At 69.5% G+C, this 57,671-nt stretch carries 45 protein-coding genes (1 of these 45 running past the window's edge); 25 read left to right on the top strand and 20 right to left on the bottom strand.

Going from position 1 to position 57,671, the window contains the following annotated elements; genetic code table 11:
* Positions 1-113: 113 nt before the first annotated feature.
* The 3 genes from ACZ7OI_RS45465 to ACZ7OI_RS45475 are packed head-to-tail and all read right to left on the bottom strand — an operon-like array spanning position 114 to position 3,210.
* Positions 114-611, bottom strand: a complete 498-nt coding sequence (locus tag ACZ7OI_RS45465) for a methylated-DNA--[protein]-cysteine S-methyltransferase (protein WP_470270320.1) — start codon at positions 609-611, stop codon at positions 114-116.
* Positions 608-2,086: an AlkA N-terminal domain-containing protein gene (locus ACZ7OI_RS45470; protein ID WP_470270321.1), complete on the bottom strand. Its 1,479-nt coding sequence runs from the start codon at positions 2,084-2,086 to the stop codon at positions 608-610. Before ACZ7OI_RS45470 ends, ACZ7OI_RS45465 begins: the two co-directional genes overlap by 4 nt.
* Before the next feature lie 50 nt (positions 2,087-2,136).
* On the bottom strand, positions 2,137-3,210 hold the full coding sequence (locus ACZ7OI_RS45475) for a VanZ family protein (RefSeq protein WP_470270322.1): 1,074 nt from the start codon (positions 3,208-3,210) through the stop codon (positions 2,137-2,139).
* Positions 3,211-3,281: 71 nt separating this feature from the next.
* Here ACZ7OI_RS45475 and ACZ7OI_RS45480 point away from each other — a divergent pair, with 71 nt between their 5' ends.
* Positions 3,282-3,701 carry a DUF5709 domain-containing protein gene (locus ACZ7OI_RS45480; RefSeq protein WP_470270323.1) on the top strand — a complete coding sequence of 140 codons (420 nt, stop codon included), beginning with the start codon at positions 3,282-3,284 and terminating at the stop codon, positions 3,699-3,701.
* A 100-nt stretch (positions 3,702-3,801) separates the two neighbouring features.
* Here ACZ7OI_RS45480 and ACZ7OI_RS45485 read toward each other — a convergent pair whose 3' ends face one another.
* Complete coding sequence (locus tag ACZ7OI_RS45485) at positions 3,802-4,686, bottom strand: DUF3800 domain-containing protein (protein WP_470270324.1); 885 nt, start codon at positions 4,684-4,686, stop codon at positions 3,802-3,804.
* A gap of 128 nt (positions 4,687-4,814) precedes the next feature.
* Here ACZ7OI_RS45485 and ACZ7OI_RS45490 point away from each other — a divergent pair, with 128 nt between their 5' ends.
* The 3 genes from ACZ7OI_RS45490 to ACZ7OI_RS45500 all read left to right on the top strand — a co-directional run bounded on the left by ACZ7OI_RS45490 (position 4,815) and on the right by ACZ7OI_RS45500 (position 7,238).
* Positions 4,815-5,057 (top strand): hypothetical protein, encoded by a 243-nt coding sequence (locus tag ACZ7OI_RS45490; RefSeq protein WP_470270325.1) that lies wholly within the window; start codon positions 4,815-4,817, stop codon positions 5,055-5,057.
* Between the two features lie 925 nt (positions 5,058-5,982).
* Positions 5,983-6,522, top strand: coding sequence for a sigma-70 family RNA polymerase sigma factor (locus tag ACZ7OI_RS45495; protein ID WP_037810598.1), 540 nt, complete (start codon positions 5,983-5,985; stop codon positions 6,520-6,522).
* Positions 6,519-7,238 (top strand): anti-sigma factor family protein, encoded by a 720-nt coding sequence (locus ACZ7OI_RS45500; protein ID WP_470270326.1) that lies wholly within the window; start codon positions 6,519-6,521, stop codon positions 7,236-7,238. The genes ACZ7OI_RS45495 and ACZ7OI_RS45500 overlap by 4 nt, the downstream gene beginning before the upstream one ends.
* Before the next feature lie 23 nt (positions 7,239-7,261).
* On the opposite strand, the gene ACZ7OI_RS45505 is transcribed toward ACZ7OI_RS45500, so the two are convergent.
* Positions 7,262-7,945 carry an alpha/beta hydrolase family protein gene (locus ACZ7OI_RS45505; RefSeq protein ID WP_470270327.1) on the bottom strand — a complete coding sequence of 228 codons (684 nt, stop codon included), beginning with the start codon at positions 7,943-7,945 and terminating at the stop codon, positions 7,262-7,264.
* 4 nt (positions 7,946-7,949) lie between these two features.
* Entirely contained in the window at positions 7,950-9,380 is a 1,431-nt protein-coding gene (locus tag ACZ7OI_RS45510; protein ID WP_470270328.1) for an FGGY-family carbohydrate kinase, read from the bottom strand.
* Positions 9,381-9,416: 36 nt separating this feature from the next.
* On the opposite strand from ACZ7OI_RS45510, the gene ACZ7OI_RS45515 reads away from it, so the two are divergent.
* Both ACZ7OI_RS45515 and ACZ7OI_RS45520 read left to right on the top strand, forming a co-directional pair.
* Positions 9,417-10,238: a class I SAM-dependent methyltransferase gene (locus ACZ7OI_RS45515; protein WP_470270329.1), complete on the top strand. Its 822-nt coding sequence runs from the start codon at positions 9,417-9,419 to the stop codon at positions 10,236-10,238.
* Between the two features lie 23 nt (positions 10,239-10,261).
* Entirely contained in the window at positions 10,262-11,071 is an 810-nt protein-coding gene (locus tag ACZ7OI_RS45520; RefSeq protein WP_470270330.1) for a class I SAM-dependent methyltransferase, read from the top strand.
* Here ACZ7OI_RS45520 and ACZ7OI_RS45525 read toward each other — a convergent pair.
* The 4 genes from ACZ7OI_RS45525 to pdxR all read right to left on the bottom strand — a co-directional run bounded on the left by ACZ7OI_RS45525 (position 11,043) and on the right by pdxR (position 15,085).
* Positions 11,043-12,578 (bottom strand): FAD-dependent monooxygenase, encoded by a 1,536-nt coding sequence (locus ACZ7OI_RS45525; protein WP_470270331.1) that lies wholly within the window; start codon positions 12,576-12,578, stop codon positions 11,043-11,045. The two genes, ACZ7OI_RS45520 and ACZ7OI_RS45525, sit on opposite strands and share 29 nt — an antisense overlap.
* 18 nt (positions 12,579-12,596) lie before the next feature.
* A complete protein-coding gene (locus ACZ7OI_RS45530) occupies positions 12,597-13,205 on the bottom strand; it encodes a TetR/AcrR family transcriptional regulator (RefSeq protein WP_470270332.1) in 609 nt (202 codons plus the stop codon).
* A gap of 117 nt (positions 13,206-13,322) precedes the next feature.
* On the bottom strand, positions 13,323-13,499 hold the full coding sequence (locus tag ACZ7OI_RS45535) for a CsbD family protein (protein WP_354735180.1): 177 nt from the start codon (positions 13,497-13,499) through the stop codon (positions 13,323-13,325).
* Between the two features lie 188 nt (positions 13,500-13,687).
* Positions 13,688-15,085, bottom strand: coding sequence for a MocR-like pyridoxine biosynthesis transcription factor PdxR (gene pdxR, locus ACZ7OI_RS45540; RefSeq protein WP_470270333.1), 1,398 nt, complete (start codon positions 15,083-15,085; stop codon positions 13,688-13,690).
* A 46-nt stretch (positions 15,086-15,131) separates the two neighbouring features.
* Between pdxR and ACZ7OI_RS45545 the strand changes: the two genes are divergently transcribed.
* The 5 genes from ACZ7OI_RS45545 to ACZ7OI_RS45565 all read left to right on the top strand — a co-directional run bounded on the left by ACZ7OI_RS45545 (position 15,132) and on the right by ACZ7OI_RS45565 (position 20,320).
* Entirely contained in the window at positions 15,132-15,617 is a 486-nt protein-coding gene (locus tag ACZ7OI_RS45545; protein WP_470270334.1) for a carboxymuconolactone decarboxylase family protein, read from the top strand.
* Between the two features lie 369 nt (positions 15,618-15,986).
* Positions 15,987-17,180, top strand: a complete 1,194-nt coding sequence (gene wecB, locus ACZ7OI_RS45550) for a non-hydrolyzing UDP-N-acetylglucosamine 2-epimerase (RefSeq protein WP_470270335.1) — start codon at positions 15,987-15,989, stop codon at positions 17,178-17,180.
* Positions 17,177-18,859 (top strand): DUF2334 domain-containing protein, encoded by a 1,683-nt coding sequence (locus ACZ7OI_RS45555; RefSeq protein WP_470270336.1) that lies wholly within the window; start codon positions 17,177-17,179, stop codon positions 18,857-18,859. The genes wecB and ACZ7OI_RS45555 overlap by 4 nt, the downstream gene beginning before the upstream one ends.
* Before the next feature lie 22 nt (positions 18,860-18,881).
* The gene (locus tag ACZ7OI_RS45560; RefSeq protein WP_470270337.1) at positions 18,882-19,055 is read left to right on the top strand and encodes a hypothetical protein; all 174 of its coding nucleotides are present in this window, start codon (positions 18,882-18,884) and stop codon (positions 19,053-19,055) included.
* Positions 19,052-20,320, top strand: a complete 1,269-nt coding sequence (locus tag ACZ7OI_RS45565; RefSeq protein WP_470270338.1) for a glycosyltransferase — start codon at positions 19,052-19,054, stop codon at positions 20,318-20,320. The genes ACZ7OI_RS45560 and ACZ7OI_RS45565 overlap by 4 nt, the downstream gene beginning before the upstream one ends.
* A 6-nt stretch (positions 20,321-20,326) precedes the next feature.
* On the opposite strand, the gene ACZ7OI_RS45570 is transcribed toward ACZ7OI_RS45565, so the two are convergent.
* Genes ACZ7OI_RS45570 through pdhA form a run of 3 tightly spaced genes read right to left on the bottom strand, consistent with a single transcriptional unit; the run spans position 20,327 to position 23,705 of the window.
* Entirely contained in the window at positions 20,327-21,574 is a 1,248-nt protein-coding gene (locus ACZ7OI_RS45570) for a dihydrolipoamide acetyltransferase family protein (RefSeq protein WP_470270339.1), read from the bottom strand.
* Positions 21,574-22,599 carry an alpha-ketoacid dehydrogenase subunit beta gene (locus tag ACZ7OI_RS45575; protein ID WP_470270340.1) on the bottom strand — a complete coding sequence of 342 codons (1,026 nt, stop codon included), beginning with the start codon at positions 22,597-22,599 and terminating at the stop codon, positions 21,574-21,576. Before ACZ7OI_RS45575 ends, ACZ7OI_RS45570 begins: the two co-directional genes overlap by 1 nt.
* Positions 22,596-23,705 (bottom strand): pyruvate dehydrogenase (acetyl-transferring) E1 component subunit alpha, encoded by a 1,110-nt coding sequence (gene pdhA, locus ACZ7OI_RS45580; RefSeq protein WP_470270341.1) that lies wholly within the window; start codon positions 23,703-23,705, stop codon positions 22,596-22,598. The genes ACZ7OI_RS45575 and pdhA overlap by 4 nt, the downstream gene beginning before the upstream one ends.
* Positions 23,706-23,845: 140 nt before the next feature.
* On the opposite strand from pdhA, the gene ACZ7OI_RS45585 reads away from it, so the two are divergent.
* Positions 23,846-24,298, top strand: coding sequence for an Lrp/AsnC family transcriptional regulator (locus tag ACZ7OI_RS45585; RefSeq protein ID WP_470270342.1), 453 nt, complete (start codon positions 23,846-23,848; stop codon positions 24,296-24,298).
* Positions 24,299-24,305: 7 nt separating this feature from the next.
* Here the strand turns inward: ACZ7OI_RS45585 and ACZ7OI_RS45590 are convergent, their stop codons facing one another.
* Together ACZ7OI_RS45590 and ACZ7OI_RS45595 are read right to left on the bottom strand one after the other, a co-directional pair.
* Entirely contained in the window at positions 24,306-24,794 is a 489-nt protein-coding gene (locus ACZ7OI_RS45590; RefSeq protein WP_470270343.1) for a GNAT family N-acetyltransferase, read from the bottom strand.
* 31 nt (positions 24,795-24,825) lie between these two features.
* Entirely contained in the window at positions 24,826-25,548 is a 723-nt protein-coding gene (locus ACZ7OI_RS45595; RefSeq protein WP_470270344.1) for a VOC family protein, read from the bottom strand.
* A gap of 150 nt (positions 25,549-25,698) precedes the next feature.
* Between ACZ7OI_RS45595 and ACZ7OI_RS45600 the strand changes: the two genes are divergently transcribed.
* The gene (locus ACZ7OI_RS45600) at positions 25,699-26,385 is read left to right on the top strand and encodes a GNAT family N-acetyltransferase (RefSeq protein WP_470270345.1); all 687 of its coding nucleotides are present in this window, start codon (positions 25,699-25,701) and stop codon (positions 26,383-26,385) included.
* Here the strand turns inward: ACZ7OI_RS45600 and ACZ7OI_RS45605 are convergent.
* A complete protein-coding gene (locus ACZ7OI_RS45605; RefSeq protein WP_470270346.1) occupies positions 26,367-27,206 on the bottom strand; it encodes an alpha/beta hydrolase in 840 nt (279 codons plus the stop codon). The genes ACZ7OI_RS45600 and ACZ7OI_RS45605 overlap by 19 nt on opposite strands.
* A gap of 163 nt (positions 27,207-27,369) precedes the next feature.
* Here ACZ7OI_RS45605 and ACZ7OI_RS45610 point away from each other — a divergent pair, with 163 nt between their 5' ends.
* The 3 genes from ACZ7OI_RS45610 (at position 27,370) to ACZ7OI_RS45620 (ending at position 30,204) form a co-directional block, all read left to right on the top strand.
* Entirely contained in the window at positions 27,370-28,140 is a 771-nt protein-coding gene (locus tag ACZ7OI_RS45610) for a thioesterase II family protein (RefSeq protein ID WP_470270347.1), read from the top strand.
* A complete protein-coding gene (locus ACZ7OI_RS45615; RefSeq protein ID WP_470270348.1) occupies positions 28,133-29,701 on the top strand; it encodes an acyl-CoA carboxylase subunit beta in 1,569 nt (522 codons plus the stop codon). The genes ACZ7OI_RS45610 and ACZ7OI_RS45615 overlap by 8 nt, the downstream gene beginning before the upstream one ends.
* Positions 29,702-29,922: 221 nt before the next feature.
* Entirely contained in the window at positions 29,923-30,204 is a 282-nt protein-coding gene (locus ACZ7OI_RS45620) for an acyl-CoA carboxylase epsilon subunit (protein WP_470270349.1), read from the top strand.
* 339 nt (positions 30,205-30,543) lie between these two features.
* On the opposite strand, the gene ACZ7OI_RS45625 is transcribed toward ACZ7OI_RS45620, so the two are convergent.
* From ACZ7OI_RS45625 to ACZ7OI_RS45635, 3 genes are read right to left on the bottom strand one after another with little or no spacing between them, the layout of a single operon-like run.
* Positions 30,544-31,197 carry a response regulator transcription factor gene (locus tag ACZ7OI_RS45625; protein WP_470270350.1) on the bottom strand — a complete coding sequence of 218 codons (654 nt, stop codon included), beginning with the start codon at positions 31,195-31,197 and terminating at the stop codon, positions 30,544-30,546.
* A 23-nt stretch (positions 31,198-31,220) separates the two neighbouring features.
* Positions 31,221-32,336, bottom strand: coding sequence for a sensor histidine kinase (locus tag ACZ7OI_RS45630; RefSeq protein WP_470270351.1), 1,116 nt, complete (start codon positions 32,334-32,336; stop codon positions 31,221-31,223).
* Positions 32,327-33,589: a nucleotide disphospho-sugar-binding domain-containing protein gene (locus ACZ7OI_RS45635; RefSeq protein ID WP_470270352.1), complete on the bottom strand. Its 1,263-nt coding sequence runs from the start codon at positions 33,587-33,589 to the stop codon at positions 32,327-32,329. The genes ACZ7OI_RS45630 and ACZ7OI_RS45635 overlap by 10 nt, the downstream gene beginning before the upstream one ends.
* Before the next feature lie 233 nt (positions 33,590-33,822).
* Between ACZ7OI_RS45635 and ACZ7OI_RS45640 the strand changes: the two genes are divergently transcribed.
* Both ACZ7OI_RS45640 and ACZ7OI_RS45645 read left to right on the top strand, forming a co-directional pair.
* The gene (locus tag ACZ7OI_RS45640; RefSeq protein ID WP_470270353.1) at positions 33,823-34,755 is read left to right on the top strand and encodes a proline iminopeptidase-family hydrolase; all 933 of its coding nucleotides are present in this window, start codon (positions 33,823-33,825) and stop codon (positions 34,753-34,755) included.
* Entirely contained in the window at positions 34,748-35,707 is a 960-nt protein-coding gene (locus ACZ7OI_RS45645) for an ACP S-malonyltransferase (RefSeq protein ID WP_470230300.1), read from the top strand. Before ACZ7OI_RS45640 ends, ACZ7OI_RS45645 begins: the two co-directional genes overlap by 8 nt.
* Here ACZ7OI_RS45645 and ACZ7OI_RS45650 read toward each other — a convergent pair.
* Positions 35,700-35,972 carry a phosphopantetheine-binding protein gene (locus tag ACZ7OI_RS45650; protein ID WP_470270354.1) on the bottom strand — a complete coding sequence of 91 codons (273 nt, stop codon included), beginning with the start codon at positions 35,970-35,972 and terminating at the stop codon, positions 35,700-35,702. The two genes, ACZ7OI_RS45645 and ACZ7OI_RS45650, sit on opposite strands and share 8 nt — an antisense overlap.
* Before the next feature lie 206 nt (positions 35,973-36,178).
* Between ACZ7OI_RS45650 and ACZ7OI_RS45655 the strand changes: the two genes are divergently transcribed.
* The 7 genes from ACZ7OI_RS45655 to ACZ7OI_RS45685 all read left to right on the top strand — a co-directional run.
* The gene (locus tag ACZ7OI_RS45655) at positions 36,179-37,678 is read left to right on the top strand and encodes an AMP-binding protein (protein ID WP_470270355.1); all 1,500 of its coding nucleotides are present in this window, start codon (positions 36,179-36,181) and stop codon (positions 37,676-37,678) included.
* Positions 37,679-37,853: 175 nt separating this feature from the next.
* Complete coding sequence (locus ACZ7OI_RS45660; RefSeq protein WP_470270356.1) at positions 37,854-39,323, top strand: AMP-binding protein; 1,470 nt, start codon at positions 37,854-37,856, stop codon at positions 39,321-39,323.
* Entirely contained in the window at positions 39,320-40,534 is a 1,215-nt protein-coding gene (locus tag ACZ7OI_RS45665) for a type III PLP-dependent enzyme domain-containing protein (RefSeq protein WP_470270357.1), read from the top strand. Before ACZ7OI_RS45660 ends, ACZ7OI_RS45665 begins: the two co-directional genes overlap by 4 nt.
* A complete protein-coding gene (locus tag ACZ7OI_RS45670; protein WP_470270358.1) occupies positions 40,531-41,007 on the top strand; it encodes a cobalamin B12-binding domain-containing protein in 477 nt (158 codons plus the stop codon). Before ACZ7OI_RS45665 ends, ACZ7OI_RS45670 begins: the two co-directional genes overlap by 4 nt.
* Positions 41,004-42,272, top strand: coding sequence for a methylaspartate mutase (locus tag ACZ7OI_RS45675; RefSeq protein WP_470270359.1), 1,269 nt, complete (start codon positions 41,004-41,006; stop codon positions 42,270-42,272). Before ACZ7OI_RS45670 ends, ACZ7OI_RS45675 begins: the two co-directional genes overlap by 4 nt.
* On the top strand, positions 42,269-43,465 hold the full coding sequence (locus ACZ7OI_RS45680) for a cytochrome P450 (protein ID WP_470270360.1): 1,197 nt from the start codon (positions 42,269-42,271) through the stop codon (positions 43,463-43,465). The genes ACZ7OI_RS45675 and ACZ7OI_RS45680 overlap by 4 nt, the downstream gene beginning before the upstream one ends.
* A 108-nt stretch (positions 43,466-43,573) precedes the next feature.
* Positions 43,574-57,671, top strand: partial view of an SDR family NAD(P)-dependent oxidoreductase gene (locus tag ACZ7OI_RS45685; protein ID WP_470270361.1) — the 5' portion only. 1,682 nt of this gene lie beyond the right edge of the window; 14,098 of the gene's 15,780 nt are visible here — the first part of the coding sequence; its start codon is at positions 43,574-43,576; its stop codon lies beyond the right edge, outside the window.

The following is a 57,671-nucleotide window of genomic DNA, read 5'->3' on the forward strand; positions in this document are numbered from 1 at the left end:
CCGAGCCGAGCCGAGCCGAGCCGAGCCGAGCCGAGCCGAGCCGAGCCGAGCCGAGCCGAGCCGAGCCGAGCCGAGCCGAGCCGAGCCGAGCCGAGTTATCCACTAACCCGCACTCACCCCGCCACCACCAGCCCACCCCGCTCCAACTCCAGCTCCAGCAACCTCCGCTTGCACTCCACCCCAGCCGCGTAGCCGGTCAGCGATCCGTCGCTGCCCAGCACCCGGTGGCACGGCACCACGATGCCGATGGGGTTCCGGCCGTTCGCCAGGCCGACCGCGCGGGACGCCGTCGGGCGGCCGATCGATTCCGCCAGCTCTCGGTAGGTCGTCGTCTCGCCGTACGGGATCTGCAGGAGCGCCCGCCACACCGTCTCTTGGAAAGGAGTGCCACTGAAAGCTAACGGAAGGTCGAACTCGACCCGGTCACCGGCGAAGTATTCGTTCAGCTGACGCGTCGCCGCGACGAACGGGCGGCCGTCACGGTCGCCGAAGGCGGCGCGTGGCGGGCGGTACTGCTCGTCGCCGATGTACAGGCCGGCCAGGCCGCCGTCGCGGGCCATGAGGGTCAGCGGGCCTTCGGGACTGTCGATGACGGTGTGCACCACGGTCATGCCGACACCGCGGGAATCCGGTTGATCGGATGGTCGCCGGTCGCCCAGAGATGCTGGACCGCGTACGCGCGCCACGGCTGCCACCGGCTGGCGTGCGCGATCAAAGCAGCTGGACTCGTTGGCAGGCCTAGGGTTTCGGCGGCGATCTTCACACCCAGGTCGGTCGCGACGAAAGCGTCCGGATCGCCGAGGGCGCGCATGGCGATGCTCTCCACCGTCCACGGGCCGAAACCCGGCAGCGCGGCCAGTTGCGCGCGGGCGTGGATCCAATCGCCGCCTGCGGTCAGGTCGACGTCCCCGGAGACCAGAGCCGACACCAGGCCCAGCAGGGTCGCGCGGCGGGACTTCGGCATCGCCAGCGTTTCCGGGTCCAGCTCCGCCAGCGACTCGGGCGACGGGAACAGGTGCGTCAGGCCGCCTTCGCGGTCCTCGATCGGGGTGCCGTGCGCCAGGACCAGCCGTGCGGCGTGGGTACGGGCGGCGGCGGTCGAGACCTGCTGGCCGAGGACGGCCCGCACGGCGAACTCGGCTGAGTCGGTCGTGCGCGGGACACGCCTGCCCGGCGCGGCGGCGACCAGGGGCGCGAGAGTCGGATCCAAGGCGAGCTGCTCGTCGACCGCCACCGGGTCGGCGTCCAGGTCCAGCAGCCAGCGGCAGCGGCTGATCGCGGCGGCCAGGTCACGCAGGTCGGTGAGGCTCAGGCGGCACGCGACGTGGTCCGGCTCCGGGCGGAGCGACACCACACCGTGGCCGTGCGGCAGTCGGAGCGTGCGGCGGTAAGCGCCGTCGCGCCATTCCTCGACGCCTGGGACCGCGGTGGCGATCAGGTGCCCGAACAGGTTGTCCGGGCACAGCGGCCGACGGAACGGGAGCCGCAGCGACAGGACGCCTGGCGACTTGGTCCGCTTTCCGCCGCGTACGCGCGCCCGCAGTTCGCTCGGCGTCAGCGCGAAGACTGCCCGCACGGTTTCGTTGAACGTCCGGATGCTGGAGAACCCCGCCGCGTGCGCGATATCGCTCATCGGCATCGTGGTGGTTTCGATCAGCAGCCGGGCGGTCTCGGCACGCTGGGCCCGGGCGAGCGCGAGCGGCCCCGCGCCGAGTTCGGCCTGCACCTGGCGTTCGATCTGCCGCACGCTGTACCCCAACCGCGCGGCGAGGCCCTGCACGCCTTCCCGGTCGACGACCCCGTCGCCGATCAGGCGCATCGCGCGCGCCACGACGTCGGCGCGTTCGTTCCACAGCGGCGAACCGGGCGACGCGTCGGGCCGGCAGCGTTTGCAGGCGCGGAATCCGGCGGCCTGCGCGGCGGCCGCGCTCGGGTAGAAGCGCATGTTCTCGACCTTGGGCGGCACTACCGGACAACTCGGTCGGCAGTAGATCCGCGTGGTCAGCACCGCGGTGAAGAACCACCCGTCGAACCGGTCGTCTTTCGACTGCACCGCGCGGATACAGCGTTCAGTGTCCTCGTACACGACGCCCAGTCTGCCCCGCCGCGCGTGTGAAACCTCGCGAAAAAACGACATCACCCTGGCGGGGCAACCGGCTCCCGGGCCGCGGCTCGCGTGTCGACGACGGACAACCGGCACACCAGCCCGGTCAGGCCCCGATGTCCGCGGGTGAAGACCATGAACACCAGATGCGCCAGCAGCCACAGCGACGTCCACCCGGAGTCCAGGCCGACCAGAATGAAGTAACCGCCCGAACCGATCAGGAACCGGACGAGCGACTGCAGCACGGACGGCCGCCGCCCGTCCGCGCGCACGACCGTCAGCATGACCGCCCGCTGACCAGGTGTCGCGCCATTGCCCACCAGCGGCACGAGCAGCAGCAGAACGGCGGTGGGCACCCACCGGCCGAGGACGTCGTCGATCAGCGTGTTGTTCTGCAGCGTGCCCTTCGTGACGTACTGCACCGCGAGCGCGATCATGCTCAGCACGACGCCCACCAGCGTGACCGAGATCAGATCGAGCACCATGCCCAGCAGCCGCCGCCGGGCGAGGACCGGACGCGGTTCGTCGGCCGGACGCAGCCGCCCCGACCGGCGCAGCACCGGCGCGAGAAGCGCGCCGACCCCCGCGCCGACGGTGTTCGACAGCAGGTCGCCGGCGTCGAACAGCCGGTACGGGCACTCCATCAGGAACCACACGCCGGTCAGCTGGGTGGTCTCGATGGCGAGCGACACGAAGAATCCGCTGACGATCGCGAACCCGATGCTCCGCCCGAACAACCGCCGCAGGAACACGCCCCACGGCACGAAGAACGCGACGTTGAACAACACCTGGCGCAGCGCCGGGTTGTCCAGCAACCCGGTGTTGAACTGCTTCATGTCTTCGAGGAACTGGAGCGGATTCCACACCGGATGCCGCAGCGATTCGTGCGCCGCGCAGTACGCCGCGTCGATGTTCGGCAGCGGCAGCAGCGTGTAGGTGACCAGCGCGAAGCAGTACACGAGGAAAGCTGGCGCGGCGATCGCGCGCAGCAGGCCGAGTTCGCCGCGTTTGCGATAGCTGACCGCCACATACGGCACCACCAAAACGAACGCCAGCCCGAATCCGGCGAATACGGCGATCAGCGTGGGACCGCTCCACTGAGTCATCGTTCCTCCACCCGGCGTGAGCGCACAGGCTAGCGGGCGGCAGTAACCTGGGCACGCGGGAAGGAGGAGCAGTGGACGACGACATCGAAGACAACGCCGACACCGGCGTGCTGGATCCCGAAGACACCCTCGAGGACGGCGACCCCTATGACGAGGGGTATTCGCCGCCGGAACGTCCACTCGCGACCCGCGACTGGGGCACCACCGCCGCCGAGGAAGCCGCCGGGGAAAGCTGGGCGGGCCGCCTGGCTCGCGAACTCCCGGACATCCGCGCGACCGACGGCGACGGCCTCGGCGACACTGAAGACACCGACGGCGAACTGGTCGACGACGAGGTAGGCGACTTCCGCGCAGGCCGCCTCGTAGCCTCCAACGCGGGCTTCGGCCCGGACACCGAGGCCGAGCTGTATGCCTCGGACATCGGCATCGACGGCGGTGCGGCGTCGGCCGAGGAAGCCGCGGTGCACGTCGTCAATCCGCGGGATTGGTGACTCCTTCGCGGGGTGGATGCTCTCGATAAGCCAGCCGGGATCCGCCGAAACAGCGGCCGGGAGCAGCGGCACGCGTGCCGCTGCGGCGGCATCCGGCTGGCTAGTCCGCCGGATCCCCGATCCAGACTGACGCCGGAAGCACATACGGCCGCAGCAGTTTGACCAGTTCCGCGTCCCCGTCGCCGTGCAGGGTTTCCTCGGTCAGCCGCCGGGCGACTCCGGCCAGGAAATCGGCGATCTGGACCCGCGGTTCGGACTTCGAGTCGACGAATCGCCACCGCGGCACCGGGTCGAGCAGTTGCGCGAGCCGGGCCGGGGTGAGGGACGGCTGCTCGTCGTGGATGACATTTTCCGGCCGCCAGAACGCGATCGTGTCGGCGAGAGCGGGCATCAACGGGTCGAGCGGCGGGATGAGGCCCGGGTTGGCGAGAAGGTCGTCGCGCAGGGCGGTCAGCTGCGGGCGGGCCGAGACCAGATCGCCGAGGACGTCCGTCTGGGCGAAGAATTCGTCCGGAGTGGTCGCGGGGAGGCGGCGGTTCGAGGTGCGCAGCAGCCCGGTGAACGAGCGCAGGAATTCGGTCCAGCGGCGGGGTCCGTGGAGGCGCGGGCCGTCTTGGTGCAGGGCACGGGCGCGAGCGTCCGGACGGTGCCGCAGGCATTCCGGGTACGGAGTCTGGTCGACGAGCAGGTCGACGATTTTGCCTGCGAGGAACAACGCCTTGTCGACGAGCAGCACGCTGGCGGCGTCGGCGAGAGGTTCGGTGAGCAGCCACTCCAACGCGGCGCGGTTCTTCGCGCGCAGGAGATGATTGGCTTTGTACTCGAGCGCGGGCGAACCGATGAGTTCCCGCAGCCGCGCAACACATTCCGCGGCGTCCGCCTGCTCCAGCCGGACGGCGGCGTGCGCGAATACCGCGGTGTTCGCGCCGATCAGGTTCACGCCCTCCGAACCGGACTCGTCGCACGCGATCGTCGGCGGCCGCACAAGGTCCGATCCTGCCAGGTCCGCGAGGCGAGGGCGACCCCATTTCTCCAGGGGACCCCTGAGGTGGATTCCCGGATGTGCCGGCGGCCCCGGACGTTTCACTATGAGGGGGACGGAGGGAGCCGGTCATGGTGCTCGTCGAGGAGGACGTACACGCACTGGACGACGTCCGGCGCGGGCTGGTGGTGGTCCGCAACGGTTTCGGCGGGGCCGCGGAATGCTACCTGTGGTCGGTCGGCGGGCGGGTCCCGCTGTGGGAAATGCAGGCGATGGACCGCCTGCGCCGTCGGGGCCTGGTGAGAATCGCCCGCCGCCGGGGAGCCCCGGCGAGCCCGGTGGTGCTGACGGACCTCGGTGCGGCCGCCGCTTGAGTCCTTTGTGGACAGATGTCCGCTTGCGTGGCACGGGCGGAAGCAGGTGACTCTGTGGTCTGGGATTGCTGCCGAGCCGCCGAGTCGGGGTGATCGGCCGTTCGCTCCCGGTCACCGCATTGTGCGAGGCGGGTCCCAGTTCGGCTGCTGACGTGATGGCTGGTCGCGGCTTCTCGAGCCGGAGATTCTGCGCGGCGGCGGGCTTCCCTCTGCGGAAGTTCGCCGAGACGCGACCGCCGCGGTTGCCAGCGGGCATTGATCAGGTTGACAGCTGTCAGTGCCGAACGTCCTTGGAGGTTGCGGCACAGTTTCGGCTGCGGTGGTTCGGAATCGCGGCGTTGCCGAGAGTCGACGCAACTCTCCACCGGCGTACCCTCCGCTCGGGAGCGAAACGGCCCAAGGTGCTTCGGGGCTGCTGGGCAGGCGGGAGCAAACGGTCCAAGGTGCCCCGGAGCCGCCGGGAGGGCGGTGTGCGCAGCGCTCCCGGCGGCTCCAGGGCGGTCGGGCGGCCGGGACGGTGATCCCAGTGCACGGCACCGGCGTGCGCCGACCTGGTGAGCAAGCCTTCCGGCTGGATCGATTTCGAACTTAGCCCAGGTCCGGGGCCCGCAGGCGGTGCGTTCCCCGATCGTGTCGGCGGAACCACGCTGGTGGGCGGGTATCGATCGGGGAAGCGGCGCCCAGCGGGGAAAGATCGTCGGGCACGGGCGGCGGCCAGGTTGGGGAGCCGCGCCGACTGGGGAAGAAGCGTCGATCGGGAGGCAGCAGGGAGGCGGCGGGGAAGCGGAGCCTCGCCCGGCGCGGAAGGAAGAACTCGCCCAGCGCGGAAGGAAGAAAACGACAGCAGCAACGGTCCGGCACCGGGCAGGAAGCAACACGCCGCCGGTGCGGGACAATCGGTCTCGATCGGGAGGATGATCGGGGCATGGCCGGGTTCAGGGCTCGTCATCGGCGGGCGGTTGCGGACGAGGCGCTGGTCCGCGCGCTTTTCGAGGAGCACGGGCGCGCGATGCTCGCCTACGCCACCCGGCTGCTCGGCGACCGCGCGGCGGCAGAGGATGTGGTGCAGGAGGCGCTCGTCCGCGCGTGGCGCAGTCCGGACAGCCTGGTCAACGGGCGCGGGTCGGTGCGCGGCTGGTTGCTGACCGTGGTGCGGAACCTCGTGATCGACCGGTTCCGGGCCAAGGAGGCGCGGCCGCAGGAGGTGGCCGAGTCGCCGTCGGGCGGGCCGGTCGAGCGGGATCATGCCGATCAGGTCGTCGACTCGATGGTGGTGCTCGCCGCGCTCGACGGGCTTTCTCCGGAGCATCGCGAGGTGCTCGAGCAGATGTATCTGCAGGGGCGGAGCGTCGCGGAGGCGGCTGAGCGGCTCGGGATTCCTCCGGGCACGGTGAAATCCCGCTCGTATTACGGGTTGCGGGCGTTGCGGGAAGAGTTCCGGCGAGCGGAAGGAGTGGCCGGATGAACACTGCCGACGAACACGTCGACCTGGCGGGATACCTGACCGGTCAGCTCGCCTCGGGCGAGCAGCGCGACGTCGAGGCGCATCTGGACGGCTGCGAGCGGTGCCGGGCCGAGGCCGCGTCCCTGCGCGAGGTGCAGAGTTTCCTCGGCGAGTTGCCGCCGGAGGCGTTGCTGGAGGGGCCGCCCGTGGGTGCGGACCTGGTGATGCAGCGGACCGTCGACCGGGTTCGCGCGGAGTCGCGCGCGCAGGTTGGGCGGGGACGCTCGATGGCGATCGTCGCCGCGGTCGTGGTGGCCGCGGTCGCGTTGGGCGTCGGGGTGATGGTGGGGCGCAGTTCGTCCGGGCCCGCAGTGGCGGTGCCGACTACGCCACCACCGACTACGCCGCCGACGACCAGCGTGGTTCCTGGCACGAAGGTCGTTTCCGGCGCGGATGCCAGCGGAAAGACCCGGCTGACCGCGAACATCGTGCCGCAGGCCGGGTGGGTGCGCGTGGACGGCTCGGTGACGGGCATTCCGGCCGGACAGAAATGCTTGCTCGTCGTTCTCGGCAAGGACGGCCAGCGCCAGGTCGCGGGCGGTTGGATGGTCTCGGAGCGGGCGGCGCGGGACGGCGCGTACCTCTACGGAACGGCGGTCGTCGACCCGGCTCAGGTGGCGGCCGTGGTTATCGAGAACACTGACGGGCATCGGTTTGTGGAGGCGGACGTCAGCTGAACCGGGAGCGGCCGACACCCCCTTCAGCTGAACCGTCGGCCGAGCCATTCGCGGACGGGCTGCCACGGCTCGTCGGCGGGGTCGATCAGCCGGAAGTGATCGACGCCGGGAAGCTCGACGTAGTCCACATCGTCTCCAGCCGCCTTCGCCGCGGCCACGTAATCGCGGCTGTGCGCCACCGGGACCCGGACGTCGGCGTCGCCTTGGACGACCAGTTGCGGGCAGCCGATCGGGACCTGCCGGATGGGCGAGGCCGCGGGGTCGTCGCCGGTCAGAAACAGTCCGGCGGCGCCTTCGCCCAGTTCCTCGGCCCGCGCGCGGGGGACGTCGGTGATCGGGGCCAGCGCGACGACACCAGAGAGCGAGCCGCCGGCCAGCAGAGCCAGGTGGCCGCCCGCGGAGTGTCCGATCGCGACTGTCGGAAGTGCGGCGGGACGTTCGACGGCGGCGATCGCGGCGAGCACGTCGTCGAGGGTTTGCGGCCAGCCGCCGGTGTCGCCGTCGACGCGCCGGTACTCCAGGTTCGCCACGTACCAGCCCGCCGCGACGAGGTCGGCCGCCATCGGGTCGAGCTGGTGCAGGTCGTGCCGGGCGCGCCACCATCCGCCGTGCAGCAGGATCACGGTGCCCCGCCCGCCCGGAGTCCCGTGGAGTTCGACGAACTGGCTGGGCTCGCTGCCGTAGCGGAGGGTTTCCATGCTGGCCATTAGATCACCATCGCGCCAGCCGTTCGTGCACTCTCGCGAGCCCTTCGTGCGCTGCGCGATACGCCTCGTACAGGCCGATTAAGTCCGTCTCGGGGGCGAAGGTTCGCTCCACGGCGACGGTCGCGGCCGCGGCGGTTTCGACGTCCGGGTATCGGCCCGCGCCGACTGCGCCGAGCAGGGCGGCTCCGAGGGCGGCGCTGTCGTGCACACGGAGGCGTTCGACGGGGCGGGACAGGACGTCTGCGTGGAGTCGGGTCCAGAGGTCGCTGCGTGCGCCGCCGCCGGAGAACGTCACCGACGGAAGGCGTTCGCCGCAGGCTTCCTCGATGGTTTCCAGTACGTGCCGCGCGGAGAACGCGACCCCCGTGAGCACAGCTCGCGACAGGTCCGCGGTGCTCGTGGACGACGTCAGGCCAAGAAAACTGCCGCGCAGGTCCGGATCCCACAGCGGCGCGCGTTCGCCTTGCAGGTGCGGGAGGAACACCACGCCGGACTGGCCCTGCGCGGCGGAAGCGAACACCTCCGGCACGGACAGTCCGGACGCTCGGCTCCACCAGCGAACCGCGTCGCCGGCGGCTTGCGTCGGTCCGGCGTGCACGACGACGTCGCCGCGCGGCGGGAAGGTGACCAGGCCGCGGACCGTTTCGTTCCGGTGCGAGGCGGCCGCGACCACCAGCGACGTCCCGCAGGTGACCATCGCACGGCCGGGTTCTGTGGTGCGGGTGCCGAAAACCGCGCCGAACGCGTCCATGGTTCCCACGACAACCGGGGCGTCGCCGAGTACGGCAGCGTGGCCGAGGGGTTCCTCGGGAGCGAGCAGTTCCGGCAGACGGTCGCCGAGTCCGTCGACGAGCGCAACGGCGTCGGGCAGGTAACCGGAAGCGTCCGCGATGCGTACGCCGGACAGCAGGTCGGTCGCGACCCTTCCGGTGAGCCGCGCGCCGATGAAGTCCTTGGGGCTCATTATCCATCGCGCGCGGGACCACAGCTCCGGTCGTTCGCGCGCGAACCACGCGGCTCGTGCACCGGCGAACGACGCATCGAGCACGATCGGTCCGCCCCAGATGCGTTTTTTGTCGTCGTCAGTGAAGCGTGCGTCGAGTTCCGCGGCGATCTCCGCGCAGCGCTGGTCCTGCCAGATCACTGCCGGGGCGAGCGGCCGCAGGTCTTCGCCGACGAGGAGATGAGTATTGACCTGGCTGACGATTCCGGCCGCGCGCACCGAACCGTTGGGAAGTCCGGAAAGGACGGTGCGCAGCGCGGTTTCCGTTGCGTGCCACCAGTCTTCCGGATCCTGTTCGGCCCAGCCGGGCCTCGGCCGCGCGATCGGATAGGGCACCGAATGCGCCGCGAGTTCCCGGCCGTCCGCCGAGAACGCCGCGACTTTCACCGCGGTCGTGCCGACGTCGATGCCGAGCAGAGCTTCTTCGTCCATGCCACAGGGGTACCAGGAATTCGCTACCGTCGGAGCATGACCTCCGCCGCGGAGAATTACCTGCGCGAGTACCACGATCGCAAACCGGACGCGATGTCCGTGCTGATCGAGTCCGGCCGGGTGACCGGGGACGGCCGGACGAGTTACGAGGTGCTGGCCGACCGCGTGGCACCCGCGCGCCGGGTGCTCGATCTCGGCTGCGGCGACGGTGCGCTGCTGGCCGTTTTCGCCCGTGGCGGTGCGGAAAAGCTCGCTGGCGTCGACCTCTCCTCGGGGCAGCTCGCGCTTGCTCGGCGACGGCCCGAGCTGGCCGGTGCGCAGCTGCGGCAAGGGCGGGCACAGGAGCTGCCGTTCGCGGACGACAGCTTCGACGCGGTCGTGTCGCATATGGCGTTCATGCTCATGGACGACCCCGAAGCGGTTGCTGCCGAGGTCGCCAGGGTGCTGGCTCCGCGCGGGGCGTTCGCGGTGGTCGTCGGCGGTCCTGAATCGACCGGCGCGGCTCCGGTGTTCCTGGAATTGGCCCGGCCGTTGTTCCGGGAGGTGCCGGAGGAACGACGGGCCACCTACACCGCCGAGAGGCGCACGTCGAACCGCGAGGGGATCGACGAGGTGCTCGCTCCGGCCGGATTCGCGCCGGTTTCCTGGGAACCGTACGAGATCGACCTGACCGCCGCACCGGAGGAGGTGTGGACGTTGTGCTGTGAATCGTATTACTCGACCGACACCCTCGACGACGCTCAGTTGTCCCGGCTGCGCGCGGCCTTTCTCGCCGAAACCGAGCAGCTGCGCACCGCGGACGGGCGGCTTCCGGCGGGGCTTTGCGTCAACCTGGCCAAAACCGAGCTGCTGAAGTGACCGTTCGCGCTACCGTCACGGGCATGATGACGCCCGCCGAAGAGTTCCTGCGCGATTTTCACGACCGGAACCCGGCAGCCGCGTCCGAATTGGCCGATCGAGGCCGCGTCGACGGACGCTCGGTGTACGAAGCCTTCGCCGACCACGTGGGCCGGCCGGGCAGCGTGCTCGACCTCGGCTGCGGGGACGGCGCGCTGCTGGCCGTGCTCGCCGGTCGCGGTACCGGAAAGCTCGCTGGCATCGACCTTTCCGCCAAACAGCTGGACGTCGCGCGCGGCCGGGCCGGTCTCGCCCACGCGGACCTCCGGCCGGGCCGCGCGCAGGAGCTGCCGTTCGAGGACGACGATTTCGACGCGGTCGTGTCGCACATGGCGTTGATGCTCATGTCCGACGTCGAGAAGGTGATCGCCGAGACCGCCCGCGTGCTGCGGCCCGGCGGTGCCTTCGTGATCGGCGTGGGCGGCGGCGGGACTGACGCCCTGGAGCTGTTCCTGAAGGTCGCCCGGCCGCTCTTCGCGGTGGTCGCCGAGGACCGGCAGATCCCGGCCTCCGGCGACCCGCGCAGCCGCACCCGCGAAGGCCTCGACGCGCTGCTCGGCCCGGCCGGGTTCGCCCCGGTCGAATGGCACCAGCTGCAGGTGGATCTGTCCGGCACTCCGGATTCGGTCTGGCAGACCTGCCACGACACCTACTATCAGGTCGACGTCCTCGACGAGACGCAGCTGATGGGGCTGCGGACTGCGTTCAGGGTGGCGTCCCGGTCGCTGGTGGCCCCGGACGGCACGCTGCCGGCCGGGGCGCTCATCAACGTGGCGACGACACGGCTGACCTGACCGGCGCGCCGAACCACTGCGTGAGAGCGGCTTGGAGTGCCTCGATGTCTGGTTCGGCGTCGGCGGAGGACCAGGCGACGTAACCGTCCGGGCGGATAAGCAGCGCGGTCGGTGCGTCTCCCGCCGCCGTGGTGGACACGGTGGTCACGCGGTCGTGCCAGGGTGCGGCCACGTCGGCGAGGACGGCACCAGGGGTCAGGTCGAGCAGCACCGGTCGCGCGGCTTGGTAGGCGGCGGTCAGCGGGCCTGGGTCGGTGAGCGGCAGGTCGGGGGCCCAGCGGCCGCTGTCCGGATCGGTGCCGTAGTGGATGTCGGCCCCGGACATCAGGTCGGCGACGTGCTGCCGCGTATCCGGAAAGGCCAGCAGTTCGGTGAAGAATTCGCGCAGCGCGGTGACTTCCGGCCCGGGTGCGACGAGCGCGCTCTGCGCCTGCGTGTGCATCACGACGCGCTCGCTCACCGGGCGGCGTTCGGCCTCGTAGCTGTCGAGCAGCCCCGGCGGAGCCCAGCCTTGGACCTCCGCGGCGAGCTTCCACCCGAGGTTCGCCGCGTCCTGCAGGCCGAGGTTCAGCCCGGGCCCGCCGAGCGCGGAGTGCACGTGGGCCGCGTCGCCGACCAGCAGCACCCGGCCTCGCCGGTAGGTTTCGGCGATTCGGGTGTTGCCGCCGGTCAGCCTGCGCAGCAGGAACGGGCCGGGGCCGGACGGCGGTTCGAGCGGCAGGTCGACGCCGAGTACCCGCTGCACGCTCGCGCGCAATTCCTCCATGGTCAGCGGATCGTCCTCGGCGAAATCCGCGGCGCCGCTGTGTTCGTTGGTCACCAGTGCCGGATTCGCCGCATCGAACGGCGCGAACACGAACAACCCGGTTTCCGTCCGGTGGTGCTGGAACGGCGGGATGACGCCGGTCTCCAGCTTCAGCCCGCCGGTCGCGGGATCGACGAAGGACTGTGGGATCCGGACGTTCGCGCTGCGGGACACCGTTTCGTCCCAGGTGACGCCGGGGAAGTCGATTCCGGCGAGCTTGCGCACCGTACTGCGTCCGCCGTCCGCGCCGACGAGGTAGTCGGCGGCGATGTCGTAGGGCCCGTCCGGTCCCCGCACCTGTACGGCCACTGAGGTTTCGTCCTGGGTGAAGCCGGTGATTTCGTGGCCGCGGCGGAGTTCGGCGCCGAGTCCGCGGACGTGCTCGATCAGGATCTGCTCGAGTTCGTGCTGCGGCTTCGGCAGGAGGTACATCGGGTTTCTGGGCAGATCGGCGAATTCGATCGGGAAAGCGCCGAAGACGAACCGAGGCGCGGGTGCCGGTTCAGGGGTTCCGGCGAGTTTCTCGAACAGCCCGCGCCGGTGCAGCAGCGGCACGACCTGGCCGACGAGACCGTTGGCGCGGCGCAGCCCGTCGGGTTCGGCGAGCCGCTCCAGGACGATGGGGCGGACTCCGGCGAGGCAGAGTTCGGCGGCGAGCATCAGGCCGTTCGGCCCGGCGCCCGCGATGGCGACGGTGGACATGGGGATCTCCTTGCGGGATCAGGGAAGCACCTCGGCGAGGGTGTCGAACGCCTGGTGCACGATGTCGGCCAGATCCGCGGGCGGGTCGGCGCGCAGCCATTCCTGGATGACTGCGCGCAGCACGCCGCCCGCGGTGGTGGCGATGAGCTGGACGCGGAGGTCGTGGGTGTCGGCGCCGAGGCGTTCCGCGACCGCTTCGGCCAATGCTTCTTCAGCCGCGACGTTGGCTTTGAGGAATTCGCCCGCCAGCGCGGGTTCCGCGACCATGACCCGGACCCCGGCTGTCCATTGTGGATCCGGTGCGCCGCCGGAAGCGGTGCCGCGGTCGGCGTTGAGCTGCATCAGCGAGGCTTCCCGCAGCGCGGTCCACAGCGGCTCCGTCGCCGGGCGCGCACGGAGGTGATCAGCGATCCCGCGAGCTCGGTCCTGGTGCCGCGCGACGATCGCTTCGGCTTTGCTGGAGAAGTAATTGTTGACTGTGCGCGGCGAAACTCCCGCCGCGCGGGCGATTTCCTCGATCGTCACGTTCGACAGACCTCGCTCGACTGTGAGCCGGACTGCCGCCCAGGAGATGTCGACCCTGGTCTCTTGGCGGCGGCGGTCTCGCAGGTTCGGGCGCTCGGTCATGCGACCACCATAGCCCACTGATTGCGTGACGCGCAAAGTTTGCGCGTCACGCAAGTTCAATGGCAGAGAAGAAGCCCGGGGCGAGGTGCCCCGGGCTTCTCGGCGACGCGCGTCCGGTCAGTCCTTGGTGCTCTTGAAGGCGTCCTTCACCTTTTCCGCAGCCTGCTTGAGGTTGCTCTTGCCCTGCTCCGCCTTGCCTTCGGCCTGCCACTGCTCGTTGTCCGTGGCGTTGCCGACGGCTTCCTTGGCGCGCCCCTTAAGTTCTTCGGCCTTGTTCTCGGCTTTGTCGTTCATCGTGGGTCCTCCCTTCTTGCCCCTCGCGATTCGGCTACCCGCTCTCCGGCGCGGCAAACCTGCGAAAACGCGGGATCGGCATCGCAGTTCGTTCGTGGGCGACAGCTGGGGCGATGTCCGAGACTTCCCTTTACCGTCGCTGTGTTCTGTTCGGCTTGATCAGGCGTCTGTCCACTCGCGACGGCTGGTTAAGGCAGCACCCGGCACAACGCGGCGAGCGCACTCGACCAGGCGCTCGCCGACGGCGTGCTGAAGCCGATCACCAGCGCGTCGCGGTCCGCGGGCGCGTCGGGATGCCGGAACGCACCGATTCCGTGCATGGCCAGCCCCTGCCACGCGGACCCTTGCACCACCGCGTCTTCCTCGCCGGAAGGGACGTCCACGAGCACCTGCAATCCGGCGGACAGCCCGGTCACCCGCGTATTCGGCGCATGCTCGGCCAATGCCGCGACGAGCTGGTCGCGTCGGCGGCGGTAGTGCAGCCGCATCGCGCGGATGTGCCGGTCGTAGCTGCCCGAGGTGAGGAACTCGGCCATCGTGAGCTGGTCGAGCACGCCGGAGTGCGGGTCGCGTTCACCCTTGATCTCGGCGGCGGCCCTGGCGATCCGCGGCGGCAGCACCATCCAGCCGAGCCGCAGCCCCGGCGCGAGCGCTTTGCTGGTGGTGCCAAGGTAAATCACGTGCTCCGGGTCGAGCCCCTGCATCGCGCCGACCGGGCTGCGGTCGTAGCGGAACTCGCCGTCGTAGTCGTCCTCCAGCACCAGTCCGCCGGTCCGGCGCGCCCAGTCCACCACCGCGGCCCGGCGGTCCGGATGCAGCGCGACGCCGGTGGGGAACTGGTGCGACGGCGTCAGCAACACCGCGCCGGCGTCGGGCAGGTCGTTGAGGCGTTCGACCGTCGCGCCGTCGGCGTCCACCAGCAGCTGCGGGGTGTCCAGGCCGACCTTGGCGAGATGCGCACGATGCACCTGCAGGCCGTACGACTCCACGGCGACCGCCGGAGTTTCTCGCTGCTTCAGTACTTCGGCGAGGACGATGAGACTGTGCGACGTACCCGTGCAGATCATGATCTGGTCCGGGTGCGCGCGTACGCCGCGAGTGCGGGCAAGGTACTCGGCGAGGGCTTCGCGCAGCTCCGGACGCCCGTACGGACCGCCGTAGCCGAACGCGTCGTCGGGCGCGACGGCCAGTGCGCGGCGCGCGGCCTTAAGCCAGTCTGCCCGGGGGAACGCCGAGAGGTCCGGTTGGCCAGGGCGCAGATCGTGCGCAATCCGGTGTCGTGACGCAGGCTTCGGCACAGTCGGCGCGGGCGCGATTTCGGCGCGCGGGGCAACTCGGGTTGCGGCGCCTTGGCGCGCGGTAAGCCAGCCTTCGGCGACGAGTTCCGCATACGCTTGCGCCACCGTGTTCCTAGCGATTCCGAGATCCGTGCCGAGTGTGCGACTGGACGGCAGTTTCGCGCCAGGGGCGAGGCGGCCGGTGCGGATGGCGTCGCGCAAGGCCTCCATCAGGCCGTCGCGCAGGCGCGGCCCGCGCAGGTCGAGGTGGAGGTCTTCACTCAGCGAACTGGCCCACTCCGCGTGCACGGAAATGGACCATAACAGAGTGCCAATCGCTCGTAGGGTCGAAACCATGACCACGACAGAACGACTTCCGGTGCGACCGCCCCGCCTCAACCTGGCGGAGCTGGCACCCGAGGCATACAAGGCGATGATCCGCTTCGACGCCGCGACCCGCCACGGCTTCGATCCGGCGCTGCGGCAGCTGGTGCTGATCCGGGCGTCGCAGCTCAACCACTGCGCTTTCTGCATCGACATGCACTCGAAGGACGCGCTGGCCGCCGGCGAAACGACCGAGCGCGTCATCCAGCTCTCCGCATGGCAGGAGTCGAAGCACTTCTACACGGCGAAGGAGGTCGCCGCGCTGGAGCTGACCGAAGCGGTCACCGTCCTCACCGACGGCTTCGTGCCCGACGAGGTCTTCGCCCGCGCCGCCGAGCACTTCGACGAGGCCGAGCTGGCCCAGCTGATCGCGACGATCACGGTGATCAACGCGTGGAACCGGTTCGCCGTCACGACGCGGATGGTGCCCGGCGAATACGTTCCGGGGAAGCACTGAGCTCGTGGTCTGGACCACTGTGTGAGCGGGATCGCGGGCAGGCCATACCGCCGGTTTGACCGCGGAATGGAAAAAGGGCATCCGGGTTGCGGGTGCCCTTTTCCGTGACCGGTGACTTAATTGGTCCGGGGTGATTACTGAGCGTGCTTGGCGTGCCTGGTGCATCCGCGGGCGACTAAGTAAGCAGCTGCTTAAATACGAGGTGAGCGGGTGTTTGGTGTCTTGCTGTCGGCCTGTGACGGCGACTACTGACGGTGAGTTTTACCCGCAAGGGTGAGGTCTATTCCGGATGCCGTAGTTAGCGTGGTCGGCGTGACCCGGGGATTGTTTCCCGGGGCGCGTCCGCTCTCGCTGAAATGGAGTTCCGTGATGACCCGGGGTGACGCACCGGCGGTCTGGCTGATCGCCGGAACCCGGCCGGAGGCGATCAAAATGGCGCCGGTCGTGCAGGAGATGCGCCGGTCCGGACGGCTCGAGCCGGTGCTCGTCGCGACCGGGCAGCATCCGGAACTGGTCGACCAGGCGCTTGCGGCGTTCTCGCTGACCCCGGACCTGCGGCTCGCTCTGAACCGGGTCGACGGCGGTCAGCCGGAGTTGTTCTCGCAGCTCGTCACCGGCCTTGACGCGCTCGCCGCGCGGCGCCCGCCCGCGGCGGTGCTCGTGCAGGGCGACACGACGTCCACTGTGGCCGGTGCGCTGGTCGCGTTCTGGCGCAAGATTCCCGTGGTGCACCTGGAAGCCGGGCTGCGCTCGTTCGACCTGCAATCGCCGTTCCCGGAGGAGCTGAACCGGCGGCTGGTCACGCAGACCGCGAGCCTGCACCTGGCCCCGACGCCGGCGGCCGCGCGGAACCTGCGTGCCGAAAGCGTCGACGACAGCGTTCTGCTGGTCACCGGAAACACTGTGGTGGACGCGATTTCCCGGGTGACTGACCGGGCAGTGTCCTTTGCCGACAGCGCGGTCGCCGACGTGGTCGAGTCGGCGACGCGGGGCGAATGCCGGCTGGTTCTGGTGACCGCGCATCGCCGGGAATCCTGGGGCGAGCCGCTGACCCGCATTCTGTCCGCTGTGGACACTCTGCTGGCGCGGCATCCGGACCTCCGCGTGTTGCTGCCGATGCACCCGAACCCGGCGGTGCAGGAGGCGGTCAGTTCGGCGCTCGCCGGGAATCCGCGCGCGGTGCTTACGTCGGCGCTGCCTTATGAACAGACCGCGGCGGCGATCGCGGCGAGTTCGCTCGTGCTGTCCGATTCCGGTGGTATTCAAGAGGAAGCGCCGACGTTCAAGGTGCCGGTGCTGGTGCTGCGGGACACGACGGAACGAATGGAAGCGGTCGACGCCGGCTGTGCGATGCTCGTCGGCACGGACGCCGAGCTCATTGTGGACACCGCGTCGAGGTTGTTGGCTGACCCGGCGCAGCGGGCGGCGATGAACGCGCGCACCAATCCGTTCGGTGACGGCCGGGCCGCTGAGCGCACTGAGCAGGCGGTGGCCTGGTTGCTCGGCCTGGCCGCTGAAGCGCCGGAGCCGTTTGTCCCGGAGTTGGCCGAGGTCGTGCGGTGAAGCAACGGTTCCCAGCGTGGTTGCGGCTCGGGATCATTGTCGTCGCGGTGGTCAGCTTGGTCGGCGGGATCGTCGTGGTGGTCTCGGACAGCGGCTCCGGTTCGGAAGCGGCGTCGCCGATTGAACCGGTTCTGCGGCAGCCGAAAATCGGCCTGGCCGGTCCTGGCGGCCGTGACGACCGGCGTACGTTGGTGCTGTTCGACGACGGGCGACGGTTGCGGCCGAGCCCGCCTGCGACGCAGGTCGCCGAGGAGGCGCAGGCCAACGCCATTCAGACGGCGAACCTGGTTTCCCGTTCCACCGCTTGGCGAATGCGGCCCGCCGCCGACTACCAGCGCGGCGAGCTGAACGAGTACCAGGCGGTCGTCTACGTCGGGACGGTTTACGACGCGCAGCTGCCGCCCGCGTTGCTGGACGACGTGAGCCGGACCCGGCTGCCGGTCGTGTGGATCGGCAGCAACATCTGGCAGCTGTTCGACCACGCGCCGACACTCGCCGGAAAATGGGGCTGGACGTGGGCTCCGTTCCGGGAGGACAAGGTCACGACGGTGTCCTATCGGGACACTGACCTGCGGCGCGATCCCAATGCGGGGATCGACGTCGTAGGAGTGCGGGTGACCTCTGCGAAGGCGAAGGTCTTGGCGCGGGCGAAGTCCGCTGATGGCGTGACGTCGCCATGGGCGGTCCACAGCGGATCTTTCACGTACCTCGCCGAAGTGCCGTACTCCTACGTCGGCTCGGGCGATCGTTATCTGGCGGCTGCCGACATTCTTCTCGGTGTGCTCGCACCGGACGCTCCGGAACGCCGCCGTGCGCTGGTGCGGATCGAGGACATCGGACCGCGGACGCCACCTGCTGAAGTTCGGGCGATCACCGACTACCTCAGCGGGCGCGGCGTGCCGTTTTCGCTGGCGGTGTATCCGTATTACGCGGATCCGCGCGGAGACGCGAACGGTGGCAAGGCGACGTTCGCGAGGCTGGTGGACAGTCCGGAACTCGTTGCGGCACTGCGAGACGCAGTCGCGCGGGGCGGGTCCTTGGTGATGCACGGCTACAGCCACCAATACGGCGAGACGGGCAACCCGTATTCGGGAACCAGTGCCGCAGACTACGAGTTCTACCGCGCGACCGTTGACCACAAGGACAATGTGCGGCTCAGCGGCCCGGTTCCGGAAGACTCGCCGGAGTGGTTCCGCGGCCGTGTCTCGACCGGTCTCGCCGAGTTCGACCGGGTCGGATTGCCGCGGCCGGACGCGTTCGAGTTCCCGCATTACGGCGGGTCCGCAGTGGACTATCAGGAGGCGGGTCGGATCTTCCCGATGCGGTACGACCGGGGAAGCTACTACGCCGGACAGTGCGACGGCGGCCAATGCGGACTGACGGACGTGTCCTATCGTGAGGTCTACGGCCAGTTCTTCCCGTATCCGGTCCGCGATGTCTACGGGACTGTCGTGGTGCCGGAGAACGTCGGCAACGTCGCTCCGGCCAAGTTCAACCAGCACGCCGCGCGCACCGCTGACGACATTCTGGCCGACGCGAAAACCCATCGCGTGGTGACCGACAGCGTCGTCAGTTTCTACTATCACCCGTTTCTCGGCATCGGCGACCTCCGGAAGGTGGTCGAGGGCATCGAGGGGCTCGGGTATCGCTTCGTGCCGCCCTCTGCCGTCGCCGCCTGAGCTTCTTCTGGAAGGAAAAGAAATGTCTGTCACCCGGGTCGCTCCCGCTGTCGTGTCCGCCGCCGCGATCGGTGTCGCGCCGTTCCACGGGGTGCTGTGGTTTGTCCTGTCCGTGGCCGGTTTCATCGCGATGGCGTTCACGGTTCGCTCGGTTCGGCTGCGTGCCAACGGGTCCAGGGGCCGGCACGCGGCATGACCCAGCCGTGGTGGTTCGTGCTGCTGCTGTGCTGGTGGCCGGTGCACAACCTGGTGCTGGCGGCCTTTGCCTGGCGTGCGCCGCGGCCTGCTCCGGAACGCTCGTCCAGGTCGCTGCTGTTCTGGATTGTCATTCCGGCGCTGAACGAAGAACGCGTCATCGCCAACACGGTGCGGAATGCGTTACGGCTGGGCACCCCTGAAACTCCGGTGCGAGTGTTGGTCATCGATGACGGATCCGACGACGGTACGCCGGAGATCGTGGCGGGCATCGCTGACGAACGGCTGCATGTTCTGCGGCGCGACTTGCCGCAGGCTCGGCAGGGCAAAGGCGAGGCGCTCAACGCGGGTTACCGGTACATCGACGCCATTGCCGAGCGAGAGGGCACGGTCTCGCAGACCGTCGTGGGCATCATCGACGGTGACGGGCGCGGCAGCACTGGGCTGCTCACGGAAGTGGCGGCGATGTTGCGAAGCCGAGGTGTCGGCGCGGTGCAGTGCCGGGTGCGCATCCACAATAGACAGCGATTGCTGGCGTTGTTGCAGGACTTGGAGTTCGGCGCGATCGCGGATGCTTCGCAGTCGTTGCGGGATGTTCTCGGCAGCGTCGGGATGGGTGGAAACGGGCAGTTCACGCGACTGTCAGTACTGCGGAGGTTCGGGCCTTCGCCGTGGAGCGATTGTCTGGTCGAGGACCTTGAGCTGGGTCTTCGGCTGCATCTGGCCGGGGTGCGGATCCGGTACACGCAGCGGGCTTGGGTGACTCAGCAAGGGCTGGAGGACGTGCGTCGCCTGCTGCGCCAGCGGACTCGCTGGGCACAGGGAAACCTCCAGTGCTCACGGCATTTGCGCAGTCTCGCGACCTCTCGCTTCATTGCCGGGAGCGGGTTGTTCGACTTCCTGGTCTATCTCGTGGTGCCTTGGCTGACTGTCCCGCTGTCCTTGCTGGCGGCGACGCTTCTGGTGATCGTGCCGGTGGCGTTGCTGACGGGGAACTCCTTCGGTGGTTTGGTCGCCGAGACTGGAAATCTCTCGCAGGCGGTGGCGTTGTGGCTGGCTGCGTTGCTGCTGCCCGGAATCATGTGGGCGATCGTCTACTTTGTCCGGTTGCGTGACGAACCGCTGCATCGGGCATTGCTGGCCGGGCTGTGTTACCCGGCGTTCCTGTTGCTGGGTGTGCTGGCGACATGGCGAGCGGTGTTCCGGATTGTCTTGAAGCGGAACGTGTGGGCGAAAACGGAAAGGCTGGCGGAGTTGCCAGCCTGACCGTCCTCACAGGGTGCGCAGCAGCCGTACCGGGTTTTCCATGCAGTCGGCGACGAAGCGGAGGAATCCGCCCGCGGTGCCGCCGTCGCAGACGCGGTGGTCGAACGCCAGCGTCAGCTCGGTGATCTTGCGGGCGGTGACCTGACCGTCCACAATCCACGGCCGGTCGATAATCCGGCCGACGCCCAGGATCGCGACCTCCGGGTAGTTGATGATGGCGGCCGAACCGTCCACTCCGAACACGCCGTAGTTGTTGACGGTGAACGTGCCGCCGGTGAGGTCGGCCGGAGCGAGCCGTCCGGCACGGGCTTGTTCGGTGCGGTCGGCGAGGGCGGCGGACAGGTCTTCCAGCGGGTGCTGGTGCGCGTTCCGGACCACCGGGACGACCAGGCCGCGGTCGGTCTGCGCGGCGAAGCCGAGGTGGACGGCGGACGGGATGACGATCTCGTCGCCTTCCAGATGTGCGTTCAGCTCGGGGAAACGGCGCAGGCCCGCGACGGCGAAGCGGGCGATGAGCGCGAGCAGGCTGAGCTTCGGGGCCTGCGGATCGCTGTTGAGCGCGGTGCGCAGCCGCAGCAGTTCGGTCGCGTCGACGTCCACCCAGACGGTCGCCTCGGGGATCTCGCGGCGGGAGCGGGCGAGTTTGTCGGCGACGGTTTTGCGGAGGCCGCGCAAGGGGATTCGCTGCTCGTCCGGGGTTGCCGCCGGGGGTACTGGGGTTTCCGTGGCGGCGATCGCGCGTTCTACGTCGGCGCGGCTCACGATGCCGTCGGTGCCCGTGCCGTTGAGCGCGTGAAGGTCCACTCCGGACTCGCGGGCGAGACGGCGGACTAGTGGCGAAACTACGCGGATTCGGTCCGAAGTGGACTTCAGTGCCGCGGCTGGTGGTGCTGCCGGTGCTGGTGCCTTGCTGCCGCGCGGTCGCCTCGCACGTCGGGTGCGGGTTTGGCTGGTGCCATAGCCGATCAGAACATTCCCGCTGCCCTCCGGCGTTACGACGCCGGGTTCGGTGAAGTCCGCGGCACTGTCCACAGTGATCAACGGGCTGCCGACGGTCAGCACTTCGCCAGCCGCTCCGTGCAGCGTCGCGACCCGGCCCGCGAACGGCACCGGGACCTCGACGCTCGCCTTCGCGGTCTCGACCTCCACGACGGTCTGGTCCACGGTCACGGTGTCGCCGACCGCCACGTGCCACGCGACGATTTCCGCCTCGGTCAGACCTTCGCCGAGGTCGGGCAGTTTGAAGACGGCCATCACTTCTCCCCGTCGAGCGGTGCCGCGTCGTCCCACTGGAGCCGTTCGATCGCGTCCAGGATCCGGTCGACGCCCGGCAGGTGGTGCTGTTCCAGATTCGGTGCGGGATAAGGAATGTCGAACCCGGCGACGCGCAAGACCGGCGCTTCCAGGTAATGGAAACAGTGCTCGGACAACTGCGCGGCGACCTCGGCGCCGTAGCCGCAGAATCGGCTCGCCTCGTGCACCACGACCGCGCGGCCGGTGCGGCGCACGGACGCGGCGACCGTTTCCAGGTCGAATGGCGCGAGGCTGCGCAAATCGATCACTTCGGCGTTGTATCCCTCTTCCGCGGCGGCCTCGGCAGCTTCGAGGGTCGTTCCGAGTGCGCCGCCGTAGGAAATGAGGGTGACGTCGCTGCCTTCGCGGCGGATCATCGCTTTGTCGAGACCGGGTGAACGCCGTTGCGGGTCAACGGTTCCCTTTTCCCAGTACCGGCGCTTGGGCTCGAGGAAAATGACCGGGTCCGGGCTGTCGATCGCCTCGCGCAGCAGGGTGTAGGCGTCGTCCGGCGTGGCCGGGGTGACGACGCGCAGCCCGGCCGTGTGCGTGTAGTAGACCTCGGACGAGTCGCAGTGGTGCTCGACGCCGCCGATGCCGCCGCCGTAGGGAACCCGGATCACCACGGGCAGTTCGACCTGGCCCTTGGTGCGGTTGCGGAGTTTGGCGAGGTGGCTGGTGATCTGCTCGAACGCGGGGTAGGCGAACGCGTCGAACTGCATCTCGATCACTGGGCGCAGGCCGTTCATGGCCATCCCGATCGCGGTGCCGACGATGCCGGATTCGGCCAGCGGCGAGTCGAAGACGCGGGCGTCGCCGAAGCGCGCGGCGAGTCCGTCGGTGACTCGGAAGACGCCGCCGAGCGTGCCGACGTCCTCGCCGAAGACAAGTACGCGCTCGTCCTCGGCGAGTGCGTCGGCGAGGGCGCGGTTGAGTGCGCCGGCGAGGGACAGGGTCGTGCCCGTCGTGTCCAGAGTGGCGGTCATGCCTGGTCCTCGGTGTTCTCGTGGTTCTCGTACGCCAGGTCGGCGGCCTGCTGCCGCAACGCGGCGGTCGGTTCGGCGTAGACGTGCCGGAAGAGATCCGCCGGGTCGAGCTCGGTGTCGACGTTCATCCGCTCCCGCAACGCGGCAGCTTCCTCTTCGGCGCGCGCGTCGATCTCTTGCTGCGTCTTGTCGTCGAGGAGGCCACGGTCGGTGAGGTACTGCTTGAGGCGGCTGATCGGGTCGCGCGTGAGCCACTGCTCCACTTCGGCCTTGTCGCGGTAGCGTGTCGCGTCGTCGGCGTTGGTGTGCGACTCCATGCGGTAGGTGATGGCCTCGATGAGCGTCGGCCCTTCGCCCGCTGCAGCGCGCTCGACAGCCTGCTCGACGACAGCGTGCACGGCGGCCGCGTCGTTGCCGTCCACGAGTACGGACGGCATGCCGTAGCCGACACCCTTGTACGCGAGCGAAGGCGCAGCAGTCTGCTTCTCGAGCGGGACGCTGATGGCGTAGCCGTTGTTCTGTACGAGGAAGACGACCGGTGCCTTCCAGACAGCGGCGAAGTTCAACGCTTCGTGCGTGTCGCCTTCGCTGGTGGCACCGTCACCGACGAGAACGAGCGAGACCGTGTCCTCGCCCTTCACACGCGCAGCGTGCGCGAAGCCGACCGCGTGCAGCGTGTTGGTGGCGAGCGGCGTGCACTGCGGAGCGACGTTGGCGCGATACGGGTCGTAGCCGCAGTGCCAGTCGCCGCGCAGCAGCGTGAGCACCTCGACCGGGTCGACGCCGCGCGCGACGACGGCCATCGAGTCGCGGTAGGTGGGGAAAAGCCAGTCCTGCGGGCGAAGAGCGAGGATCGAGCCGATCTCGGCGGCCTCCTGCCCGCGCGCCGACGGGTACACCGCGAGCCGGCCCTGTTTGGTGAGCGCGGTGGCCTGGGTGTCGAAGCGGCGTCCGGAAACCATGCCGCGGTAGAGGCGGAGGAGGACGTCGTCCGCGGGCATCGCGAGAGCCGGATCGGACGTCGGCGCGCCGTCGGCGGTCACGAGGCCGAGTGGCTCGTCGCTGGGCAGGAAGTAGGACGCGGCAGTGCGTTCCGTGGTGGTCACCGACAGCTCCCATCGACAAAGACGAGTAGGCCCTGATACTCGCTGTCGGGCGATCAAGGGTCCAGACTTGATCGGCAAGTGTGGAATGATGGCCGAGTTGTGGAGTCTCCATTGGACGATTGGCTTGGGAGGTGGCGCGGATGTCCCGGCCGGATGGACAAATGGCAGCGACGCTCGACGAGGTCGACCTGAAACTGATCGCCGAGCTGAAGAAAGACGGCCGCGCCTCGATGCGCGCGCTGGCCGAACGCGCGCACATTTCGCGGGCAGGTTGCTACACGCGCGTGGAGCGGCTGCACCGCGAGGGAGTGATCACCGGGTACGCGGCGGTCACCGATCCGCGCCGGATGGGGCAGGGGCTGGCCGCGTACGTGTACTTGAAGGTCACGCAGAACTCGTGGCGCACGGTGAGCGCGGAACTCAAGCACATCCCGGAAATCGAACACGGCGGCCTGGTGTCCGGGGACAACGACCTGATCCTGTTCGTGCGGACCCGCGACGCGGACAGCCTGCGGGACTTGGTGTTCGAGCGGTTGCAGTCCATGCCGGACGTGCTCTCGACGCACACCGTGCTGGTCTTCGACGAGCTGTGAGCCTTCGTCAGGCCGGTTTGACCAGGTAGACCGCGAGCTGGAGCACCCCGGTCGCTTCGAACGGCATCGGCGCGCGGCGGTAGCCAGCCCGTTCGTAGAGGGCGATGTTGCGTTCGCTGGACGCGCCGGTGAAGAGGACGTACTGCTTCGTCTCCGGCGGGGCGTGGCGCTCGGCGTGCTCAAGAAGGACTCGCCCGAGGCCGCGCCCCGCCAGATCCGGCGCGACCATCAGGCGGCCGATCTCCCAGCCGTTGTCCTCGACCGTGCGGGCGCGGACCGCGCCGACGAGCCGGTGTCCCTGCCGGACGACCCAGCTGTGCCAGGTCGTGATCGACTCGCGGACCTCTTCGAGGTCTTCGGTCAGCGCTGGATGGTCCAGGGTGTTGTTGAGCAGGGCTTCCTGGACCCAGCAACACCGCTGGAGCACCATCAGCTCGGCGGCGTCCCCGGGTGTCGCTGGGTGCAGGGTCGCGCCGGGGAGGGTTTCGAGGTCCACCTGTTCTGTTCTAGCACCGAATCCCGGTGGTTCAGGAGCCCAGGACGAACTCCGTGCCGAACGGGTCGAGGACGGTCACCATGCGCCCGTACGGGCTGTCCTGCGCTTCGACGACCTTGCCGCCGTGTTCGACCGCCTGAGCGCCCGCCGCGTCGGCGTCGGCGACGAGGAACAGAGTGCCCCACGCCGACGCTGCGGCGGACTGGTCGCCGATGACGCCGCCGATCTCGTGGCCGTCCGGGCGGCGGAGGAAGGTGAAATCGACACCGGCGAGGTCGTCGTTGCCGTCGAGCGTGAAGGCGAAGACCTCGCAGTAGAAGTCGCGCGCCGGCTTGGGCGTGGGGGTGACGAGGTCGTTTCGCAGCAGGGTGCTGGGCTCGTTGACGAGGCGGGCGCCGGGGAGCTTGCGGCCTTGCCAGATCCCGAACCTTGCCCCGGTCGGGTCTTCCGCGACGGCGACGCGGGCGTGGTCTCCGTCGTCGTGCGGGCGGTCGAGGAGCTTGCCGCCTGCGGCGGTGACGGCTTTCGCGGTGACGTCGCAGTCGTCGGTGGCGAAGTAGACGGTCCAGCCTGGTCGGGGGTCGGTTGCTTGGCGCAGGCCGGCGACGGGGAGGTCGCGCAGCAGGCAATGGCCGCCGTCGAACGTCCAGCCGAGGACAGCGCTGTAGAAGCGTCGCGCACGGTCCAGGTCCGGCACGGCGAGGTCGATCCAGGTCGGGGTGCCGAGCGGCTGGTTGCGGTCGACGGTGCTCATCGAGGTCCCTTCGTCGGTGATGCGGCGACGGTAGGGCGGATTGCGGACAGCGGCGGTCCTCGGCTGCTCAGCATGTGGGAGGCGGTGGCCGGGTCCGGTGCGGCGCACGCATTCTTGACCGGGCACCCCGGATCGGAATGGCAGGCGAGAATGAGCACGTCCCCGCTCGAAAACCCCGCTTGGGCTGCGTTGAGCGGTCCGCACGCGTCGTTCGCGGAGCAGAAGGGGCAGGTACTGCGGTATCCGGTGGACGTCTCTCCGTTCCTCGCCGTGCCGGACGAGCCGGACGAGCGCGTGTGGCACGACATCGCCGACCTCATCGGTCCGGGCGCGTCGACGGTCGTGGTCGGCGCGGTCGGGACGCCGCCGCCCGCGGACTGGACGGTGGAGGCCGAGATCGCCGGGGTGCAGATGGACGGTTCGGCCGCCCCGGCAGCCGCCGACGCCGAGGCGGTACGGCTGACCGAGGCGGACGTGCCGGAGATGCTCGAGCTGGTGTCCCGGACGAAACCCGGCCCGTTTCTGCCCCGGACGATCGCTTTGGGCGCCTACTTGGGCATTCGCCGTGACGGGGTCCTGGTAGCGATGGCGGGCGAGCGGATGCATCCGCCGGGGTGGACGGAGATCAGCGCGGTGTGCACGGACCCGGCGTTCCAGGGGCAGGGGTTGGCGGCCCGGCTGGTGCTGGCGGTGGCCGCGGGGATCCGGGAGCGCGGAGAGCGGCCGTTTCTCCACGCCGCCGGGACGAACACCGGCGCGATCCGGTTGTACGAGAAGCTGGGGTTCCGGCTCGCCCGGCAGATGCAGTTCGGTGCTTATCAGGCTCCCTCGCGGTAATCGGCGGTCCCGGCGAGGATTTCGGCCAGGCCCGTCGGACGGAGTAGCGGGTCGAGGTGGCCGACGGGCAGGGAGTGCACGTCGAAGGGGTTGTCGGGCGTGAGGGCGTCGGCTTCTTCGATGAAGTGGTCTTGCAACGCAAGCGGCATGCTGGCGTCTGCGGTCAGCCGGACGTAGCTGTGCGGGATTCGGCCCCAGGCCGCCGGGTCAACGAGGTCGGTACCGGCGTCTCGCGATTCGTCGGGGACGAGGGTGGACAGGAAAGCAATCACCTCTGCGTCGGTGCCGTTGGTGGTCCAGGCGCGTTTCAGCGCGGCTAGGTGTGCGGGATCGGTGGTGCGCCAGTTCATCCGGACTGCGTCTAGGCGTCGTGGGTCGCCGATGGGGCTGAGGCCGGTGTCGGGTGGTCTGAAGGCTGGGGTGGCGAGGTAGTCGGCCGCGGTGCCGGTGACGCAGCACCAAGCGGAGACGTAGACGGTTCGTGCCAGCAAGTCCGGGACAGCGTTGGCGACGCTCGTGACGGTGAAGCCGCCGCGGCTGTGACCTAGGAGGATCACCGGCCCGTATTCGCTTACTCGGCGGACGGTTTCGGCGACGTGTGCGACGTTGTCGGCGTGCGAGATGCCAGCGAGCGGCGATGGTTCTTCGGCGAAGGCCGCGAGGTCTTGGGCCTGGTAGGCGGTGGAGAAGCCGGCGGTGCCGTGGCCGGGGAGGTCGACGGCGAGGCTGCGGTGGCCGCGCAGGGCCAGTTCGCGTTGGAGCGCGGTGAAGCAGCGTCCGGAAGCGTAGGAGCCGTGCACGAGGACGAACGTTGGCTGCATGCGAGGGAATCCTTCTGGCTAGGGGCTGGGCGTGACTGTCCATTGTGGATCTAGGGGGAGTTAGGGGTCGTTGCGTGCGGCGGGCGCGGTTACCGTGGGTCGGCGAAGAAGGATCCGTGGCCGGGTCGTCCCGGCGCAGACGTCGGAAAGGCGGTGGGACGACATGACGGGTAGCGCGAATTCCGACGAGGACAGCTGGTTTCGCCGCTTTCACACGTCGCCCGAGGCGAAGGCAAGGCTGGTGTGCCTGCCGCACGCCGGGGGTTCGGCTCCGTTCTACTTCCCGGTTTCGCGGGCGCTGACGCCGGACATCGAGGTGCTGGCGGTGCAGTACCCGGGCCGCCAGGACCGGCGGCACGAGCCGTTCCTGACCACCATCGACGCGCTGGCGGACCGGATCGCCGACCTGCTGCGCGGCCGCGACGACCTGCCGCTCGCGTTGTTCGGCCACAGCATGGGCGCGATGATCGCCTTCGAGGTGACCCGCCGGCTGGAGGCCGCGGGCGCCACGGTGGACACACTTTTCGTGTCCGGACGTCGGGCACCGTCGCGGCATCGCGACGAGAACGTGCACACCCGCACCGACGACGGCGTGATCGACGAACTGCGCCGGTTGAGCGGCACCGAAATGGATCTGCTCGGCGACGACGACGTCGTGCGGATGATCCTTCCCGTGGTGCGCAACGACTATCGTGCCGTGGAGACCTACCGGTACCGACCGGGCTCGCCGCTGGCGGCCCCGGTGGTCGCGTTCACCGGCACCGACGACCCGGTCGCCTCGGTCGACGAGGTCCGGTCGTGGGGCGACCACACTTCGGCGGGCTTCGAGCTGGTCCCGCTCGCCGGCGGGCACTTCTTCCTGACCCGGCACCAGGACGTGATTCTCCGGCATCTGACCGATCGGCTTGTCGACAAGGGGCGTGCACATGTCTGAGGCACTGGCGGTCGGATTCGACAGCAGGCTCGAGGAACTGCGGGAGATCAAAGAGGCCGCGCGCCGCGGTCCCGACGACGCCGCGACCGCCCGGCAGCACGACCGAGGCAAGCTGACCGCGCACGAGCGCATTGAACTGCTGCTCGACCCAGGTTCCTTCACCGAGATTGAGTCCTTGCGCCGGCACCGCGCGACGGCGTTCGGCCTCGAACACCGGAAGCCGTATTCGGACGGCGTGGTGTGCGGCTGGGGAACGGTGTACGGGCGCACGGTTTTCGTGTATGCCCACGACTTCCGCATTTTCGGCGGCGCGCTTGGCGAGGCGCACGCGCAGAAGATCCACAAGGTGATGGATCTTGCCGCCGCGGCGGGTGCGCCGTTGGTGTCGCTCAACGATGGTGCGGGCGCGCGGATTCAGGAGGGGGTGACGGCGCTCGCCGGGTACGGCGGGATCTTCCAGCGCAACACCCGGTCCTCGGGAGTCATTCCGCAAATTTCGGTGATGCTCGGCCCGTGCGCTGGCGGTGCCGCGTATTCGCCCGCGTTGACGGATTTCGTGTTCATGGTGCGCGAAACCTCGCAGATGTTCATTACCGGCCCGGACGTGGTGCACGCGGTGACCGGCGAGGAGATCACCCAGAACGGTCTTGGCGGCGCGGACGTGCACGCTTCGACGTCGGGTGTGGCCGCGTTTGTCTACGACGACGAACCCAGCTGTCTCGAGGACGTGCGCTACCTGATTTCGTTGCTGCCGTCCAACAACAACGAGGTGCCGCCGGTGGAGCCGACGGCCGATCCGGCGGACCGTCGTACGGACAAGCTCCTTGAGGTGGTGCCGACGGACTCGGCCCGCGCGTACGACATGTGCGCCGTGATCGAGGAAATCGTCGATGACGGCGAGTTCCTCCAGGTACACGCCGGTTGGGCGACGAACGTGGTGTGCGCCTTGGCGCGGCTGAACGGACACGTGGTCGGGATCGTGGCGAACCAGCCGGCGACGCTCGCCGGGGTCCTCGACATCGAGGCGAGCGAGAAGGCCGCGCGGTTTGTGCAGACGTGCGACGCGTTCAATATTCCGCTGGTGACGCTGGTCGACGTGCCGGGCTTCCTGCCAGGGGTGGACCAGGAACACGGCGGCATCATCCGGCACGGGGCGAAACTGCTGTACTCCTACTGCAACGCGACGGTGCCGCGGGTGCAGATGATCCTGCGGAAGGCCTACGGCGGCGCGTACATCGTGATGGACTCGCGCTCGATCGGCGCGGACGTTTCGCTGGCGTGGCCGACGAACGAGATCGCGGTGATGGGCGCCGAGGGCGCGGCGAACGTGATCTTCCGGCGCGAGATCAACGCGGCCGACGACCCGGAGGCGGTGCGGCGGCAGAAGATCAAGGAGTACAAGACCGAGCTGATGCACCCGTACTACGCGGCCGAGCGGGGTCTGGTCGACGACGTGATCGAGCCCGGCCGGACGCGGGAGATGCTGATCCGGTCGCTGACGATGTTGCGGGCCAAGCACGCCGACGTCCCGGCGCGCAAGCACGGGAATCCGCCGATGTGATGGCGGTCCGGGTGGCGCGGCGAGGAACGGGGGATGTGGTGGGGTCGGTTGGAGTGGTGGATCCGGGGCTGGGTGCGGAGGTTCTTGCCGCGGGTGGTGAATCGAGTGCGGCGGAGTTGCTCGTTGTGCGGGGCGAATCGGCCGGGATCGGGGCTTCTCGGAAGCAGGGGGAGTCGGCTGGGCCGGAATCTGGCGGGACGCTCGGTGAGCGATCCGCTGCGATGACGTCTGCAGACGTGGCCAGGGCGGAGGATCCTGCGGCGCAGGGGGATTCGGCTGGGATTGAAACTGCCGGGGAGTGCGGTGAACAGCGTGCTGCTGCGGTAGCGCCCGCAATACGTGTGGTGCGGGGGAATCCGGATGATGTCGAAGTGGCTGCGCTGTTGGTGGCGTTGGCCGCAGTCGGTCAGGCCACGGAGACTGGGCGCGAGGAAATTGCTGTGCCGTCACCTCGGCAACCGTCCACAAGGTTTGTTCCGGCGACGAGCTGGCGGGCACGGTAGTCCGGCCGCGCGACGAAGCGAAGGAGCGGGGCCCGCATCGGCGCAGGGCGATGCGGGCCTTCTGCAGCACCGCAGTTCCGGCTTCGGCAGCCACGCGGAACGCCGGTCTTCGAGATGGCCAGTTTGGGCGAAGTGCCGATCTCGAAGATCGACGGCGAGTAGCGGAAGCGTTGCGCCACAGAAGAACAACTACATCGTCCACAATAGACGAAACGGGGCGAGGTCCAAGATCCATGCCCCCAAGCTACCGCCGCCGGTCGAACATCTGCACGGTATCGATCTGGTGAATCAGGCGCGCGACGGTGCTGTCCAGGCAGTGTGGATGCAGCCGCCGGGGAATCAGGCGTGTACCGCGGTGCTGTCCAGATACGTAAGCACAGCGCGGATGCGGCGGTTTTGATCCCGGCTGGCCTCCAGGCCGAGCTTCGCGAAGATGTTGCTGATGTGGTTCTCCACTGCCCCCTGAGTCACCACCAGGGCCTTGGCGATGGCAGCGTTCGACAGGCCCTGTGCCATCTGCGCCAGCACCTCGGTCTCCCGCGCCGTCAACGCCTCCAGCGGATCGCGGCTGCGGGACAGCATCTGCGCGACCACGTCCGGGTCGATGGCCGATCCTCCGCCGGCGACGCGGCGGACTGCTTCCAGGAAGTCGGCGACGTCGGCGACTCGTTCCTTCAGCAGGTAGCCGACGCCGGAGGTGCCTTCCGCGATCAGGTCTACCGCATAGCTTCCTTCCACGTACTGCGACACCACGAGCACCGGCAAGCCGGGGATTTCCTTGCGGGCGGCCAAAGCCGCGCGCAGGCCTTCGTCGGTGAAGGTCGGGGGCATGCGGACGTCGGCAATGACCAGGTCGGGGCGGTGGTCTCGGATCGCCACCAGCATATCGTCGCCGTTGTCGACCGCGGCGGCGGTTTCGATGCCGACGTCCGCGAGCAGGCTTTGCACTCCGGCGCGCAACAACACCGAGTCTTCAGCGATCACGACGCGCATTTTCCTAGCCTCCACAACAGGATTCACCAGCGGACGGGCAGATCGGCCCGCACGACGGTGGGGCCGCCGACGGGGCTGACGACGGTGAGCACGCCGTCGATCGTGGCGGCGCGGTCGGCCAATCCGGCCAGGCCGCCGCCGGGGCGCATCGAGGCGCCGCCGTGGCCGTTGTCGGTGATTTCGACGACCACGGTGTCGTCGTCGCGGGTCACTCGCACGGACGCGCGGTCGGCGCCGGAATGTTTGGTCACGTTGGTGAGCGTTTCGCTCACGATGAAGTACGTCGTCGTTTCTACAGGTGCGGGCGGACGGGGTTGTACGGTAACCTCGACCTCAATAGGGATAGGCATTCTTGCGGTAAGAGAAGACAACGCTGCGTCCAGGCCCCGGTCCTGGAGCACCGGCGGATAGATCCCGCGCGCCAGGTCGCGCAACTCCGAAACAGCGAGTTTCGCGTCGGCGTGCGCGGCTCCGATGAGTTCGCGGACCGCGGTCGGGTCGTCGAGATCGAGTTTGAGCTGGGCCCGGCCCAGGCTCATCGCGACGGACACCAGCCGCTGCTGTGCGCCGTCGTGCAGGTCGCGTTCGATCCGGCGTCGTTCGGCTTCCACCGCGTCGACTCCGCGCGCTCGCGAGTTCTGCAGCTGCACCGTGCGCGCTTCCAGCTGCGCGGTGCGGTTCGGGCCGAGGAACGACCCCGCCAGTTCGCCGTGCATCGCCCCGATGCGCGGTGCCACGAAAATCCCGAAAGGAGGTACTGCGGTGGACACGACGCCCGCCACGAATTCCACTATGCCCAGCGGAAAAGCGATCAGCACGAACGCGAACTCGCGCCAGGTGGCGGGGTCGAGCAGCCGCGCCTGCCACACCGCGAGCATGCCCGGGCCCGCCGGACGGCGGCGGACCGGTTCGGCGATGGCGACGCCCAGCATCTGGCGCGCCCAGCGTCGTTCGAAGGCGCAGTACGAACGCATCAACGAGGTCGCGACCAGCAAGATCGGGATGCCGATCCACAGCATCGTCGTCCCGACGCCGACCAGCATGGTCACCAGGATCAGCACGAACGCGGCGAGCCGGATCGGGAGGCTCAGCACGAGAAACCCGATCGTGCGCATGGTCGGCGGCCGCGTCACGGGCATAGCGCGATCCGTTCCAGTTCCGGCACGAGGTCGTCGAGAGTGGGCGTCGCCAGCATCTCGTCGCGCACCTCGAGCGCGCATTCCCGAAAGGACGATTCCTCCAGCAGCCGGCACACTCCGTCGCGGACGCTCGCGGGCGTCACGTCCTCGAGGTCCACCAGCAATCCGTTGCCGCGCTTCGCCTGAGCCACCGCGGAGCCGCGTTCGCTCCACGTGGTGCCCGGGATGACGAGCTGCGGGACGCCGTTCACCACCGCGTTGCTGATCGTCGCGCCGCCGCCCTGGTGCACGATCGCCGAGCACGAGGCGAGGAGTTCGTTCATCGGCACGAAATCGACCGCGCGGACGTTGTCCGGGATCGCGCGCACGGACGCGAGCTGGCTCGCGTTCAACGTGGCGATCACTTCGATGTCGAGGTCGGCGAGGCCGTCCAGCAGGTCGCCGACGGAGGTCTCCTCGACGCCGAGCACCTGCCGGTTGGAGATGCCGAGGGTGAGCATCACCCGCGGCCGCTCCGGCTGCTCCAGCACCCACGAGGGGATCGCCATCGGCTTGTTCTGCGGCACGAACCGGGCCGGGACGTAGTCGACGTCCACGCCGTCGTACCGCAGATATGACGGATGGCAGTCGATGGTCCGCACGCCGTAGCGGAGAGCTTCGTCGTAGTCCGCGCCGAACCGGCCGACCGCGGCGGACATCCACGTCACGAACGGGTCCGGCGAGGTGTCTTCGGGACGGCTGGCTCTGAGGTCGCGGTACTGCGCGCCGATGCGGGCGGTCTGGTCGGCGGCGTACATCATCCGCAGGTGCGGCACCCCGAGTGCGTGCGCGACGATCGGCGCGGCGTAGATCATCGGGTCCCACACCACGAGGTCCGGCTGCCACTGGCGGGCGAAGCGGACGAGCTCGTCGAGCAGCGAGTCCGGCGTGGTCCAGCGGAACACGTCGACCCAGTGCTCGTAGACGTTGCGCACGTACTCGTCGGTGTAGCACTCGGGGCGGCTTTCGGAGATCCGGAAGTCGCCCTGCATCGCGTTGTTGCCGTCGACCTGCAGCTGGCGGTGCCGGGCGATGTCGAGTTCGTCGCCGAACCACATGGCGTCCAGCCCGGTTTCGGCGAACGACGCGACCTCGCGCGGGTTGCGCTGCCCGACGAAGCGCACCTCGTGCCCGGCCGCGGCCAGCGCCCAGCCCACCGGAGCCATGCTGTAAACGTGCGTCCTCGTCGGGAAGACCATCAGCATCACGCGCATCGCGGCAGCTCCGGGTTCGTAGTCACAGGAGAACAAGGGAAACGGTAGGGCCGCGCCACCGCCGCGCCCACCCGGTAGGGGACCCCTGAATCCGGCGCGGGCAAGGAGGATTTGGCTCGGCTTTAGATGCCCCTTAGGGGCTGGTGGCGCGCGGGCCGCGGCGGATAGACAGGTAACCGGATCCGGCCGCGCTGTGCCGGAGAAGGACGAGGGAGGCGAACGAGGTGATGAGCATGGCCGTGGCGCCCACCGCGAAAGGCTGGGTCCCGTTCGGCGAGCACCGCACCTGGTACCGGGTCACCGGGCAACCGGGAGGGGCGGCTCCCGCCGTGGTCGTGGTGCACGGCGGGCCGGGCAGCACGCACGACTACCTGCTGAGCCTGACCGAACTCGCCGGGCACGGATTCCCGGTCGTGCACTACGACCAGCTCGGCAGCGGCGGGTCCAGCCGGCTGCCGGACGCCGGCCCCGGGTTCTGGAACCCGGAGCTGTTCGGCGACGAGCTGGACAATCTGGTGCACCGGCTCGGGATCGAGGACAACTACGTCCTCTATGGACAGTCGTGGGGCGGACTGGTCGTCGCGCGGCACGCCGCCGAGCGTCCGGACGGCCTGCGCGGGCTGGTGATCGCCAACTCGCCGGCGTCGTACGAGTTGTGGCGCAGCGAGATGGACCGGCTGCGCGCGCTGCTCCCGCCCGGTGTCGACGAGGGCCTGCGGGCGCACGAAACGGCCGGCACCACGGACACACAGGAGTACTTCGATCTCATGCGCGTCTTCTACGACCGGCACGTCTGCCGCGTGCTGCCGTGGCCTGCCGACTACGTCGCCTCGTTCATGGAGATGGCCGACAACAACACCGTCTACTCGGTGATGAACGGCCCCAGCGAGTTCACCGTCACCGGCACGCTCGCGGACTATTCGGTGGTCGACCGCCTCGACGACATCGAGGTGCCGACCCTGCTCATTTCCGGTGCGCACGACGAGGCCACCCCGGCCACCGTGCAGCCGTACTACGACCGGATCCACGACGTGCGCTGGGAGATCCTCCCGGAATCGAGCCACGTCCCCCATCTCGAGGAACCGGAACGGTTCCGCGAAATCCTGCTGGGATTCCTGCAGGAAGTCCATTCCCCCGCCGAAAGAGAGGTCGCCAGTCATGGATGAGGCCAGCCAGGCCGGATCGGCGGTCGTGTTCCCCGGGATGAGCCCGTGCCGGTTCGTCGACTTCGGCAAGTTCCTGCTCATCAACCCCTTCGCGCGCAGGCTCATCAAGGACGCCGACGACCGGCTGGGCTACTCGCTGGTCGACCGCTTCCGCGAGGCCGAGGGCGACTACTCCGAGTACGCCCAGGTCGGGTTCATGCTCACCTGCGTCGCGCTCGCCGAATGGGCCGAACAGGAGTACGGGATGAGCCCGGACTACTGCACCGGCCCGAGTTTCGGCGAGAAACCGGCCAGCGTGTACGCCGGTTCGCTGACTTTCCCGGACGCGGTGTGGATGACCGCGAAGCTCGCGCAATGCCTCGACGAGTTCTTCGCGACCGAGCACACCGACGTCGTCACGCACTCGTTCGTCCGCACCCCGGAAGAGAAACTGCGCGACGCGCTGACAGAACTCGACGGGCGCGGCGAATGGGCCGACATCTCCTGCTACATCGACCACGACTTCTACATGGTCTCGGTGCGGGAGCGGAACCTCGACTGGCTCAAGCAGACCGTGCGGAGCATGGGCGGGCTGTCGCTGTACACGATGCGTCCTCCGCTGCACTCGCGCGCGTTCGGCGCGTTGCGGCGCAAGGCCGAGGACGAGGTGCTCGGCGGCCTCGACTTCCATGATCCCCTCCTTCCGATCATCGCTGACCAGGACGGTTCGGTGCTGCGGTCCGGCGAGCAGGTCCGGAAGATGCTGCTGGACAGCATCGTCGAGCCGCTGCGCTGGCCGGACGTCGTCTCGTCGCTCGAACAGCTCGGCGTGCGCAAGCTGTGGGTGGCCGGGCCGGACACGCTGTTCGGCCGCGTCCGCGCCACCACCAGCCGGTTCGAGGTGACCACGGTGAACCCGCGGCTCGCGCTGCAGCCGCGGCGGCGCGGCGCGGGTCCCTCGCGGGTCAGCTAGCCGGCTGCAGCTGCGACAGCGTCGCCCAGAGACGTCCGGGGTTCTCGAACGTCTCCAGGTTCAGCGCGTCGTCGGAGAACCGGACGTTGTATTTCTCCTCCAGCACCGCCAGCAGTTCCACCGTGGCGAGCGAGTCGAGGCCGTACTCCTTGAGCGGGGTCTCGGCGGTCAGCGCCTCGTCGGCGGGCAGGAACGGGAGGTACGGGCGGAGGGCTTCGTCGAAAGAGCTGTCCCACATGGCTACTCCGGTGGCTGGGTCGGGCACTTCACCAGGCAGGGAAACCGACCGCCCGGTTCGGTTTTGAACTTTACCCCGCGCCGCCGCGCCCGAGCGACGCACCGGCACCCCTATTACTCATCCGACCACAAGCAGGCCGACCCCCCACCCGGCACGGAACCGTTGCTGCGAAGCCATGAGGCCGTGACCGTGGTCGGGTTGGCAGGGATCGGCACAGTACGCGGAGGACCACGATGGACACGACGACCACCTCGGGACTGCACGCGCGTTTCCTGCGCGGGCTGGCCCGTTCCGAGTCCCGGCCGGCGGTCAGCGTCGGCGGGCAGACGCTGACCTACGGCGAGCTGCACGAGCGGGCGTTGCTGTGGGGCGGGGCGCTGGCGGAGTCCGGTGCCCGCACGGTAGGGGTGCTGGCCGGGAAGGGAGTCACTGCCTACGCCGGGATTCTGGCGGGGCTGTACGCGGGGGCGACGGTCGTCCCGCTGCGGCCGGACTTCCCGGCGGCCCGGACCGCGCAGATGGTCGAGGCCGCGGAGGTGGACGCGATCATCGCCGACGAACGCGGTTTGACCGTGGCTCCGCCGGTGAAGACGCTCCTGGCTCCGGAAACCAGCCAGAAGGGACTGGTTGACCCGAAAGCAGCGCTCAGCGAGCCCATGGACGTGCGGCCCGAGGACTCCGCGTACGTCCTGTTCACCTCGGGCTCCACCGGACGGCCGAAGGGAGTCCGGATCGGCCACGGTTCCACCGAGCATTACTTCGGCCTGCTCGACGCGCGGTACGACTTCACGCCGGACGACGTCTTCTCCCAGACGTTCGACCTGAACTTCGACTGCGCGATGTTCGACCTCTTCTGTGCGTGGGGCGCGGGCGCGGAGGCGGTGGTCCTGCCGGGCGCGGCGTACCGGAATGTGCCGGCGTTCGCGGAGGACCGCGGCCTCACCGTGTGGTTCTCCACGCCGAGCGCGATCGACCTGGTGCGTCGCACCGGACGGCTCACCCCGGATGCGATGCCTGGCCTGCGGTGGAGCTTCTTCGCCGGGGAAGCGCTGACCGTCCGCGACACCGCGGATTGGCGGGCAGCGGCGGGCAATTCCGTCACCGAGAACCTCTACGGCCCCACGGAGCTGACCATCACCGTCGCCGGGTACCGGTGGGACGACGAGGAAACCCCGCGCGTGGCGGTGAACGGCGTGGTGCCGATCGGCGCGGTGCACGAGGGGCACGAGTACCTGCTCATCGACGAGAACGAGGCGGGGGAGGGCGAACTCGCCATCGCCGGACCGCAGCTGACGCCGGGCTACCTCGACCCGGCCGACGAGAAGGGCCGGTTCCTCGACCGCGACGGGCAGCGGTTCTATCGCACCGGCGACCGGGTGCGTCGGCTCGGCGGCGACGATCTGGCGTATCTCGGGCGGCTCGATTCGCAGGTGCAGGTGCTCGGCTGGCGCGTGGAGCTCACCGAAGTGGAGCACGCGCTGCAAGAGTGCGGAGTGCAGGCGGTGGCCCTCGGCGTGCAAGGCGAGAGCGGGACCGAGCTTTTCGTCTTCTATACCGGGCCGCAGCGGCCGGTGATCGAGCTGGTGCGAGCGTTGCGGGCGGTGTTGCCCGAGGGCGTGATCCCGCGGCGGTACGAGCATGTCGAGGAGTTCCCGCTGAATTCCAACCGAAAGATCGACCGGAAGACCCTCGGCGCGCGGGCCGCGGAGATCCTGAGCCCGGTGCCCGCTTAACGTCCGTGAAGGGCTCCTTGAGGGAATCAGATTCCCTCAAGGAGCCCTTCACGGACCGGCAGACTGCCAGCTAGGGGCCGTTAGGGGTGTGGATCACCGCCTGCGCGCGGATAACTTTCCGGACGTCGGGGAGCTATCCCGCGCAGGCACGGTGATTCTACGAATCCTTTCGGGAGTGGCAGTCGTGAACGAATCCGGTTCTCTCGTCCATGCCCTGCTCGACGCGGCGGTGGCCAGTGCGCCGGACGCCGCCGCGGTGCGCGACCGGGCGGGGGTGTGGACGTATGCCGAGCTGGCCGCTTGGAGTCACGCGGTGGAGGCGGTCCTCGCGCGACGCGGGGTGAAGCGCGGCGACCGCGTGGTGGTGCAATTGCCGACGGACCGGGCGCTGGTCGCGCTCTTCCACGGCACTTCCCGCCGGGGCGCGGTGTTCGTGCCGATCAACCCGGCGATGAAACAGTTCCACTTCGACTCCGTCGTCGAGAACGCCGAACCGGTGCTGATCGTTCAGCCGGAGCAACTGCCTCCACTGTGGACAGAAGTCGAAGAGGCCTACCGCGAGCAGCTCCGTGTCGAGCCGACTGAAGTCGATCTGGACGACGTCGCGGTCCTCGTTTACACCTCCGGCAGCACGGCCGCGCCCAAGGGCGTCATCGGACCGCACCGGCAGGTCACCTTCGCGGCCGGCGCGATCCAGGCGGTGCTCGGCTACCGTCAGGACGACGTCGTTTTCTGCCGGTTCCCGATGTCCTGGGACTACGGCCTGTACAAAGTCCTCCTCTCGACGCTCGGCCGCAGCGAGATCGTGCTCGCCGACGCCGAGTCTGATCTTCGCCTGCTGCAACGGATGCGCGAGGTCGGCGCGACGGTCGTCCCGATCGTGCCTTCGCTCGCGACGATGATCGCCACCCTCGCCGGGCGCGACCAGGAAAAACCGGCTCCGGTGCGGCTGTTCACCAACACCGGTGCGGCGCTGCCGGATTCGACCATCGAGAAGCTCCGCGAGGCCTTCCCCGACGTCCGTGTCGTCCGCCAGTTCGGCCAGACCGAGTGCAAGCGGATCACCGTGATGCCGCCGGAGGAAGACACCGAACGTCCGGGTTCGTCGGGCCTTCCGCTGCCCGGCACGACCGTGCACATCCTCGCCGCCGATGGAACTCCGTTGCCCGCAGGCGAAATCGGCGAGATCGTGGCTGCCGGACCGCACGTGATGCCCGGCTACTGGCGCGCCCCGGAGCTGTCCGCGCGAGCGTTCCGCCGCGACGAGGCCACCGGCGAGCTCCGGCTGCACACCGGCGATTACGGTCGGCTCGACGAGGACGGCTACCTCTACTTCGAGGGTCGCCGCGACGACATGTTCAAGCGCAAGGGAATCCGGATGTCCACTTTGGAGATCGAGGCGGCCGCGATGGACATCCCCGGCGTGCGCGCGGCGGGCGCGATCCCGCCGAGCGAGACGCGGGACCTGGCGATCTGCGTGGAAAGCGACCTGCCGCCGACCACGGTGCTCAAGGAACTGGCGCAGCGGCTGGAGCCGCAGAAGGTGCCCGCGCTGTGCCACGTCGTGGACGAGTTCCCGCTCACCGCGCACGGCAAGAACGCGACGAAGGAACTCGCCCTGCTGGTGGAAGGTGCCCGCAAATGAGCAAGTACGACGAGCTGGCCGCACGGTTCGGCACGCCGGCTTACGTATACGACCTCGACGTGACCGCCCAGTCGCGTGATCAGCTGTTCAGCCTGCTGCCCGAAGGGTTCGCGGTCTACTACGCGCTGAAGGCCAACCCGCATCCGGAGATCGCCCGCGAGCTGCGCGAGGGCGGTTGCCGCGCGGAGATCAGCTCGACCGGCGAGCTGGCCAACGCGCTGACCGCCGGGTTCGCGCCGGAGGACATCCTCTACACCGGCCCAGGCAAAACAGACGGCGAACTGGACACGGCGATCACCGCTGGCGTCCGGCTGTTCTCCGTGGAATCGCTGACTGACCTGCAGCACGTCGGTGCCGCGGCGGAACGGCAGGACACTGTTGCGCGTTGTCTGCTGCGGGTGAACACCACGCAGGGCAGCGCGTCGACCGGGATCCGGATGATGGGCCGGCCGTCGCAGTTCGGCGTCGACGCCGAGACGTTGCCTGAGCTGATGCCGCTGCTCAAGGCGGTCGCCGGGGCCAAGATCGTCGGCGCGCACTTCTTCACCATGAGCAACGCCCAGGACGAGGACGCGCTGCTCGGCGAGTACGAATTCGTGCTGCAGTCGGCCTCGCAACTGCGCCAGGAAGTGGGGCTGCCTCTAGAACTGCTCGACATCGGCGGCGGGTTCTCGTCGCCGTACGCGGTTCCCGGCGAGCGTACCGACTACCCCAAGCTGCGCAACGGGTTGGAGCAGCTTCTCGATCTCTATCTGCCGGAATGGCGCAGCGGCGAGGTCGAGCTGGCCTGCGAATCCGGCCGGTATCTCTCCGGGACTTGCGGAACGCTGCTGGCCGGTGTGGTGAACGTGAAGGAAAGCCGCGGCCACCGGTTCGTCATTCTCGATGCCGGAATCAACGTCGTCGGCGGGCTTTCCGGGATTGGACGCCTGTTGCCCGCCGCGGTCGGCGTCGAGCAGATCGGCGACAACCCGGGGCAACTCGTCGGTCCACTGTGTACTCCCGGGGACTCGCTCTCGAAAGCCGCGAAGCTGCCCGAGCTGGCCGCCGGAGACCTGCTGACCGTGCCGAATGTGGGTGCATACGGCGTCACCGCGAGTCTGATCAGCTTCCTCGGCCGTCCCGCGCCGACCGAGGTCGTGGTCCGGGGCGACGAGGTCATCTCAGTGTCGCGATTGGACTATCAGCGAGCCTATGAGGTGTCGCCATGAGCGAGGAAGTCCGCGCTTACGGCAGCAGCATCGTCGAAGAACCCAGCGGGCGCACGGTGATCGTGAGCAGCATGGCGTCCGACTCGCACACCTGGAACCTCGTCTACCTCGAACTTCTGGTGGCAGAACTGGGTTTCGACGTGGTGAACCTCGGCGCGTGCGTTCCGGACGAGCTGCTGGAGTCCGAATGCGTCAGCCGCCGCCCGTCGATGCTCGTGCTGAGCAGCGTCAACGGGCACGGCTACCAGGACGGCCTCCGGGTCGTGCAGCGGCTGCGGGCGATTCACGAACTGCGTCGGCTGCCGATCGTCATCGGCGGCAAACTCGGCACAGGCGGACCGCTTTCCGACGAGCAGACCGCGGAACTGCTGTTCGCCGGGTTCGACGGAGTCTTCGACGAGCAGAACGCCGCCGCCTTCCGGCACTTCGCGGCCACGCTTCCCGGCGGGGTCAGCCAGTTGGAGGGAGCGTGAGCTTCGAGCGGTTCGTAGCGCAGCGGCACGCGGCCGGGGAACTGGTCGTGCAGCCGCGCATGGGCTTCGACAGTCCGGCCGCGATGCGTGCCGGGCTGATCGCGACCAAGCTCGCGAACGCCGCGACCGTCGGCACGCTCACGCTCGACAGCTACACCCGCGTCCGCGACACCGATTCCGCGGACCATGCGCTGCGCAACGGAATTCCGCTCAACGGCTACCCGATCGTCAACCATCCGCCCGAAGTGACCCGGGCGATGCTCGACGGTCTCGAAGGCCCGGATTTCCCGGTGCAGGTCCGGCACGGTTCCGCCCGGCCGGCGGACATCTTCCGCGCGATGATCGCCGCCGGTCTGCACGCCACCGAAGGCGGCCCGATTTCCTACTGCTTGCCCTACAGCCGCACGCCGCTCGACGAATCCGTGCGGAATTGGGCGTATTGCTGCGATCTGCTGGTCGACGCGGAACATCCGGGCGGCCGTCCGCATTTGGAGACGTTCGGCGGCTGCATGCTCGGACAGCTGTGCCCGCCGAGCGAGCTGGTCGCGATCAGCGTGCTGGAGGCGTTGTTCTTCTACCGCAGGGGTGTGCGCAGCATTTCGGTGAGCTACGCGCAGCAGACGAGCCTCCAGCAGGACCGCGAAGCCGTTGCCGCGCTGCGCCGGTTGTGCGCCGAGTTCTTGCCGGAAGCGACCTGGCACGTGGTGATCTACGCCTACATGGGCCTTTTCCCGCGCACGCCCGACGGCGCGATGTTGTTGCTGGGCAAGGCCGCCGAGCTGGCGATGAGCACCGGCTCGGAGCGGCTGATCGTCAAGACCGCCGCCGAAGCCCACCGCATCCCGACTGTCGCCGAGAACGTGACTGCGCTCGAACACGCGGCAGCGTCGGCGAAAGGCGTCAAGGCCATTGTGGACGAAGACAACCAGGTCTACCGCGAGGCCTACGCCTTGGTGGACGCGGTCCTCAACAGCCACGCCGATCTCGACCGCGCGCTCGTGGTCGCCTTCAAACGCGGGCTGCTCGACGTGCCGTACTGCCTGCATCCGGACAACGCGGGCCAGGCGCGCAGCACGCTCGACGCGGACGGCCGGCTCGGCTGGTCCGAGCTCGGTTCGCTGCCGTTGCGCGGCATCGCCGATCGCGCGCCGAGCGGCCGGATCACCTCGTCGACGCTGATGTCGGCGCTCTCGTACGTCCAGCACACCCATGACACCCAGGCATTGGAGCAGCCGATGACCGCGATCGGAGGGGATTCGCGATGAGCACGCGCCGTACCGTCCGGGCGTATCCGTTCGACATGCACGAGACGTCCGTATCCGAGATCTACCACCAGTTGCAGCGCGACGAGCCGATGAGCCGGGTGCAGTTGCCCTTCGGCGAGCAGGCGTGGCTGGCCACGAAGTACGCCGACGTCAAGCTGGTGAGCGCCGATCCGCGGTTCAGCCGCGAGCTGGCCCAGGGCCTCGACCAGCCGAGGATGCGCCGCCAGCAGATGGGCGACGGCATCATGGGCATGGACCCGCCGGACCACACCCGCCTGCGCCGTCTGGTGATGAAGGCGTTCACCGCGCGGCGGCTGGAGGCGATGCGCGAGAGCGTCCGCACCCTGACGCACGAGCTGATCGACGCGATGATCGAGAACGGTGCGCCCGGCGACCTCGTGGAGGATCTCGCGCGGCCGCTGCCGGTCACGGTGATCTGCAATCTGCTCGGCGTGCCCAAGGAAGACCACACGATCTTCCGCGAGTGGACCCAAGCGCTGGTCAGCGACGCCACGGCGAAGGGCGACGTGCTCGACGTCTACGGCGACCAGCTGGACAACTACGTGGCGCAACTGGTCGCGCAACGCCGCGAGGACCCGACCGACGACCTTCTCGGCGCGCTCGTCTACGCCCGTGACGCCGGGGACAAGCTCACCGAGAACGAGCTGATCTCGATCGCCGGCGCGGGCCTGCTGACCGGTGGTGTGGAGACGGTTTCCTCAGCGCTGCCGAGTTTCGTCTTCACCTTGCTGACGCAGCCGGAGCTCCTCGCGCAATTGCGGGCGCAGCCGGAGATCCTGCCGACCGCGGTGGAAGAACTGCTGCGCTGGGTCCCGATCAACACCGCGGCGATGTTCGCCCGGTATGCCCGCGAAGACATCCGGATCGGCGACGTCGTGGTACGGGCGGGCGATCCGGTGCTGCCCGCGCTGCACGCGGCGAACCGCGATCCGGAGGTGTTCGCGAACCCGGACGTCATCGACCTGACCCGCAGCCCGAACCCGCACGTCGCCTTCGGGCACGGCCCGCACCACTGCATCGGGGCGCAGCTGGCCCGGCTGGAATTGCAGGAGGCGCTGAAAGCGATTCTGGAGCGTTTTCCGGAATTGCGGCTCGCGGACGGGCGCGACGGCGTGAAATGGGAGTACGGGGTGATCGTGCGCGGCCCGTCCTTGCTGCGCGTCGCCTGGTGACTTCCCGCCCCTAACGACGTTTTCTGGGGATCCGGCGCGGCCCGAGCCCGCCATACGATCCGACCGACGACCCATGAATGCTGCCTGGCTACCGCGGTGGAGTGCGCAATGCGTGAGAGTGAGAAGAATCGGGAATCCGGCTTCGCGGAGCGGCTGACGCTTCTGCCGCCGGCGGACCGCGCGGGGTTCCTCGCCGGCGTGGTCCACGACGCGACGCGGGCGGCGCTGCAGGCCGCGCTGCCCGAGGTGCCAGCCGTCCTCGACCCGGAGAAAGCGTTCTCCGACCACGGTTTCGACTCGCTCGCGGCGGTGGAGCTGCACGCGCAGCTGACCGACGCGACCGGGCTGGACCTGCCGGTGACGCTGGCCTTCGACTATCCGACCCCGGCCGCGGTCGCGCGTTTCCTGCACGCTGAGGTGTTCGGCGCGGAGGAATCGATCGCGACGCTGGCTGCTGGCGGAGCGAACGACGAGCCGATCGCCATCGTCGGCATCGGCTGCCGCTACCCGGGCGGCGCGGTTTCGCCGGAAGCGTTGTGGCAGCTGGTTTCCGACGAGGTGCACACGATCTCCGGCTTCCCGGAGGACCGCGGCTGGGACCTCGACAGCCTGTATGACCCCGACCCGGACAAGCCGGGCAGCAGCTACGTCACCTCGGGCGGATTCCTGCCCGGCGCCGGGGAATTCGACGCCGGGTTCTTCGGCATCGCTCCGCGCGAAGCGTCCGCAATGGACCCGCAGCAGCGGCTCGTGCTCGAGACCGCGTGGGAAGCGTTGGAGCGGGCCAAGATCGATCCGTCGACACTGCGCGGCACTCCGGGCGGCGTGTTCATCGGCGCGGAGGCGCAGGAGTACGGCCCGCGGCTGCACGAAGCTCCCGACGGGCTCGACGGCTACCTCCTCACCGGCAACGCGCCCAGCGTCGTCTCCGGCCGCGTCGCTTACGCGCTCGGTCTGGAAGGGCCGACGCTGACCGTTGACACCGCTTGCTCTGGTTCGCTGGTCGCGCTGCACTTGGCTGTGCAGGCGTTGCGGCGTGGGGAAACCCAGCTCGCGCTCGCCGGTGGCGTTGCGGTGATGGGTGCGCCTGGCACGTTCACTGCGTTCAGCCGCCAGCGTGGTCTCGCGGAAGACGGTCGTTGCAAGGCTTTCGCGGCCGCAGCGGACGGCACTGGATTCGCTGAGGGCGTTGGTGTCCTGGTGCTGGAACGGCTTTCCGACGCAGTCGCGAATGGACACACGGTGCTCGCTGTGGTCCGTGGCTCGGCAATTAACTCCGATGGCGCGTCGAACGGCCTTACCGCGCCTAATGGTCCCTCGCAGCAGCGCGTAATCAAGCGTGCGCTAGCGGATGCTGGTCTGGAAGCGTCCGATGTGGACGCCGTCGAGGCTCACGGCACCGGCACCCGGCTTGGCGACCCGATCGAGGCGCAGGCGCTGCTGTCCGCCTACGGGCAGGACCGCGAGACGCCGCTGCTGCTCGGGTCGATCAAGTCGAACATCGGCCACACTCAGGCCGCGGCGGGTGTCGCGGGCATCATCAAGATGGTCGAGGCGATCCGGCACGGCGTGTTGCCGAAGACGCTGCACGTGGACGAGCCGACGCCGCACGTCGACTGGACCGCGGGTGCCGTCGAGCTGCTGACTGAACAGCGGGAATGGCCGGAGAGCGAACGTCCGCGTCGCGCTGGCGTTTCGTCGTTCGGCGTGAGCGGCACCAACGCGCACGTCATCATCGAGCAGGCTCCGGCCGTCGAGACCGCGGAAAGCACGAGTGACGAGCTGCCGGTCGTGCCGCTCGTTGTCTCGGCGCGCAGCGAAGAAGCGCTGAAGGCACAGGCCGCCGCGCTGGTGTCCACTGTGGAATCCCAGCACCTGACTGACCTCGGTTTCTCGCTCGCCACCACTCGCTCCGCGCACGACGAGCGCGCCGTCGTGGTCGCGGAGAACGTCGCCGACGCGGTGCGCGGGCTGCAGGCGCTGGCGTCAGGGGAGCAGGACCCGAACGTCGTCGTCGGCGAGCGCACGCCGGGCAAGCTCGCGATGCTGTTCACCGGCCAGGGTTCGCAGCGCCTCGCGATGGGGCGCGAGCTGTACCTGGCGTACCCGAAGTTCGCCGAGGTCTTCGACGAGGCTGTCGACCACCTCGACGTCCAGATGGAGACCCCGCTGCGCGACGTCCTCTTCGGCGACAACGCTGAAGAACTGAACGAGACGCAGTACACCCAGTGCGCGCTGTTCGCGGTCGAGGTCGCGTTGGCGCGCCTGCTCGAATCGTGGGGCGTGCGGCCGGACATCCTGCTCGGCCACTCGATCGGCGAACTGGCCGCCGCGCACATCGCGGGCGTGTGGTCGCTGGCCGACGCGTGCCTGGTCGTCGCCGCTCGTGGACGGCTGATGCAGGCGCTTCCGGAAGGCGGCGCGATGGTCGCCATCGCGGCGACCGAGGACGAGGTCCAGCCACTGCTCGGCGACCAGGTCAGCCTGGCCGCGGTGAACGGTCCGACGTCGGTCGTCGTCTCCGGTGAGCGCGAAGCGGTCGAAGCCGTCGTGTCGGTGTTCCGCATGCAGGGCCGCAAGATCAGCGAGCTGCGCGTGTCGCACGCGTTCCACTCGCCGCTGATGGAGCCGATGCTGGCCGAGTTCCGCGAAATCCTCGAGGTGGTCGACTACGCGGCCCCGGCGATCCCGGTCGTCTCGAACGTGACCGGCCGGATCGCGACCGCCGAAGAACTCTGCTCGCCGGGGTACTGGCTGTGGCACGTCCGCCGCGCGGTGCGGTTCGCCGACGGCGTCAAGGCGCTGGTCGACGCCGGTGTCACGACTGCGGTCGAGGTCGGCCCGGACGCCGTGCTGTCGGCGATGGCCGCCGGCGTCAGCGACGACATCGCGTTCACCCCCGCGCAGCGCCGCGACCGGCCCGAGGTCACCACCCTCGCCGCCGCGCTCGGCCGCCTGCACACCCGTGGCGTGGCGATCGACTGGACGGCGTTCTTCGGCCCGGCGCAGGTGGTCGACTTGCCGACGTATGCCTTCCAGCACAAGCACTACTGGCTCACCGCGCCGACCGGCCACGGCGACGCGGCGGACTTCGGCCAGCTCGCTTCCGGGCACCCGCTGCTCGCCGCCGAAATCGGTCTGGCGGGCGACGACGGCCTGGTCCTCACCGGTCGCGTCGCGCTCCGGACGCACCCGTGGCTGGCTGACCACGCGATCGCGGGCACCCCGGTGCTGCCGGGCACCGCGTTCGTCGAGATGGCTCTGCACGCCGCCGCCCAGGTCGGCTACGGCGTGGTCGACGAGCTGACGCTGCAGGCCCCGCTCGCGCTGCCGGAGACCGGTGGCGTGGCGCTGCAGACGCTGGTCGGCCCGGACGTCGACGGTCGCCGCACCATCGAATTCCACTCCCGCCCCGACAACGACGCCGACGCGGCCTGGACCCGCCACGCCATCGGTGTCCTCGCCGCTGGCCCGGTCGTCGAGCCCGCTCCGCGTGGCGAATGGCCGCCCGCTGGTGCGGAGGTCGTGGCCACCTCGGAGCTGTACAGCGAACTGGCCTCGCAGGGTTACGGCTACGGCCCGCTGTTCCAGGGCTTGCGCACCGCGTGGAAGCGCGATGACGTTGTGTTCGCCGAGGTCGCGCTGCCCGCGACCGGGCGTGAGGCAGCGTTCGGCGTTCACCCGGCGTTGCTGGACGCGGTCCTCCACGCCACCGACTTCGCCCCGGGCGAGGCGCGGGAGCCGGACGAGATCCGGCTGCCGTTCGCGTGGACCGGCGTGCGGCTGCACGCTTCGGGCGCGACCGAGGTCCGGGTGCGGATCACGTCGCCGGCCACTGGTGGCGTCTCGATCGACGTGACGGACGTGGCCGGTACGCCGGTGCTGTCCGTCGAGTCGTTCCGCTCGCGGCCGGTCCGTGAGGCCGACCTCGGCACCCAGGCGCGCGACCTGCTGTACACCGTCGAATGGACGCCGGTCACCGGTTCCTTCGAGCTGCCGACGCTCGCTTCGCTGGGCTCGGTCAGCGGTTTCGACGTTCCGGTGGTCGATTCGCTGGTGTCGCTGGTCGATGTGCCCGAGGTCGTGCTGCTGCCGGTTTCCGTTCCGGGCAAGAACATCGCCGCCGCTGCCAAGCAGACCGCGCACCGCGTGCGGACCGTGCTGCAGCAGTGGCTGGAAGGCGACCGCTACGCCGGTGCGCGCTTGGTCGTGCTGACGCGTGGCTCGTTGGCCGACTCCGCCGTCCGTGGCTTGGTGCGTTCGGCCCAGGCCGAGCACCCCGGCCGCGTGGTTCTGGTCGAGGGCACTGTCACTGCGACGACCCTGGCCACCGCGCTGGGCTCGGGTGAGCCGGAGCTGCGGATCGACGGCGAGACGGTCTCGGCCGGTCGGATGGTCCGGTTGGCGGCCGAAGCTGGCGAGCCGACCTGGCGCGCTGACGGCACCGTGCTGATCACCGGCGGCACCGGTGGTCTCGGTGCTCAGGTCGCAAAGCACCTGGTCACGAAGCACGGCGTCCGCAGCCTGCTGCTGCTCAGCCGTCGCGGCCTGAACGCGCCGGGCGCGGCCGAGCTGGTCGAAGAGCTGGCGGAGCTGGGCGCGACCGCGAAGGTCGTCGCTTCGGACGTCAGCAAGAAGCGTTCGCTGTCGGCGGCCATCAAGAAGGCCGAGCATCCGCTGTCGGCCGTCGTGCACACCGCTGGCGTGCTCGACAACGCGATGATCGGTTCGCTGACCGCGGAGCAGCTCGACGCAGTCCTGGCCCCGAAGCTCGACGCGGCGTGGGCGTTGCACGAGCTGACCGCCGAGCTGGACCTGTCCGCGTTCGTCCTGTTCTCCTCCTCGGCGGGTCTCGCCGACGGTGCCGGACAGGCGAACTACGCCGCTGGCAACACGTTCCTCGACGCACTGGCCGAGCACCGGAACGCCGCTGGCCTGCCCGCGACATCGCTGGCCTGGGGCCTTTGGGCACCCGACGCCGGTCAGGCGATCGGCATGGGCGCGACACTGTCCGAAGTGGACCGTAACCGCATCGCGCGGCTGGGTCTGGCTCCGCTGACCGTGTCGGAAAGCCTTGCCGCCCTTGACGCGGCGCTCGGCACCGGCGTTCCGACGGTCGTGCCGACCCGCGTCGACCGCGCCGCCCTGCGGTCGCGTGGCGAGGACGTTCCGGCCGTGCTGCGCGGGCTCGTGCCCGCCGGTCGTCGCCGGATCGCTGTCGCCAGTGGGGAAGTGACGCCCGAGCAGCAGTTCGCCGAGCGGTTCGCGCACCTCGCCGAAGCCGACCGGGACCGCGCACTGCTCGATCTGGTGCGTACGCACGTCGCGGCAGTTCTCGGCCACGACAGCGCCGACGCGATCAGCCCGGCCCGGCCGTTCGGCGAGATCGGGTTCGACTCCCTGGCTGCGGTGGAGCTGCGCAACATCCTCGACTCGGTCACCGGCATGCGGCTGCCCGCGACGCTGGTGTTCGACTACCCGACGCCGCGCGCGCTCGCCGAGTACCTGGCGTCGCGCCTGACTGGTCTCACCCCGGCGCGGACGGTCACTCCGGTGACCACTGTGGACCCGGAGGAGCCGATCGCCATCGTCGGCATCGCTTGCCGCTACCCGGGTGGCGTCGCGACGCCGGAAGACCTGTGGCGGCTGGTGTCCGAGGGCGAGGAAGCGCTGTCCGGCTTCCCGGTCGACCGTGGCTGGAACGTCGATTCGCTGTATGACCCGGAGCCCGGCAAGCCCGGCCGCTCCTACGTCAAGCACGGTGCCTTCCTGCACGACGCGGCCGAGTTCGACGCGGACTTCTTCGAGATCAGCCCGCGTGAGGCGGCGGCGATGGACCCGCAGCAGCGGCTGTTGCTGGAGGTGTCCTGGGAGGCGTTCGAGCGGGCCGGAATCGACCCGGTTGCCTTGCGCGGCAGCGCAACCGGTGTCTTCGCCGGCGTGATGTACCACGACTGGGGCACCCGTCTCGGCACAGTTTCCGACGACATCGCGGGCTACCTCGGCAACGGCAGCCTCGCCAGCGTCGTGTCCGGTCGCGTGTCGTACGCGCTGGGTCTGGAAGGCCCGACGGTCACTGTGGACACTGCGTGCTCGTCGTCGCTGGTCGCGCTGCACTGGGCGGTGCAGGCGCTGCGTCGCGGCGAGTGCACGCTGGCGCTGGCCGGCGGTGTCACCGTGATGTCCACTCCGGACACTTTCATCGACTTCAGCCGTCAGCGCGGTCTTTCCTCCGACGGCCGGTGCAAGGCGTTCGCCGAAGCGGCGGACGGCACCGGCTGGGGTGAAGGCGCGGGCATGCTGCTCGTCGAGCGGCTGTCCGACGCTCGCCGCAACGGTCACCCGGTGCTCGCGGTCCTCCGCGGATCTGCGGTGAACCACGACGGTGCGTCGAACGGCCTCACCGCACCGAACGGTCCTTCGCAGCAGCGGGTGATCGCCAAGGCGCTGGCCGACGCTGGCCTGCAGCCGTCCGAAGTGGACGCGGTCGAAGGCCACGGCACCGGCACCACGCTGGGCGACCCGATCGAGGCGCAGGCGCTGCTGGCCACCTACGGTCAGGACCGCGAAGAGCCGCTGTGGCTCGGGTCGATCAAGTCCAACATCGGGCACACTCAGGCCGCCGCGGGTGTCGCGGGCATCATCAAGATGGTCATGGCGATGCAGCACGGCCAGTTGCCGCAGACGCTGCACGTCGACCGTCCGTCCACTGTGGTCGATTGGGAGACCGGCGCGGTCCGGCTGCTGACCGAATCGCGAGAGTGGCAGGTCGACCGGCCGCGTCGCGCTGCGGTGTCGTCGTTCGGCATCAGCGGCACGAACGCGCACGTCATCCTGGAACAGGCCCCGGCGATCCCGGTCGAGCGGCCTTCCGAGACGCAGACGATCGTTCCGGTCGCGTTGTCCGGCCGGTCCGCCGCTGCGGTGCGCGGGCAGGCGGCGCGACTGCGTTCTTGGCTTGCCGAGGGCGTTTCTGTCGCGGAGATCGCGCGTTCGCTGGCTGCGACGCGGGCCTCGCTGGAACATCGTGCGGTGGTTGTCGCCGAGACCGCGGCTGAACTTGCCGACGGACTCGACGCACTGGCAGGCGGCGACGCACCGATCGGCCAGGTCGTGGACGGGAAGCTCGCTTTCCTGTTCTCCGGCCAGGGCGCGCAGCGAGTCGGGATGGGACGCGAGCTGTACGACGCGTACCCGGCCTTCGCGACGGCGTTCGACGCGGTGTGCGCGGCGATCGATCCGCTGGTTGACGTGCCGCTGCGGGACGTCGTGTTCGGCACCACCGAACTCGCCGACCGCGGCCTGCTGGACCAGACGCAGTACACCCAGACCGGGCTGTTCGCGGTCGAGGTCGCACTGTTCCGGCTCGCCGAGTCGTGGGGCTTCCGGCCCGACGCGCTCGCCGGGCACTCGATCGGCGAGCTGGCCGCGGCCCACGTCGCGGGTGTGCTTTCCCTGGATGACGCGGCAAAGCTGGTCGCCGCACGCGGCCGGTTGATGGGTGCGCTGAACGACCGTCGCGGCGCGATGGTCTCGTTCTCCGCCACTGAAGAGGCGGTCCGCGAACTGTTGCAGGGCCACGAAGACGCGGTCAGCATCGCAGCGGTGAACGGCCCGGCCGCCGTGGTCGTCTCGGGTGACGCAGACGTGGTCGCCGAGATCGAGCGTGCTGCGGACGGTGTCCAAACGCGACGGTTGCGCGTGAGCCACGCGTTCCACTCGCCGCTGATGACGCCGATGCTCGACGAGTTCCGCGAAATCGCCGCCGGATTGTCTTATGCGGCACCGAAGATCCCGATTGTCTCCACGGTCACTGGGAAACTCGCCACCGACGACGAGCTGCGTTCGCCGGAGTACTGGGTCACCCACGTCCGCGAGACCGTCCGTTTCGGCGCTGCGGTCACGACTCTGGCGGAGAGCGGCGTCCAGACGTTCCTGGAGATCGGCCCGGACAGCGTGCTGTCCGCGCTCGGCCCGCAGAGCGTCGAAGCAGAGTTCGTCCCGTTTGGACGGCGCGACCAGGACGAGGTGCGCACCGCGCTCACCGCGGCCGGTCGTCTGCACATCCGCGGCGCGGCGAAGCTCGGCCCGCTGCTCGGCGACGGTCCGGTGCGGCTCGACCTGCCGACGTATGCCTTCCAGCACAAGCGTTACTGGCTCGACGCGACTCCGTCCGGCGATGTCACTTCGGTCGGTCAGCAGCCGCTGGCGCACCCGATGCTGGGTGCGGTCGTGGCACTGTCCGGTTCGGACACCACTGTCCTCACTGGACGGTTGTCCGCCGCATCGGTGCCGTGGGTCGCTGACCACGTCGTGAAGGGCGCGATTCTGGTGCCCGGCACCGGATTCGTCGAACTGGCCGTCGCGGCTGGCGACCAGGTGGGCCACCCGACGGTGGAGGAGCTGACGCTGCAAGCGCCGCTGATCCTGCCGCCGGACGGCGCGGTCGCGCTGCAGGTCGTGGTCGGTCCCGCGAACGGAGACCGCCGCCCGGTCACCGTGTTCTCCCGCCCCGTCGAGTCGGACGGCGACTGGACCCAGCACGCGCTGGGCACTCTGTCCGCCACCGCGCGGCCGGAACCCGCCGGCCTCACCGAATGGCCGCCGGCGGGCGCGACCCCGATCCCGGTCGAGGGCGCGTACGAACTGCTCAACGAGCGCGGCTACGGCTACGGCCCGGCGTTCCAGGGCCTCCAGGCCGCGTGGCGACGGGGCAACGAGGTGTTCGCCGAGGTCGCGCTGCCGGAACCGGCGGCGTCCACGGCAGGCTCGTACGGCCTGCACCCGGCGCTGCTCGACACCGCGATGCACGCCGACCTTCTCGGCGACCCGAGCGGTTCGACGCTGCTTCCGTTCGTGTGGAACGGCGTCACGCTGCACGCGGTCGGCGCTTCGGTGCTGCGAGTGCGGATTGTGCGGATCGACGGCGACGAGCTGTCCTCCATCGAGGTCGCGGACGGCGAAGGCAACCCGGTCGCTTCGGTCGAGTCGCTGGTCTCGCGGCCGGTGCGGACCGAACTGGCCGCGCAGGCGGAGACCACGGACGGTTCGCTGCTCAAGATCGGCTGGCAGTCCGTGCCGGTCCCGGCCGCGGAGCCGGGCGATGTCGTCGCGATCGGCCAAGGCCGGGTCGGTGTGGCCGCCACCTACAGCGGCTTCGCGGACCTGCTCGGGGCCGTCGATCGCGGCGAGCCGGTGCCCGGTCTCGTGACGCTTTCGGTGCCTGCCGCGGAGGGCGCGGTGCCGGAAGCAGCGCGGGCCAACGCGACCTGGCTGCTCGCCGAAATCCAGGCGTGGCTGGCCGAATCGCGGCTGACCGACACGAAACTCGCCATCGTCACGCAGTCGGCTGTCCCGGCTGGCAAGTCCACTGTGGACGTCACGCAGGGCCTGCTGTGGGGTCTCGCCCGGGCGGCGCAAGCCGAGCACCCCGGACGCGTCTTCCTGATCGACGCCGATGCGGAGACAAAGGTCGAGACGATCGCCGCGGTGGTCGCCTCCGGTGAGCCGGAAGCGGCGATCCGCGCAGGTTCGGTGCTCGCTCCGCGCTACACCCGCACCGAATCGACCGGTACCGCCTCGTGGGACGGCACGGTCCTGATCACCGGCGGCACCGGCGGTCTCGGCAGCCTGCTGGCGCGTTACCTGGTGGCCGAGCACGGCGTGGAGAGCCTGGTGCTCACCAGCCGCCGCGGTCTCGACGCACCGGGTGCCGCGCAGCTGGTCGAAGAGCTGACCGACCTGGGTGCGACCGTCCAGGTGGCGGCCTGCGACGTTGCTGACCGCGAGGCGGTCGAGCAGCTGATCAACGGTCTGCCGGACCTCGGCGCGGTGGTGCACGCCGCCGGTACCGCCGACAGCGGCGTCTTCGATTCCCTTACCGCAGAACAGCTTGACGCGGTCCTGCGGCCGAAGGTCGACGCGGCCTGGCACCTGCACGAGCTGACCGCCGACCGGCAGCTGTCCGCGTTCGTCATGTTCTCGTCCGCGGGCGGCCAGGTGCTGCCGGCCGGACAGGCGAACTACGCGGCGGCCAACGCCTTCCTCGACGGGCTTGCTGAACACCGGCGCGCGGCCGGGCTTCCGGCTACCGCGCTGGCGTGGGGTCTGTGGGCGGAGAACACCGGACTCGGCGGCGACCTCGCCGAAGCCGACCTCGCCCGGATGGCCCGACTGGGCCTGCCCGCGGTGACCGCTGAGCAGGGCCTGGCCCTGTTCGACGCCGCCGTGGCCACCGAAGACGCGGTCATCGCGCCGCTTCGCGTGGACGTCGCGGCTCTGCGGGCGCGCACCGACGAACTGCCCGCACTGCTGCGTGGTTTTGTGCCGCCGAAGGCGCGTCGCGTGGCGAAGGCGGCCAAGGCGGCGGACAACGCGCTCGCTGACGAATTGGCCGCGCTGGTCGAAAGCGAACGGGACCGGGTGCTGCTCGACCTCGTCCGCATGCAGGTGGCAACCGTGCTCGGCTACGCGGACAAGTCCGAAGTGGACGGAACCAGGGCGTTCAAGGAGCTGGGCTTCGACTCGCTCGCCGCGGTCGAACTCCGCAACCTCCTCGGCACCGCGACCGGACTGACACTGCCCGCGACGCTGATCTTCGACCACCCGACCGCCAAGGCCGTCGCGGACTTCGTGAAGGGCAAGCTGCTCGGCGCGGTCGCGAAGACCCCGGCGACGACGGCCCGGACGAACGCGTCGATGCAGGAACCGATCGCGATCGTCGGCATGGCCTGCCGCTACCCCGGCGGCGTCCGGTCGCCGGAGGACCTGTGGCAGCTGCTGGTCGACGAGGTCGACGCGGTCTCCGGCTTCCCGACCAACCGCGGCTGGGACACCGAAGGCATCTACGACCCGGAACGCGGCAAACGCGGCAAGACCTACGCCAACCAGGGCGGCTTCCTGCACGACGCGGCGGAATTCGACCCGGCGTTCTTCGGCATCGGCCCGCGCGAGGCGATGGCGATGGACCCGCAGCAGCGGCTTCTGCTGGAAACCGCGTGGGAGGCCATCGAGCGCGCCGGGATCGACCCGACCGTGCTGCGCGGCAGCCTGACCGGCGTCTTCACCGGCGCGATGTACGACGACTACGGCAGCCGCGCCCCAGGTGCTCCGGCCGACGTCGCCGCCTACATCCCGAACGGCAGCTCCGGCGCGGTCGTCTCCGGCCGGATCTCGTACCTGCTCGGACTTGAGGGCCCGAGCATGACGGTGGACACCGCGTGCTCGTCCTCGCTGGTCACGCTGCACCTCGCGGTGCAGGCGCTGCGGGCGGGGGAGTGCGGGCTGGCGCTGGCTGGCGGTGTCACGGTGCTGTCGCAGTCGGACCTGTTCGTCGACTCCAGCCGTCAGGGCGTGCTTTCGCCGAACGGCCGGTCGAAGTCGTTCTCCGCGGCTTCCGACGGCGTCGGCTGGGCTGAGGGCGCGGGTCTGCTGCTGCTGGAGCGGCTGTCCGACGCGCAGCGCAACGGGCACGAGGTGCTCGCGGTGGTCCGGTCGAGCGCGGTGAACCAGGACGGTGCGTCCAACGGTCTGACCGCCCCGAATGGCCCGTCGCAGGAACGCGTGATCCACGCGGCCCTCGCGGCTGGCGGGCTGCAACCGTCCGATGTGGACGCTGTCGAGGCGCACGGTTCGGGCACGAAGCTGGGCGACCCGATCGAGGCGCAGGCGCTGCTGGCGACCTACGGCCAGGACCGCGAGCGGCCGCTGTACCTGGGTTCGGTGAAGTCGAACATCGGGCACGCGCAGGCGTCCGGTGGCGCGGCCGGCGTGATGAAGGTCGTGCAGGCGTTGCGGCACAACATGTTGCCGAAGACGATGCACGTCGACGCGCCGTCGCCGGTCGTCGACTGGACCACGGGCAACATCGAGCTGCTCACCGAACCGCGGCCATGGGTGCGCAACGGTCACCCGCGTCGCGCCGGCGTCTCGTCCTTCGGCATCAGCGGTACCAACGCGCACATCATCATCGAGGAGGCACCACCCGCCCCGGCCAACGAAACCCGGCGCACCGCACCGGAACTCCCGGCGATCCCCTTGCCGCTGGCCGGTTCGGTCGCTTCGGCGCTCGCCGACCAGGCCGCCCGGCTGGCCGCGCACCTGCGGGCCAACCCGGACGTCAGCCTGACCGACGTCGGCTACACCTTGGCCACTGCGCGGGCCGCGCTCGACCACCGCGCGGTGGTCCTGGCGGCCGACCGCGAAGCAGCGCTGAAGGCGCTCGACGGACTGGCCGACGGCCGGACCCCGGCGGGCACCGTGGCCGGCACGGTCAGCGCGGCGGACCTGACGGCGTTCCTGTTCACCGGACAGGGCGCGCAGCAGCCGGGCATGGGACGCGGGCTGTACGAGGCGTTCCCGGCCTTCGCCGGAGCGTTCGACGAGATCTGCGGACTCTTCGACGCCGAACTGGACACCCCGCTCAAGCAGGTGATCTGGGAAGACTCGCCGCTGCTCAATCAGACCGCGTACACGCAATGCGCGCTGTTCGCGATCGAGGTCGCGCTGTACCGGCTGGTCGAATCCTGGGGCGTCACGCCGGATTACGTCGCCGGGCATTCGATCGGCGAACTGGCGGCGGCGCACGTCTCCGGAGTGTTCTCGCTGGCCGACGCCTGCTCGCTGGTCGCCGCTCGCGGCCGGCTCATGCAGGCGCTGCCGACCGGAGGCACGATGGCGGCGATCGCGGCCACCGAGGACGAGGTGCGAGCCTCGCTGCCTTCCGGCGTCGACATCGCGGCGGTGAACGGGCCGCGGTCGGTGGTGATCTCCGGTCCGGAAGAGGCGGTTGTCGCTGCCATGGCGACGTTCTCCGACGCCGGCCGCCGGACGAAGCAGCTGGTCGTGTCCCACGCGTTCCACTCGTCGCTGATGGAGCCGATGCTGGCCGAGTTCGCGGTGGCGGCGGAGAAACTGACCTACTCCGCGCCGTCGATCCCGGTGGTGTCGAACGTGACCGGCAAGATCGCGACCGCCGCCGAGCTGTGCTCGCCGCAGTACTGGGTGGGCCACGTGCGGGAGGCCGTCCGGTTCGCCGACGGCGTCAGCACTTTGCTCGCCTCGGGCGTGACCCGGTTCGTCGAGCTGGGGCCGGACGCGGTGCTCACCGGGATGGCGCGCGAATGCGACACCGCGGTGGCCAACCGGCCGGACCGCGTCGTCCAGGTGCCCGCGATGCGGCGCGGCCGGGCCGAGGTGCCGACCGTGTTCACCGCGCTGGCGACGCTGTTCTCCCGGGGCGCGAAGATCGACTGGAAGGCGCTGTTCGCCGGCCAGGGTGCGTCCACTGTGGACTTGCCGACGTACGCGTTCCAGAACAAGTCGTACTGGCTCGACGCGACTAAGCCGACCGGTGACGTCAGCACGCTTGGCGCACAGTCCGCCGGACACCCGCTGCTGGGCGCCCTGGTGGAACTGCCGGACGGCGGCGCGGTGCTGACCGGACGGCTGTCGGTAGCGACGCAACCGTGGCTGGCCGACCACGTGGTGTTGGGGCGGACGATGCTGCCCGGCACCGCGTACGTCGAGCTGGCGGTGCACGCCGGTGACCAGGTCGGTTGCAACCTCCTGGAGGAGCTGACCCAGCAGGCGCCGCTGTTGCTGCCCGAGGACGGGGTCGACCTGCGCGTGGTCATCAGCGCGCCGGACGCGAGCGGTCGCCGGGAATTGTCGGTGCACTCGCGGACCGAGGCTGGCTGGGTCCAGCACGCCGCGGGCACGCTGGCCAACGGTTCGGCGGCGGAATTCTCGCTGAGTGAGTGGCCACCGTCGGATGCGGAACCGGTTGACCTGACCGGGTTGTACGACGACCTGGCCGGACTCGGCTTCGGCTACGGGCCGACGTTCCGCAACCTGCGGGCGATCTGGCTCCGCGAAGGCGAGGTGTACGCCGAGGTCGCGCTGCCGGAAGGTACTGCGGCGAACGAATTCGGCCTGCACCCGGGCCTGCTCGACTCGGCACTCGGCGCGACGGACTTCCTGATTCCGGGCGGCCCGAAGGCGTTGACCGAGACGACCATCCCGTTCGCGTGGAACTCGGTGTCGCTGCAGGCCAGCGGCGCGACCGCGCTGCGGGTGCGGGTACGGAAGACCGAGAGCGGTTCGTCGCTCGACCTGGCCGACGCTGCGGGTGCTCCGGTGGCGCAGATCGCCTCGCTGGTCACGCGGCCGGTGTCGGAAGGCCAGCTCGGCGCGAAGGTGCCGGACT

Source organism: Amycolatopsis sp. NPDC114503, assembly GCF_055633655.1.

Coding starts and splice junctions, on each gene's coding strand:
- ACZ7OI_RS45465 (WP_470270320.1), bottom strand. CDS start 611: ATGACCGTGGTGCACACCGTCATCGACAGTCCCGAAGGCCCGCTGACC.
- ACZ7OI_RS45475 (WP_470270322.1), bottom strand. CDS start 3,210: ATGACTCAGTGGAGCGGTCCCACGCTGATCGCCGTATTCGCCGGATTC.
- ACZ7OI_RS45490 (WP_470270325.1), top strand. CDS start 4,815: ATGGTGCTCGTCGAGGAGGACGTACACGCACTGGACGACGTCCGGCGC.
- ACZ7OI_RS45495 (WP_037810598.1), top strand. CDS start 5,983: ATGGCCGGGTTCAGGGCTCGTCATCGGCGGGCGGTTGCGGACGAGGCG.
- ACZ7OI_RS45500 (WP_470270326.1), top strand. CDS start 6,519: ATGAACACTGCCGACGAACACGTCGACCTGGCGGGATACCTGACCGGT.
- ACZ7OI_RS45505 (WP_470270327.1), bottom strand. CDS start 7,945: ATGGCCAGCATGGAAACCCTCCGCTACGGCAGCGAGCCCAGCCAGTTC.
- ACZ7OI_RS45510 (WP_470270328.1), bottom strand. CDS start 9,380: ATGGACGAAGAAGCTCTGCTCGGCATCGACGTCGGCACGACCGCGGTG.
- ACZ7OI_RS45515 (WP_470270329.1), top strand. CDS start 9,417: ATGACCTCCGCCGCGGAGAATTACCTGCGCGAGTACCACGATCGCAAA.
- ACZ7OI_RS45520 (WP_470270330.1), top strand. CDS start 10,262: ATGATGACGCCCGCCGAAGAGTTCCTGCGCGATTTTCACGACCGGAAC.
- ACZ7OI_RS45525 (WP_470270331.1), bottom strand. CDS start 12,578: ATGTCCACCGTCGCCATCGCGGGCGCCGGGCCGAACGGCCTGATGCTC.
- ACZ7OI_RS45530 (WP_470270332.1), bottom strand. CDS start 13,205: ATGACCGAGCGCCCGAACCTGCGAGACCGCCGCCGCCAAGAGACCAGG.
- ACZ7OI_RS45535 (WP_354735180.1), bottom strand. CDS start 13,499: ATGAACGACAAAGCCGAGAACAAGGCCGAAGAACTTAAGGGGCGCGCC.
- ACZ7OI_RS45545 (WP_470270334.1), top strand. CDS start 15,132: ATGACCACGACAGAACGACTTCCGGTGCGACCGCCCCGCCTCAACCTG.
- wecB (WP_470270335.1), top strand. CDS start 15,987: ATGACCCGGGGTGACGCACCGGCGGTCTGGCTGATCGCCGGAACCCGG.
- ACZ7OI_RS45560 (WP_470270337.1), top strand. CDS start 18,882: ATGTCTGTCACCCGGGTCGCTCCCGCTGTCGTGTCCGCCGCCGCGATC.
- ACZ7OI_RS45565 (WP_470270338.1), top strand. CDS start 19,052: ATGACCCAGCCGTGGTGGTTCGTGCTGCTGCTGTGCTGGTGGCCGGTG.
- ACZ7OI_RS45570 (WP_470270339.1), bottom strand. CDS start 21,574: ATGGCCGTCTTCAAACTGCCCGACCTCGGCGAAGGTCTGACCGAGGCG.
- ACZ7OI_RS45575 (WP_470270340.1), bottom strand. CDS start 22,599: ATGACCGCCACTCTGGACACGACGGGCACGACCCTGTCCCTCGCCGGC.
- ACZ7OI_RS45585 (WP_470270342.1), top strand. CDS start 23,846: ATGTCCCGGCCGGATGGACAAATGGCAGCGACGCTCGACGAGGTCGAC.
- ACZ7OI_RS45595 (WP_470270344.1), bottom strand. CDS start 25,548: ATGAGCACCGTCGACCGCAACCAGCCGCTCGGCACCCCGACCTGGATC.
- ACZ7OI_RS45600 (WP_470270345.1), top strand. CDS start 25,699: ATGAGCACGTCCCCGCTCGAAAACCCCGCTTGGGCTGCGTTGAGCGGT.
- ACZ7OI_RS45605 (WP_470270346.1), bottom strand. CDS start 27,206: ATGCAGCCAACGTTCGTCCTCGTGCACGGCTCCTACGCTTCCGGACGC.
- ACZ7OI_RS45610 (WP_470270347.1), top strand. CDS start 27,370: ATGACGGGTAGCGCGAATTCCGACGAGGACAGCTGGTTTCGCCGCTTT.
- ACZ7OI_RS45615 (WP_470270348.1), top strand. CDS start 28,133: ATGTCTGAGGCACTGGCGGTCGGATTCGACAGCAGGCTCGAGGAACTG.
- ACZ7OI_RS45620 (WP_470270349.1), top strand. CDS start 29,923: ATGACGTCTGCAGACGTGGCCAGGGCGGAGGATCCTGCGGCGCAGGGG.
- ACZ7OI_RS45625 (WP_470270350.1), bottom strand. CDS start 31,197: ATGCGCGTCGTGATCGCTGAAGACTCGGTGTTGTTGCGCGCCGGAGTG.
- ACZ7OI_RS45630 (WP_470270351.1), bottom strand. CDS start 32,336: ATGCCCGTGACGCGGCCGCCGACCATGCGCACGATCGGGTTTCTCGTG.
- ACZ7OI_RS45635 (WP_470270352.1), bottom strand. CDS start 33,589: ATGCGCGTGATGCTGATGGTCTTCCCGACGAGGACGCACGTTTACAGC.
- ACZ7OI_RS45640 (WP_470270353.1), top strand. CDS start 33,823: ATGGCCGTGGCGCCCACCGCGAAAGGCTGGGTCCCGTTCGGCGAGCAC.
- ACZ7OI_RS45645 (WP_470230300.1), top strand. CDS start 34,748: ATGGATGAGGCCAGCCAGGCCGGATCGGCGGTCGTGTTCCCCGGGATG.
- ACZ7OI_RS45655 (WP_470270355.1), top strand. CDS start 36,179: ATGGACACGACGACCACCTCGGGACTGCACGCGCGTTTCCTGCGCGGG.
- ACZ7OI_RS45665 (WP_470270357.1), top strand. CDS start 39,320: ATGAGCAAGTACGACGAGCTGGCCGCACGGTTCGGCACGCCGGCTTAC.
- ACZ7OI_RS45670 (WP_470270358.1), top strand. CDS start 40,531: ATGAGCGAGGAAGTCCGCGCTTACGGCAGCAGCATCGTCGAAGAACCC.
- ACZ7OI_RS45680 (WP_470270360.1), top strand. CDS start 42,269: ATGAGCACGCGCCGTACCGTCCGGGCGTATCCGTTCGACATGCACGAG.